General features: G+C 33.3%; 40 protein-coding genes (1 of these 40 running past the window's edge). 29 read left to right on the plus strand and 11 right to left on the minus strand.

What is annotated here, in order from left to right; all coding sequences use genetic code 11:
• The first annotated feature begins 82 nt into the window (after nucleotides 1-82).
• Both AC061C_RS09860 and AC061C_RS09865 read left to right on the plus strand, forming a co-directional pair.
• Entirely contained in the window at nucleotides 83-2,500 is a 2,418-nt protein-coding gene (locus tag AC061C_RS09860; protein WP_478291031.1) for an ATP-binding protein, read from the plus strand.
• Nucleotides 2,501-2,524: 24 nt separating this feature from the next.
• Nucleotides 2,525-3,040: a GNAT family N-acetyltransferase gene (locus tag AC061C_RS09865; RefSeq protein ID WP_478291032.1), complete on the plus strand. Its 516-nt coding sequence runs from the start codon at nucleotides 2,525-2,527 to the stop codon at nucleotides 3,038-3,040.
• 93 nt (nucleotides 3,041-3,133) lie between these two features.
• On the opposite strand, the gene AC061C_RS09870 is transcribed toward AC061C_RS09865, so the two are convergent.
• Nucleotides 3,134-3,691, minus strand: coding sequence for a DUF4494 domain-containing protein (locus AC061C_RS09870; RefSeq protein WP_478291070.1), 558 nt, complete (start codon nucleotides 3,689-3,691; stop codon nucleotides 3,134-3,136).
• Nucleotides 3,692-3,904: 213 nt separating this feature from the next.
• Here AC061C_RS09870 and AC061C_RS09875 point away from each other — a divergent pair, with 213 nt between their 5' ends.
• The 4 genes from AC061C_RS09875 (at nucleotide 3,905) to AC061C_RS09890 (ending at nucleotide 8,609) form a co-directional block, all read left to right on the plus strand.
• Complete coding sequence (locus AC061C_RS09875) at nucleotides 3,905-4,531, plus strand: TetR/AcrR family transcriptional regulator (protein ID WP_309758311.1); 627 nt, start codon at nucleotides 3,905-3,907, stop codon at nucleotides 4,529-4,531.
• The gene (locus AC061C_RS09880; RefSeq protein ID WP_478291033.1) at nucleotides 4,521-5,852 is read left to right on the plus strand and encodes a TolC family protein; all 1,332 of its coding nucleotides are present in this window, start codon (nucleotides 4,521-4,523) and stop codon (nucleotides 5,850-5,852) included. The genes AC061C_RS09875 and AC061C_RS09880 overlap by 11 nt, the downstream gene beginning before the upstream one ends.
• Nucleotides 5,853-5,863: 11 nt before the next feature.
• On the plus strand, nucleotides 5,864-6,943 hold the full coding sequence (locus AC061C_RS09885; RefSeq protein WP_417946863.1) for an HlyD family secretion protein: 1,080 nt from the start codon (nucleotides 5,864-5,866) through the stop codon (nucleotides 6,941-6,943).
• Nucleotides 6,944-7,025: 82 nt separating this feature from the next.
• Complete coding sequence (locus tag AC061C_RS09890) at nucleotides 7,026-8,609, plus strand: DHA2 family efflux MFS transporter permease subunit (RefSeq protein WP_478291034.1); 1,584 nt, start codon at nucleotides 7,026-7,028, stop codon at nucleotides 8,607-8,609.
• Nucleotides 8,610-8,672: 63 nt separating this feature from the next.
• Here the strand turns inward: AC061C_RS09890 and yaaA are convergent, their stop codons facing one another.
• Nucleotides 8,673-9,431, minus strand: a complete 759-nt coding sequence (yaaA, locus tag AC061C_RS09895; protein WP_478291035.1) for a peroxide stress protein YaaA — start codon at nucleotides 9,429-9,431, stop codon at nucleotides 8,673-8,675.
• 170 nt (nucleotides 9,432-9,601) lie between these two features.
• On the opposite strand from yaaA, the gene AC061C_RS09900 reads away from it, so the two are divergent.
• From AC061C_RS09900 to AC061C_RS09910, 3 genes are all read left to right on the plus strand, one after another.
• A complete protein-coding gene (locus tag AC061C_RS09900) occupies nucleotides 9,602-10,120 on the plus strand; it encodes a GNAT family N-acetyltransferase (RefSeq protein ID WP_478291036.1) in 519 nt (172 codons plus the stop codon).
• 305 nt (nucleotides 10,121-10,425) lie between these two features.
• A complete protein-coding gene (locus tag AC061C_RS09905; protein ID WP_478291071.1) occupies nucleotides 10,426-11,679 on the plus strand; it encodes an NAD(P)/FAD-dependent oxidoreductase in 1,254 nt (417 codons plus the stop codon).
• Nucleotides 11,680-11,966: 287 nt separating this feature from the next.
• On the plus strand, nucleotides 11,967-13,385 hold the full coding sequence (locus tag AC061C_RS09910; RefSeq protein ID WP_478291037.1) for an amidohydrolase family protein: 1,419 nt from the start codon (nucleotides 11,967-11,969) through the stop codon (nucleotides 13,383-13,385).
• Nucleotides 13,386-13,425: 40 nt separating this feature from the next.
• Here AC061C_RS09910 and AC061C_RS09915 read toward each other — a convergent pair whose 3' ends face one another.
• From AC061C_RS09915 to AC061C_RS09925, 3 genes are all read right to left on the minus strand, one after another.
• Complete coding sequence (locus AC061C_RS09915) at nucleotides 13,426-15,750, minus strand: PAS domain-containing protein (RefSeq protein ID WP_478291038.1); 2,325 nt, start codon at nucleotides 15,748-15,750, stop codon at nucleotides 13,426-13,428.
• A 366-nt stretch (nucleotides 15,751-16,116) separates the two neighbouring features.
• Entirely contained in the window at nucleotides 16,117-18,585 is a 2,469-nt protein-coding gene (locus tag AC061C_RS09920; protein ID WP_478291039.1) for a zinc-dependent metalloprotease, read from the minus strand.
• Between the two features lie 295 nt (nucleotides 18,586-18,880).
• Nucleotides 18,881-19,261 carry a hypothetical protein gene (locus tag AC061C_RS09925; RefSeq protein ID WP_478291040.1) on the minus strand — a complete coding sequence of 127 codons (381 nt, stop codon included), beginning with the start codon at nucleotides 19,259-19,261 and terminating at the stop codon, nucleotides 18,881-18,883.
• Between the two features lie 254 nt (nucleotides 19,262-19,515).
• Here AC061C_RS09925 and AC061C_RS09930 point away from each other — a divergent pair, with 254 nt between their 5' ends.
• The 4 genes from AC061C_RS09930 (at nucleotide 19,516) to tamL (ending at nucleotide 28,131) form a co-directional block, all read left to right on the plus strand.
• On the plus strand, nucleotides 19,516-19,953 hold the full coding sequence (locus AC061C_RS09930) for an acyl-CoA thioesterase (protein WP_417978460.1): 438 nt from the start codon (nucleotides 19,516-19,518) through the stop codon (nucleotides 19,951-19,953).
• A 252-nt stretch (nucleotides 19,954-20,205) separates the two neighbouring features.
• The gene (locus AC061C_RS09935; RefSeq protein WP_478291041.1) at nucleotides 20,206-25,188 is read left to right on the plus strand and encodes a translocation/assembly module TamB domain-containing protein; all 4,983 of its coding nucleotides are present in this window, start codon (nucleotides 20,206-20,208) and stop codon (nucleotides 25,186-25,188) included.
• A 93-nt stretch (nucleotides 25,189-25,281) separates the two neighbouring features.
• The gene (gene tnpA / locus AC061C_RS09940) at nucleotides 25,282-25,743 is read left to right on the plus strand and encodes an IS200/IS605 family transposase (RefSeq protein ID WP_309757136.1); all 462 of its coding nucleotides are present in this window, start codon (nucleotides 25,282-25,284) and stop codon (nucleotides 25,741-25,743) included.
• A gap of 93 nt (nucleotides 25,744-25,836) precedes the next feature.
• A complete protein-coding gene (gene tamL, locus AC061C_RS09945) occupies nucleotides 25,837-28,131 on the plus strand; it encodes a translocation and assembly module lipoprotein TamL (RefSeq protein ID WP_478291042.1) in 2,295 nt (764 codons plus the stop codon).
• A 279-nt stretch (nucleotides 28,132-28,410) separates the two neighbouring features.
• On the opposite strand, the gene AC061C_RS09950 is transcribed toward tamL, so the two are convergent.
• Nucleotides 28,411-30,918 (minus strand): M14 family zinc carboxypeptidase, encoded by a 2,508-nt coding sequence (locus tag AC061C_RS09950; RefSeq protein ID WP_478291043.1) that lies wholly within the window; start codon nucleotides 30,916-30,918, stop codon nucleotides 28,411-28,413.
• Nucleotides 30,919-31,156: 238 nt separating this feature from the next.
• On the opposite strand from AC061C_RS09950, the gene AC061C_RS09955 reads away from it, so the two are divergent.
• The gene (locus AC061C_RS09955) at nucleotides 31,157-32,584 is read left to right on the plus strand and encodes an L-serine ammonia-lyase (RefSeq protein WP_478291044.1); all 1,428 of its coding nucleotides are present in this window, start codon (nucleotides 31,157-31,159) and stop codon (nucleotides 32,582-32,584) included.
• Nucleotides 32,585-32,686: 102 nt separating this feature from the next.
• Nucleotides 32,687-32,857 (plus strand): hypothetical protein, encoded by a 171-nt coding sequence (locus AC061C_RS09960; protein ID WP_478291045.1) that lies wholly within the window; start codon nucleotides 32,687-32,689, stop codon nucleotides 32,855-32,857.
• A gap of 124 nt (nucleotides 32,858-32,981) precedes the next feature.
• On the opposite strand, the gene AC061C_RS09965 is transcribed toward AC061C_RS09960, so the two are convergent.
• Nucleotides 32,982-34,064, minus strand: a complete 1,083-nt coding sequence (locus AC061C_RS09965; RefSeq protein WP_478291046.1) for a porin — start codon at nucleotides 34,062-34,064, stop codon at nucleotides 32,982-32,984.
• A 218-nt stretch (nucleotides 34,065-34,282) separates the two neighbouring features.
• Entirely contained in the window at nucleotides 34,283-34,714 is a 432-nt protein-coding gene (locus AC061C_RS09970) for a Cif family virulence factor (protein ID WP_478291047.1), read from the minus strand.
• 102 nt (nucleotides 34,715-34,816) lie between these two features.
• On the opposite strand from AC061C_RS09970, the gene panB reads away from it, so the two are divergent.
• Together panB and AC061C_RS09980 are read left to right on the plus strand one after the other, a co-directional pair.
• The gene (gene panB / locus AC061C_RS09975) at nucleotides 34,817-35,635 is read left to right on the plus strand and encodes a 3-methyl-2-oxobutanoate hydroxymethyltransferase (protein WP_309758125.1); all 819 of its coding nucleotides are present in this window, start codon (nucleotides 34,817-34,819) and stop codon (nucleotides 35,633-35,635) included.
• A gap of 188 nt (nucleotides 35,636-35,823) precedes the next feature.
• Nucleotides 35,824-36,513 (plus strand): RluA family pseudouridine synthase, encoded by a 690-nt coding sequence (locus tag AC061C_RS09980; RefSeq protein WP_478291048.1) that lies wholly within the window; start codon nucleotides 35,824-35,826, stop codon nucleotides 36,511-36,513.
• A 51-nt stretch (nucleotides 36,514-36,564) separates the two neighbouring features.
• On the opposite strand, the gene AC061C_RS09985 is transcribed toward AC061C_RS09980, so the two are convergent.
• Nucleotides 36,565-36,981, minus strand: a complete 417-nt coding sequence (locus tag AC061C_RS09985) for a YybH family protein (protein ID WP_478291049.1) — start codon at nucleotides 36,979-36,981, stop codon at nucleotides 36,565-36,567.
• Between the two features lie 438 nt (nucleotides 36,982-37,419).
• Here AC061C_RS09985 and AC061C_RS09990 point away from each other — a divergent pair, with 438 nt between their 5' ends.
• From AC061C_RS09990 to AC061C_RS10025, 8 genes are all read left to right on the plus strand, one after another.
• Nucleotides 37,420-38,748 carry an aldehyde dehydrogenase gene (locus tag AC061C_RS09990; protein ID WP_478291050.1) on the plus strand — a complete coding sequence of 443 codons (1,329 nt, stop codon included), beginning with the start codon at nucleotides 37,420-37,422 and terminating at the stop codon, nucleotides 38,746-38,748.
• The gene (locus AC061C_RS09995; protein ID WP_478291051.1) at nucleotides 38,739-39,476 is read left to right on the plus strand and encodes a nitroreductase family protein; all 738 of its coding nucleotides are present in this window, start codon (nucleotides 38,739-38,741) and stop codon (nucleotides 39,474-39,476) included. Before AC061C_RS09990 ends, AC061C_RS09995 begins: the two co-directional genes overlap by 10 nt.
• Nucleotides 39,477-39,508: 32 nt before the next feature.
• Nucleotides 39,509-40,285, plus strand: coding sequence for a hypothetical protein (locus AC061C_RS10000; RefSeq protein ID WP_478291052.1), 777 nt, complete (start codon nucleotides 39,509-39,511; stop codon nucleotides 40,283-40,285).
• 795 nt (nucleotides 40,286-41,080) lie between these two features.
• A complete protein-coding gene (locus tag AC061C_RS10005) occupies nucleotides 41,081-44,431 on the plus strand; it encodes a PAS domain S-box protein (protein WP_478291053.1) in 3,351 nt (1,116 codons plus the stop codon).
• Between the two features lie 202 nt (nucleotides 44,432-44,633).
• Complete coding sequence (gene ypfJ / locus AC061C_RS10010) at nucleotides 44,634-45,494, plus strand: KPN_02809 family neutral zinc metallopeptidase (protein WP_478291054.1); 861 nt, start codon at nucleotides 44,634-44,636, stop codon at nucleotides 45,492-45,494.
• Nucleotides 45,495-45,716: 222 nt separating this feature from the next.
• Nucleotides 45,717-46,091, plus strand: coding sequence for a hypothetical protein (locus tag AC061C_RS10015; protein ID WP_478291055.1), 375 nt, complete (start codon nucleotides 45,717-45,719; stop codon nucleotides 46,089-46,091).
• 204 nt (nucleotides 46,092-46,295) lie between these two features.
• The gene (locus tag AC061C_RS10020; RefSeq protein WP_478291056.1) at nucleotides 46,296-47,585 is read left to right on the plus strand and encodes a DEAD/DEAH box helicase; all 1,290 of its coding nucleotides are present in this window, start codon (nucleotides 46,296-46,298) and stop codon (nucleotides 47,583-47,585) included.
• Nucleotides 47,586-47,958: 373 nt separating this feature from the next.
• Nucleotides 47,959-48,846: a PH domain-containing protein gene (locus tag AC061C_RS10025; protein WP_478291057.1), complete on the plus strand. Its 888-nt coding sequence runs from the start codon at nucleotides 47,959-47,961 to the stop codon at nucleotides 48,844-48,846.
• Nucleotides 48,847-49,454: 608 nt separating this feature from the next.
• On the opposite strand, the gene AC061C_RS10030 is transcribed toward AC061C_RS10025, so the two are convergent.
• A complete protein-coding gene (locus AC061C_RS10030) occupies nucleotides 49,455-50,153 on the minus strand; it encodes a pseudouridine synthase (protein ID WP_478291058.1) in 699 nt (232 codons plus the stop codon).
• Between the two features lie 154 nt (nucleotides 50,154-50,307).
• Complete coding sequence (locus tag AC061C_RS10035; RefSeq protein ID WP_478291059.1) at nucleotides 50,308-51,843, minus strand: YifB family Mg chelatase-like AAA ATPase; 1,536 nt, start codon at nucleotides 51,841-51,843, stop codon at nucleotides 50,308-50,310.
• Nucleotides 51,844-52,075: 232 nt separating this feature from the next.
• Between AC061C_RS10035 and AC061C_RS10040 the strand changes: the two genes are divergently transcribed.
• The 4 genes from AC061C_RS10040 to AC061C_RS10055 form a co-directional block, all read left to right on the plus strand.
• Nucleotides 52,076-55,072 (plus strand): amidohydrolase family protein, encoded by a 2,997-nt coding sequence (locus AC061C_RS10040; RefSeq protein ID WP_478291060.1) that lies wholly within the window; start codon nucleotides 52,076-52,078, stop codon nucleotides 55,070-55,072.
• A 64-nt stretch (nucleotides 55,073-55,136) separates the two neighbouring features.
• Nucleotides 55,137-56,441: an amidohydrolase family protein gene (locus AC061C_RS10045; protein WP_478291061.1), complete on the plus strand. Its 1,305-nt coding sequence runs from the start codon at nucleotides 55,137-55,139 to the stop codon at nucleotides 56,439-56,441.
• Between the two features lie 8 nt (nucleotides 56,442-56,449).
• The gene (locus AC061C_RS10050) at nucleotides 56,450-56,827 is read left to right on the plus strand and encodes a PH domain-containing protein (RefSeq protein ID WP_309760078.1); all 378 of its coding nucleotides are present in this window, start codon (nucleotides 56,450-56,452) and stop codon (nucleotides 56,825-56,827) included.
• 313 nt (nucleotides 56,828-57,140) lie between these two features.
• A protein-coding gene (locus AC061C_RS10055) for an ammonium transporter (protein ID WP_478291062.1) crosses the window boundary here: on the plus strand, nucleotides 57,141-57,671 show its 5' end (the start). Its footprint extends 786 nt past the window's final position; the window shows 531 of its 1,317 coding nt (coding positions 1-531); its start codon is at nucleotides 57,141-57,143; its stop codon lies beyond the right edge, outside the window.

A 57,671-nucleotide genomic window follows, 5' to 3' on the forward strand; every position in this document is an offset into this window, starting at 1 on the left:
TTTATATTTGAATCAATAAAATATTTAATTCGAACAGCTGTCTAAAAAACATAGCGAAAAAGAACCCATTAATACAATGAAAATGGACACATACAACAAAGCTATGAGTGAGTCTCCAATCAATGATCTTCTGATTATGGACGGCAGTTTAATAAATTTTCAAAACCTGATTTCACAGGCCCCCGTTCTCATCACTATATTTCGAGGACCTAATTTTATAGTAGAATCCATCAACAATAAAGCGCTAGAAATTTGGGATAAAACACATGACGAAGTAATTGGCAAACCTCTTTTTGAATTGTCTCCTGAAACAGAAGATGATTTATTACAAATATTCAATAAAATATACACTACCGGTGAACCTTTTACAATAAACGAATATATGGTTCGAATTGTTAGAAAAGGAAAACTGGATACAGCTTATTTCAATGTGCTACATCAACCTTTACGAGATTTAAATAATACTATTTACGGAATTATATCCATAGGTACTGAAATAACTGAAGCTGTAAATACACGAAAACAAATTGAAGCCAGCGAAAAACGGTTTAGTAATATTCTTTCACAATCCTTAATTGCTATTGCCATTTTAAAAGGTCCGCAAATGATCGTAACATCTGCTAACCAGGCTATTATTGCTATTTGGGGAAAAGGAAATGATGTCATTGCTAAATCCTTACTTGAAATTTTGCCCGAAATAAAAGATCAAGTATTCCCAGCTTTATTAAAGCAAGTATATGAAACGGGAGAACATTTCGTAACCAATGAAATTAAATGTATCGTACATCGCAATGAAAAAGAGGAAGAATGTTATTTCAACTTAGTTTACCAACCGTACAGAGATGTTGATGATTCTATTACCGGCATCACAATCCTAGCTACCGAAATTACTGAATACGTGTTAGCTAAGAAACAGATTGAAGAAAATGAACAAGAACAAAAAAAATTAGCAAAACATTTCAAATTAGCAACTGACTCAGCCCAAGTTGGTATTTGGTCTCTAGACATAGCATCTTTAACGTTAGAATGGTCCACGATGCATAAAAAAATGTGGGGCTACGATGACCAGAAAGAAAACTTAACCTATTCGGACTGGCACAGCGTGATCGTTCCAGAAGATATAGAATTAGCTTTTCAAAAAATAGAAGAATCAAAGATTAACCATAACGTTTATGAAGTAGATTACCGAATAGCACGTGCTAATGACGGAGAAATTGTTTGGATCAAATCTACTGGTCACTATCACTATGATGAGTTTGGTATAGCCCATACACTTACAGGCGTTAGTATTGATATTTCAAAACAAAAGAAGATCGACGAAGAATTATCTCAAGCAATAATTAAAGCTAAAAATGCAACGGCAACTGCTGAACATGCCGTAATAGCAAAGCAACAGTTTTTATCCAATATGAGCCATGAAATCCGGACTCCTATGAATGCGATAATTGGCTTTACAAACGTTTTATTGAAAACAGATTTATCCGAAAAACAAACAGAGTGTTTAAAAGCAATACAATCCAGCGGCGATACACTTATTGTTCTCATTAATGACATTCTTGATTTAGCCAAAGTAGATGCAGGCAAAATGATTTTTGTTAATGAGCCATTCAAAGTATCGGAATTACTTACCGGTGTTGTTCGTTTATTTGAAACAAAAGTTCAAGAAAGCAACCTACAATTAATCACGGAATACGATGACAGGATTCCCGAAATTATTTTAGGTGATTCGGTTCGATTACATCAAATTCTAATCAATTTGCTGAGTAATGCAATTAAATTCACCTCTGAAGGCAACATTACGATTAATGTGAATGTAAAAAGTTCAACCAAACAGAAAATTACAATTGAGTTTAAAGTTTCTGATACAGGAATTGGAATTCCTGCTAATAAAATTGATTCTATTTTTGAAAATTTTGAACAAGCACACGTTATTTCCGCTAATCTATATGGAGGTACTGGACTTGGACTAGCAATTGTAAAGCAACTCGTAGAAAAACAAGGAGGAACCATTACTGTTGAAAGTAAAGTGGATGTAGGAACAACGTTTAGTTGTATATTAAATTTTCAAAAAAACACTGTTGACTCTATGCATAATCTTGAATTTGAAAAAATAAATCACGACATAACTAAAATTAAAAAAATTAAAGTGTTGGTAGTAGAAGATGTTAAACTCAATCAACTATTGTTACGAACCATACTTGACGATTATAATTTTGAATGGGAAATTGCAGACAATGGACAAATAGCTGTTGAAAAACTAGAAACAAATACCTATGATATTATTCTGATGGATTTGCAGATGCCCATTATGAACGGATTTGAAGCTACAAAACACATCCGCAATACAATGAATTTACAAATCCCGATTATCGCACTTACTGCCGATGTTACTACCGTTGATGTTGAAAAATGTAAATCCATTGGCATGAATGACTACATTTCAAAACCACTTGACGAAAAGCTATTGTATACTAAAATTTTGGATGTACTTAAATCTTAAAGACAATAAACGCGAATAACAGATATGGACTATCACTTTAGAAAAGCTGAATTATCTGAAATCACCCCCATTTGGGCCATTTTGAAAGATGCTATTGCCCGCCGAAAACAAGACGGAAGTACACAATGGCAAGACGGGTATCCCAATCCAGAAATAGTACAAAAAGATATTGAAAAAGGCCAAGGATTTATTTTAGTTTTAGGGGAAACTATCATTGGTTATTGTGCAATATTAATTAATGATGAACCTGCTTACAAAGCTATTGAGGGTAAATGGATCACTAATACTGATTTTGTAGTGGTACATCGTGTAGCTATTGCTACTAGTCATTTAGGCCAAGGTTACGCTAAAATGATTATGAAACACATAGAGAATTTTGCGATAAACAATACCATTTATAGTGTAAAAGCAGACACTAATTTTGACAACATCGCCATGATCAAAATATTTGAAAATTCAGGTTATGTGTATTGTGGCGAAGTTTATTTTAGAGGAAGTCCTAGAAAAGCATATGAGAAGGTATTACACAAACAAGACTGATTGAAATTGAAAAACCGCAAATTCGCAAATAAAAACAGTTAGTAACTGTTTCGTAATTTGCGAATTTGCGGTAAGCTCTCTTTAAAAAAAATCTTAAAATACAGCTTCTTCTTCAGGAGCCGCTTCAAATTCCATGTGATCTACTATTTCTGCAGCTACCTCTGGTTTTGATGCTTTTAGTGCATTAAATTTTTCTAACTGTTCCAGTTCCCCTTCTTCACCACTAAAATAAGGAAAAACATCCATAATAGGAGATTCAGAAACCGCTGGTATGGTATAATCACCCATTGTTCCTTTCATTACACTGATGGTATTGTCATAGGCTTCCCTTACATCATTTGCTTGTATCAATAAGTACATGTTGGTCTTTCGCTCTTTACCGCTTTCTTCGTCATAGGCCAATAAAGAAACTTTGGATCTAAACCAACGATCTGCATTTTCAAAAGGATGAATCTCTGCATAATTAGCCACTTTTATATTCGTGATTTTAAATTCTTCACTAATATACGCCGACATTTCTTCATTGATCCTGCTTTCGGCTTCTGTGTAGGATAACGCGTCTACCAAGTACGGTTCTGTCGTAATCTTTTGTGCGCCAGTTTCATCTGTTTTTCTATATTTTACTTTACATTCGTACCAAGTTGTGCTCATTTCTATTTTTTTTAATGATTTCAAAGATATATTTTAGAGGTTAAAAAAAGCATCATTCCTAAAATAGATATTCACAATTTCAACTGCTGTTTAGTTTTGTTCTACACTTCAATCTAGCTCTAATTGTAACGTTAAAATTATGTTAAAAAAAAACTAAACAGTTGTTTAAATTAAACACTTGTTTAGTTTTGTTTTTGAAAAAATTAAGTTCCATTGAAAAGTAATTTTAACGATAAACAAATTCAAATCCTCGAAGTTGCAGAGACCCTTTTTGCAGAAAAAGGTTTTGAAGGCACCTCCATCAGAACAATAGCCAAAGTAGCTCAGATCAATGTGGCTATGGTATCGTATTACTTTGGATCGAAAGAACGATTACTGGAATCCTTAATTGTTTATAGAACTTCGGATCTTAAAAATCAATTGGAAAATTTACTTCAAGAAGACTTAGAACCAATCGAAAAAATCAACAAGCTTATTGAACTATACATCAATAGAATCAATAGCAACCGTGGTATTTATAGAATTTTACACTTTGAATTCACTTCTAAAAAAAGAGAACAAAATCTTCAAGCTTTTTCAGAATTAAGAAAAGGAAATTTAAAATCGTTGGAAACTATTATTGAGGAAGGTCAGAAAAAAGGTATTTTTAGGAAAGATGTTATTATACCACTGATAACACCCACTATTTTGGGCACTTTTTTTCATTTTCACATGAACAAACCCTTCTTTGAAAATTTATTAAACTTAAAAACCGAAGATTTATACAATAATTACATCAAAACAAATTTGACAAAGCATATTCAACAAACTATAAAAGCACTTCTAATTTATGAAAGTTAGTCCATTTATGCTCTTTGGAATTTTCTATATTGGAATTTCATCGGTAACAGCCCAAGAAAAAACAAGTTTAACATTGAACGAAGCCATTAATTTGGCCTGGACCAAAAGTAATGAGGTTACCTTGGCCAATACCAAAGTTAAAACGAAACAATACGAACTGCAATCCAAAAAAAACAATCAATATCCTGATTTAAAGCTTTCAGGTCAATACCAAAGATTGACTAATGCCGCTGTTGATTTTAAAATCAATCAAAATAATTCTGGCTCACAAGAACCGCAACCTATCGTCAATCAATTAATGATTGGACAATTGAATGCCAGTGTTCCTGTATTTTCTGGTTTCAAAATACAAAATAGTATCAAAGTTTATGAGAACTTATATGAGGCTGAAATGGCAACAGCAACTCAAACTAAGGAAGATATAGCATTGCGGGTTATTGACTATTACGCGGGTTTATACAAAGCTCAAAAAACAATTGAATTGTTAAAAGAAAATCAAAAAAGTGCACAACAACGCGTAACAGATTTTATAGAGTTAGAAAAAAACGGAATTATTCCTAGAAACGACCTTTTAAAGTCACAATTACAAGCTTCTAAAATCCAATTATCATTAGATGAAACAAACAATAACTTAAAAATCATCAACTTTTATTTGGTTACACTTTTAAAATTGAATCCAGAAACTAAATTGGAAATTCGGGAAAGTGATTTTGCTGATTTTCAAATGACTAATATCCCAACAAATGACTTACCAGCATTAGAAAATCGAAAAGATTTACTTGCAGTACGTTTCCAAGAAAAAGCAAGTGAGGCCAATATTAAAATAGCGAAAGGGGCATATTATCCTGCTATTGCAATTATTGGTGGCTATACAGCATTAGATTTGAGTAACGTAATTACCGTGCAAAATGCAATGAATATAGGCGTAGGCATTTCGTATGATTTAAGTGCTATACTAAAAAATGGAACGTTAGTAAAACTAGCCGAAAATAAGTTTATTGAAGCTCAAAACGCTGAGGCTATATTAACAGATTACATTAAAAGTCAGGTTCAAAAAGCAATTGAAGACTATGATTTAGCATTGAAACAAAATGTAGTTTATGGGCAAGCGGTAGAACAATCATCTGAAAACTACAGAATAATAAAAGATAAATATGATAATGGCCTTTCAGACACCAATGATCTTCTTGAGGCTGATGTAGAACAGTTGAGTTCTAAAATCAGTAAAGCATTAGCAAGAGCCAATACCATTCAAAAATACTACGAGTTACTATCGGTAACTGGACAATTATCTCAAATCTTTACTATTTCAAAAAAATAATCATACCTACCATGGAAAAGAAAAAAACAAATAAAAAATTTATAATTATCCTAGTAGCTTTGGTAGTTTTAGGTGCATCATACGGGACATACAAATACATGCATTCCCTAGCTCATGAAGAAACGGATGATGCGCAAATTGAAAAAAACATGAATCCTATTATTCCTAGAGTATCTGGATATGTAGATAAAGTGTACATTAAAGACAATGATTTTGTAAAAAAAGGAGATACTCTTTTTACAATTGACAAAAGAGATTACCAACTAAAAATTGAGGAAGCTAGTGCTGCAATGGTAGGAGCTGAAGGAAATTTTGAAGTTTCTAAAGCTGATATTGGTAGTGCTTTAGCGAGTATTTCTGTTTCTGATGCCAATGTGCAATCAGCAGGTGGCAATATTGAGTCTGCAAAAATTAGATTGGATCGTATTACCAGTGATTACAACAGATACAACAATTTGTATAAAAGCCATTCTATAACCAAACAACAGTACGAACAAGCACTGGCTGCTAAACTTGAGGCAGAAAGTCAAGTACGTGTTTTAGAGCAGCAACAAAGAGCAAGCGCGTTTCAAAAATCAGTTATTATTGCCAAATCAAAAGTTTCAGGTAAGCAAACCGAAGTTGCTGCGGCCAATATTAAAAGAGCAAAGGCGCAACTGGATGCCGCAAAATTAAATCTTACTTACACCGCTGTAACTGCTGCGATTGATGGTCAAGTTTCAAAAATTGATATTCAGCCAGGTCAATTAGTACAACCGGGACAGTCTTTATTTTATATCATCAATAATAAAGAAGCTTGGGTTATTGCTAATTTCAAAGAAACTCAATTGAACAAAATGGTTATTGGTCAAAAAGTAACCGTGAAAGTAGATGCCTATCCTGGTTACAACTTCCAAGGTTCAATTACCTCATTTTCTCCGGCTACAGGATCACGATTTTCATTACTTCCGCCTGATAATGCCACTGGAAATTTTGTAAAAACAATCCAAAGATTACCGGTTAAAATAAGTTTAAATACCACTAACGATCCCGAAAAAATAAAATTACTTCGCCCAGGTATGAATGTAGATGTAGATGTACATTTGAAATAAAAAACCTTTTTACAAGGTTCTAAAATGGCCAAAAAAGTAATGCCTTTTTTTAAAAAAATGATAGTTTACAATTAAGTATAAAATGGTACAAACAGGAGAAGATGATTTAGTAGAATATGGCTTTAGAAGAGTCATAATTACCATTACCGCCGTGCTTTGTGCTTTGCTTGAAATTGTAGATGTTACAATTGTAAATGTGGCATTAAACAATATGCGAGGTAGCCTTGGAGCATCATTAACTGATGTTGCTTGGGTTATAACGGCTTATGCCATTGCAAATGTGATTGTGATTCCTATGACGAGCTGGTTGTCACAACAGTTCGGGCGACGAAATTACTTTGCAGTTTCTATTATTATTTTTACCGTTGCTTCCTTTATGTGCGGTAACGCTAATAATATATGGGAACTAGTAGCCTTTAGATTCATTCAAGGTCTTGGTGGTGGTGCGTTACTCGTGACCGCACAAACCATAATTACAGAAAGTTATCCCGTTGCTAAAAGAGGAATGGCTCAGGCTATTTATGGTATGGGAGTGATTGTAGGCCCTACTCTTGGACCGCCATTAGGAGGTTATATTGTCGATCATTTTTCATGGCCGTATATTTTTTATATCAACATCCCAATTGGGATTATTGCCACATTACTAACACTTTCTTTTGTAAAAAGTCCAAAGTATGGAGATAAACTCAAGGCTAGCCAAGTCGATTGGTGGGGTATCTTTTTACTAACTGCCTTTATTGGTTCATTACAATATATTTTAGAACACGGACAACAAGATGACTGGTTCAATAACCTTACCATCATCATCTTAAGTGTGATAACAGTTTTTGGTTTAGTACTCTTTATTTGGAGAGAACTTACTTATGAGCATCCTATTGTAAACTTAAAAGTGCTAAAAGACACCAATTTAAGAGTAGGCACCATCATGTGTTTTATTCTTGGTTTCGGGTTGTATGGTTCTACTTTCATCATTCCTATCTACACACAATCCGTATTAGGGTGGAGCGCACTTGACGCTGGTTTATTATTGATCCCAAGTTCGATCACTACCGGAATTATGATGCCATTTATAGGCAAAATGATTCAACGTGGCGTACCGCAAGCCTATCTGGTTGCAGCTGGTTTTTTAACCTTTTTCTTTTTTACGTATTGGATGCAACTGGTTATTACGCCAGATTCTGGTGAAGAGCATTTATATTGGCCATTGATTTTAAGAGGAGTTGGACTCGGGCTATTATTTGTACCCATTTCTACACTATCATTATCAACTTTAAAAGGGAAGAGTATAGGCGAAGGAGCAGCATTTACCGGGATGATGCGCCAATTAGGTGGTTCTTTTGGTATTGCGATCATCACCACTTTTATCGCTCGATTCAATCAGGAACATCGTGTAAACCTAATTTCACATCTTAATTCAGCTTCTTTCGAAGTTCAAAAAACAGTACAACAGCTCAAATTGGGTTTCATGTCTAAAGGCTATACTGAAAACGAAGCCTTGGCCAAAGCATACAAAGCAATCGAATATAAAGTAATGGTGCAAAGCTCTGTATTGTCTTACATAGACATCTTTTTATATCTTGGAGCGTTATTCTTATTTTGCATACCTTTCATCCTTTTGATCAAAAAAGGAAAAAACAAAATCAATCCAGCTGATGCAATGCATTAACGATTAAACACAAAACGCCGTTATCAAATTGATAACGGCGTTTTGTGTATTTCTCTATAAAAGTTAACGAGTAAAAACCAAATTATTCCCTTTGGATAATGTAGCATCAAATTGATAACCATCATAGTTGAATCCTTTTAAATCATCTAAGGTTTGTGCATTTGTATCAATAATATAACGCACCATCATTCCTCTCGCCTTTTTGGCAAAAAAACTAATTATTTTTAATTTTCCATTTTTATAATCTTTGAATTCCGGAGTAATTACTGGGACTTTAAGAGCTTTGACATCAACTGCCGAAAAATATTCTGTACTGGCTAAATTGACAAATAACTCTCCTTCTTGCAACTCTTTATTTAAAGCTTTAGTAATTGTAGGTTTCCAATATTCATATAAATTTCTGCTTTCTCCAATGGGTAATTTTGTTCCCATTTCCAATCGGTACGCTTGTATTAAATCTAATGGTTTTAACAATCCGTACAAACCCGAAAGAATACGCAAACTATCTTGTAAAACTTGTATTTTTTTTTGAGGTAAAGAATAAGCATCTAAACCGATATAAACATCACCATCAAAAGTATAAACTGCTGGACGCGCGTTTGAGGCATTAAAAGGTATTTTCCAAACTTGATTTCGCTTCCAATTCAAATCGGCCAACTTATCTGAAATACTCATTAGATCTGATAAATCCGCAGGTTTTTTCTCCTTCAAAACTTTGTGAACTTCTCTTGATTCTTTTAAAAATAAGGGTTCTGTGCGCAAAGCAGTAGGCAACTCTTTTTCAAAATTCAACGACTTGGCTGGCGATAATACTATTTTCATACAGTTTGTGCTAAAAACACTTTTTATTAATTGTTTCAAAAGTACTAATTGAAATCAAGAAACCAAAAATCTTTAAATTGATTATTTAAATAGTGTTATAAAGGATTACCATGTGTAACCTAGTTTAATTGTGTATTTTTGATTCAAATGAAACCAAATAGTACCTCAAGATGAACCCAATCGAAATTAAAAAAGCGACAGTAGCGGATTTAGAAATGCTTCAAAAATTAAGTATTCAAACCTTTACAGAAACTTTTGCCGTTACTAATACTCCAGGAAATATTGCTAATTACATCGATAAAAGCTTCAATACTGAACAATTGATACGTGAATTAAACACTATTGAATCTCAGTTTTATATGGCCTTTTCAGAAACAATTCCTGTTGGTTATTTAAAAGTAAATTTTGGAGAAGCACAAACCGAAATCATAGAAGGAAATTCACTAGAAATCCATCGAATTTATGTTTTGCAAACTTTTCATGGCAAAAACGTAGGTCAATTGCTGCTTGACAAAGCTAAAAATATTGGTCAAACTAGTGGCGTTACTTCAATTTGGCTTGGAGTGTGGGAAGAAAATCATAGAGCACTTCGATTTTACACCAAAAATGGATTTGTAGTTTTTGGCAAACATGACTTTATAATGGGAACTGACAAACAAACCGATTTAATGATGCAACTTATCTTGTAAAAAAATCTAAACTACTATTATAACAACTGAACCTCAATCGATGAAAGTACATAGATTTCATTAGGCATAATTGATCTGCAAAGTTGGATGGTATTGTTTACCGCAGATTCGCAAATTATTCTAATTATACTCTTTTAAAATTTGTAAATCTGTGGTGTGTTTTTTTTAAAAGATAAAGTAGATGTATTGAAAGCGGATAGTTTTGAACTCTTCTTTCAGACACAAAAGTTTTACTTCAAAATTGTTCCTTAATTAAACCTCATGAAAACTCAATTTGGTTTATTTTTGTTGCAAATAGTATAAAAATCATGAAACAAGATGTTATAATTGTTGGAGCTGGATTAGCGGGATTGTCTGCTGCCGTTCACTTGCACCGTCAAGGCCGAAAAGTGTTACTTCTAGAAGCAACTGATCGTCCAGGCGGACGTATAAAAACCGATGCCTACGAAGGATATCTTTTGGATAGAGGATTTCAAGTGCTATTGACCGCCTATCCAGAAACTCAAACACTACTTAATTACACTGATTTAAACTTAAAAAAAATGCTTCCAGGAGCCACTGTGCTCTATGATGGTGGTATTTTTGAAATTGCAGATCCCTTCCGTAGACCATCGGCGGCATTTGCAACGCTTTTTGCTCCTGTAGGTACTTTAAAAGATAAAATTAATACCCTTTGGTTGAAAAACAGGTTGCAAAATTTAAGCATCGATGAAATTTTCGAACAACCAGAACAAACTACACAAAAGCAATTAACCGAATATGGTTTTAGTGCAAAAATGATTGCGCGCTTTTACCGACCATTTCTATCCGGGATATTCTTGGAAAATGATTTACTAACATCCCGACGTATGTTTGATTTTGTTATAAAAATGTTTTCTGATGGTGATGTTGCTGTTCCAGCATTAGGCATGGAGGAAATTCCAAAACAATTAGTCGCTATGCTTCCGCAAGGGAGTATTCAATGTCATACGAAAGTAACAGCTATTGATGGAAACAAGGTGACAACTGCGGATGGAAGCGTTTTTGAGGCCAACCAAATCCTTTTGGCAACGACCGCAAATACTCTTACTAGCCAGTTTTTGTCAAAGCAAAAAATGACTTCACATCAGGTCACCAATATCTATTTTGAAACCAATGAAGCACCTACAAAAAAAGCGGTGGTTCTATTAAATGCTTCTACCCAAAAGAAATGGGTCAATAATTTAACCGTTCTATCTAATGTTTCTGCAGCGTATGCTCCAAAAGGTAAAGTGCTTATATCGGTTTCTTTCAATGGAATTCCAACTGTTGATGACGCTACTTTGGCTGAAAATATGAAAGAAGAGTTGAAACAGTGGTATGGCGAAAAAGTAAATTCATGGAAAATGCTGAAAGCCTATCGAATTGAATATGCTTTGCCAACTCAAGAAAGTGTACGAAATACGATTGATACTTCCGAAATAAAAATATCAGATACGCTATTTATTTGTGGAGACAACTTGCTAAATGGTTCTATCAATGCTGCCCTAAAAACAGGAAGATTAGCCGCCCAAGCAATGATGAAATCTAAAATAAATTAAAGCCTATCAAACAAAAGCTATTTTTAAAATTAGAACAAGAAAAAAACAAAATAAACGTACTAAAAAAATCAACAACACCTTTTATAAAAATTAGTTTTTGAAATGCAATAAAGTAATCCAAATAAACTTTTTTATAAGTAGCCAAAACAGACAATGAAATTACTTATTTTTGTAAACTATTACCACCATAAAAAATAAGAATATTTTTTCATAAAGAGCTTCTTGATATCTATCAATTATACTTTTTTGAAAATGGCACACCTATTACTTTAGCTATAATAAAAAATATGAAATTAGTATATACCCTATTAGTTGCATTTGTCTTAAACACTGTTTATTCACAACCTACTGATGCCTATTTTGAAAAAATTAGAAATAATGAAGCGCAGTTAACTGCTTTTTTCTCCCAAATGCCAAAAGGAGGGGATTTACACCACCATTTTTCTGGATCTATTTACGCAGAGCCTTTATTGCAACATGCTATAAAAGAAGACTTTTACCTCAACACTGAGACAATGGATGTACGCAAAGTCAAAGAAAATTCAGAGAATTGGTCTTTATTTTCTTCGCTCAAAGCAAATGGTACTCTGAATATATTTAAACAAAAAATAATGCAAAAATGGTCTGTAAAGGACTATAATTATGTGGATTATCCATCAGATAAATTGTTTTTTGAATCTTTTATGAAGTTTGAACCGGCGATCAAAGGAAATTTTGGACAAGGATTATTGGAACTAAAAAATAGAGCCATTACAGAAAATGTAAGTTACATTGAAACTCAATTATCTACAATTCCAACAACGATGATTATAGATGATTTGACATCATTCAATATAAAGTTGCGAAAACTAGCTTTGGTAAAAAACGAAAAAGCAATCACTTCAACATTGGATTCTGTTTTCAATTCGTTACTAAAGAAAAATGCGGAGTCCTATGCTAAAGACTTCAATACTAATTTTATAACCAAGATGCACAATGATTTAAAAATTGATGACAAGCAATTTACCATGCGATACCAAAATTTTGTATTGCGTTTTATGGAACCGGTAGATTTGTTCAAGAATTTGGTAATTGCTTTTATATCGGCAAATAATAGTCCGCTAGTGGCGGGTGTTAATATTGTTTCTCCCGAAGATGGTGAAACGGCGATGAACGATTATTGGTTGCACATGCTGATGTTCAAATATTGTCATGCTCGCTATCCGAATGTGAAGTACGCGATGCATGCTGGAGAACTAACTCTTGGATTGGTATTACCCGAAGATTTAACGTGGCATATTGGCGCCGCTGTTTATACTGCAGGAGCCAATCGTATTGGGCACGGTGTAGACCTTGCATACGAGAAAGATTCCTATAATCTACTTCGTTACATGGAAAAAAACTCCATTCCTATCGAAATTAATTTAGTGAGTAACGAATTTATTTTAAAAGTAAAAGAAGACCGTCACCCATTTTCCTTGTATAAAGAATTTGGTGTTCCTATAGTTATCAGTACCGATGATGCAGGGATTTTGCGTACCAATATGACTGAACAATATGTTTTATTAGCCAAAAGATACAAAGACGTTTCCTACTCAGATATCAAGCAATTTGTATACAACAGTATTAATTACAGTTTTATTAAAGAAGATGCTGTGAAAAAGCAATTACTAATTGATTTAGACAAACGTTTTGTAGTATTTGAAAATCAATTTTCAAAAATGTAAAATTTACTTTTTCTTAAACAACGTACTGTTATTTTTATTTCTAATTCTGGCATTTGGGAATCGTTAAAATAAAACTACATCCTGCTCCTTCTTCGCTCTTGATGTATACCACACCACCTTTTTCCTCGACTATTTTTTTTACTATTGACAAACCAATTCCTGTACTTTCTTTTACATCACGAGCTTCAATAGTTTGAAAAACTTGAAACACTTTTTGTTGGTATGCCTCCGCAATGCCGGGTCCATTATCTTTTATAGTAAATTCATGAAAATCTGTCAAAGAGTTATACGTACATTCAATTTCACCTATTGCTTTATCATTGTATTTAACAGCATTACTAATCAAGTTGGTAAATACTTGCTGCAATAAAATTCTTTCGGCTTCTACAACTGGGAAATTAGTTCCTATTGAAATCTCAAAAGTATCAGGAACTATAGAGTCTACTAATTGTTCTAAAAGTTCTTTTACATCAACGATTTCTTTTTCAATTTCAAGACGACCTATCCTTGAATATTCGAGAACACCATTGATTAAATTTTCCATTCTTGTTACTCTACGACGCAGTAAATCAAAATTTCCTTTTACTTTTTGTGGCATTTCAGGCATATCCTCAACAATCCATTCAGAGAGGTTGTAAATAGCTCTCAAAGGTGATTTTAAATCATGAGATACAACATGAGCATACTCATCAAGTTCTCTATTTTTCTTTTCTAAACTTTTAAGCGCACCTATAAGATTTTCTTCAACATTTTTTCGATCTGTGATATCCGTCCCTATTGAAATATATTGATACGGAATACCTTTACTATTTAAAAATGGTACAATAGTTTTGTTTTCCCAATAATAGGTCCCGTCTTTGGCTTTATGTTGTACTTCACCTTTCCAAGTAGTGCCGCTGTAAATATTTTCTAAAATTTGTTTTCCAAAATCAGTTTCAAAAAAAGCATCCATATGTGGTTGCTCTTTTCCTAATAATTCTTCTCTATCAAATTTTGAAACAGAACAAAAATTATCATTAACATACGTTAGTTTTCCTTTTTTATTGGTTATTGATACAATAGCTGCTTCATCAAGTGCAGCTCTAATGTCTTTAACTTCTTTAGATTTTTCGCTAAGATTTTGCTCGGCTACCGTAATATCTGTAACGTCTTGTACAACACCGTTTAGTGCAATAATAGAACCTTGAGTATCCATTACTGGTTCTCCCATAGCGAGAATGTATTTTATCCTTTCGTCTGGGAAAACTATTCTATAATTTATTTTGAATTTTTTACCGGTTTTTGAAACCTCTTCAATACCATTATCCACAACTATTAAATCATCCTGATGGATTAATGTTCTATATTTTTCAACCAACTCATCTGTAGGCATCGTGTTCATTTCAAAAATTCGATAATGCTCCTCAGACCAAATTAACTTTTTTGAAATAAAACTATAATTCCAACTGCCTATTTTTGCAATTTGCTGTGATTGATCAAGTAAATAATTTACATCTTTTAAATGCTGTTCTGCAAGTTTTTCTTTCTGAACATTTCTAGCTATTGCGTATAAATTACCTGTTTCTGGATCTGGTGATGTGTTCCAACTCAAATTTATATAAGATCCGTCCTTAGTTCTAAATCTATTTTCGAAATTTATGGTCTGTTTTAAATCCGCTAGTTTTTCAACCTCCATAATCGTTTTTTGAACATCTTCTGGATGAACAAAATCGATAAAAGGCATTCCCTCTATTTCTTGTTTTTCATACCCTAAAACCGATTTAAAAGCTGGATTTACTTTGTGGAAAAGTCCATCTAAATTTGCTATGCACACTAAATCTTTAGAAAGATCAACGAAATTTTGCAACTCTTTTTGTGAGTTTAAGTATTCTAAATTTTTCTTTCTAGCATCAAGTAATGCTACCACTTGATTTGCTAAAAGTTGTAAAGCATTTTTTTGCTCTTCGGTTAATTTATTGGGTTTTGTATCAATAACGCATAGAGATCCCATGACAAATCCATTTTTGTTAAGCAATGGAGCTCCTGCATAAAACCTTATATTTGGGTTTCCCACTACCAGTGGATTATCATAAAATAATTCATGTTCAGTGGCATTTTCAACCTCAAAAACATGATTGTTCATGATCGTATATTGACAAAAAGAATCTTTTCGAGATGTCTCACTTGCATCAAGACCTACACTAGCTTTAAACCACTGTCTATTTTGATCAATTAAACTTACTAATGCTATAGGAACACCACAAATATAGGAGGCTAACTGAGTTATTGATTCGTATTCCTTTTCTGAAAAAGTATCTAGAATTCCATATTCCTTTAGAACTCTAAGGCGTTCAATTTCATTTTCAGGCGTTGGGTAAACTTTCATTTGAAAATATTTTGGATAACATCGAAATTTACAAATAAAAAATTGCATCAACAGTCCTTTACACATATTTATTCGCTGTTATCTCCTGTTATCACAATAAAAAAAAATATTTGACACTGCCTTTTTCTAAACAAGAATGCTTTTTTACCTAAAATAACCTTTAAATAAAATCAATACCTTTTTTAAAAAAAATTGTGATTTAATTTACAGGCGATTACGTTATCAACTCAATATTTATAATAGTACATCCTATTTAATAAATGTACCCTTCAAGATTTTATTTAAAATTCATCTCTAAAAAAAATGCCTCCAATTGAATGATTCAATTGGAGGCAAAATTTAAGCTAAAAACAAATCAGATTTACATTATCTTGGATTTAAAATTAGATCAATTCTTTTGATAGCATCTTCATAGTGGTATTTTGTTTCTGGATGTACTACTTTAGTTTTAGCAATAGATAATGCGGATTTCAAAGTAGTTAATTCTCCTCGAACCAATCCTCTTACATCTGATTGTGCTACATTATAATAGTCAGACGGACGTCCTGATTTTATTTCTTCTTTCATCAGATAACCCATTCTTTCCAGGTAAGCCCGTTGTAAATTTCTTCTATAAATAGTCACATTCGAACCTAAACTAGCTTCTTTCCAAATTCCTTTGCGCATATCACCCAGCAAATCCAATGCTTTATAATTTGAAGTACCCATAATTTCTGAATCTATTAATCGTCCCAAACGCTCAAAACTCAATAGTGCATTCAAATGTCTGGCTTGCAAATTTCGGAAACGTTCTGTGTATCCTGCATAATCAATATTTTTTAAAGTGCTCACATTTACCAACCAACTTGGCGAAGCAAAAGCATTGGCTTGCAACCACTGCATTGCTTCTTGTTGCTTTGCTTTTGGTACAATATCGTAAATAGTTCCTTTTTGGTTTGGCTTTTTAGCAGCCTCGTAAACACCACCTACATTAGTTACTACATGCCCTACGTACCTACCCCAAACGTCTAGCATTTCTTTATACAGTTCCTCTAAATCTTCGTAATTATTAGTCACATCACTAGTCCATTCTGGTAAATGTGCCGCTACATATTGCAAATTTTTAAGTCCGTAAGTACCAGCCTTCATTGAATTATTTCCAATATCTTCTGTTTGTGAAGTAGGGTCAAAACTACTGCTTTGTTGCCCGTATTTATAGATAATATTTCCCGATTTTTCCATAATCCACTGGTCTAGTGTAGGCACCTCTGCCTCTGGAGAAATCGCATTTGGAATCACTCTGTAGCCCCAATTCGTAGCATAATGATCGTAAGGTCCCATTTGGCGGATAAAACGAACGTTTTTATCTCCAGGTTGTGCAATATAGTTGAAACGGGCATAATCCATCAAACTGGCTGCAATTCCGTTTTTCTGTGTAAACTCACCATTTCTATAATTTTCAGTATCATAGGCACAACTAGCACCCATATTATGAGGAAAACCTAGTGCGTGTCCTACTTCATGAGCGATAACCATACGCATCATCTCACCCATTTCAGCATCACTGGTATTTAATGTTCTTGCTGTTGGATTAGCAGCACCGGTTTCTAACAAATAGCGATTTCTGTACGAACGCAAATGGTTGTGGTACCAAATTACATCGCTCTCGATAATTTCTCCAGTTCTAGGATCAGAAACGCTTGGTCCGACCGCATTACGAGTTGTGCTCGCCACATAACGAATTACCGAATATCGAATGTCCTCTGGACTAAAATCAGGATCTTGTTCTTTCGTTGGTGCATCTTTGGCGATAATTGCATTTTTAAAACCTGCCGTTTCAAAAGGCTTTTGCCAATCTTCAATACCTTGTTTGATGTACTTACGCAATTTTTCGGGTGTGGCAGGATCCAAGTAATAAACAATCGGTTTTATGGGTTCTACAAGTTCCCCTTTTGCATAAGCGATAGGATCTTTAGGCTCTAATCGCCAGCGACGGATAAAGGTTTTACTGTCAGATTTTAATTCATCACTCCCATAATCAATTTGATCCATCGTAAACCATCCCACACGCGGATCGGCCAATCGAGGTTGCATTAATTTTTCAGGCAATAAAATCATCGACTGATTCATTTGAATGCTTATTGTTTCTGAGTCTTCTTGAACCGGTGGTTTAGAGGCATTGTACGTGAAATCTTGAATTACTTCAATGTTCATCGGAAAACTTTTCATCGTATTGATAAAACTACGAGAATCATCCATGCCTTTTACTTTATATGTTTCTCTCATTTCAGCTGATAAACCGCTAATCGCTTTTACATCAGTTCCATAAAACTTAGTAACATCAATTACCGTATTTGCTGAATCTTTACTGAACGCAACGATATCGAATGCAAATAAGGTAGGCTCATAATTATTGGATTTAACCGAAATGCTAATTGGCAAACTGTCATTAGCAACTGCGCTGAAAGACTTTATCTTAATCAAGATTTTATCCTGAAAACGTTGCCAGACAATAAGTTGTTCATTTGTCTCTGAACCAGCATTTACATACCCGCCACCTAAATTTGAAGGCAGTTTTGACAACCGACTCACTAAAAGCATGTCTTTATCCAAGTACTTATTCGGAATTTCGAAAAAATACTTTTTGTCTACTTTGTGCACTGTAAACAAACCCTCATCGGTTACAGCATCTTTTGTAATTACTTTGCTATACTCCTTGATAGTTGTCTCTGGTTTCTTTTCAGGAGGTGGCGCTACAACAGCATTTTTATCTTTTTTCTTTTTCGATTGCGCAAATTGAGTAGTAGGTATTAGCATTGCAGTAGCAAGTGCTGTTAAAATGAAAAATTTCTTCATTTACAGGTTTTTTAGTGGTTAATCAATACCAAAAATAAATTTTAGTCGCTGTAAATTTAATAGTATTCAAGGGTTTAACTTTTAATTAACAAAATGAAAACCAGTTAGAAATTTCATACCAAAAGAAACAATACTGTTTTACTGCACTCCTTAATTTTTGATTCTACCAAATAACAAAACTCTAATAAATACAAACTACTGCACCACGCTACATTTCCTGTTGTTTTACACAGAACCAAATAGTTGTTGCCTACAATTTTTTTTGTTTCATGAGATCTTATGAAATGTCCATTTATTATTGAACCGCCTTAGTCGAAGTGCCTACTGTCAGGTAGATGTGGGTATTTGGATGCAAAAACTCGATTCGGGTTTGCTGCTTGTTTATTCTCATTTCTACTCGCTCTTGCTCATTTTCTAAAGTGTAACTTGTGTAATTTTTGTCTGAAGGAAATACACTTGAATTAATAATTTTATACTTCATTTTAGTAGAAGTAAGAAAGAAAACTACCTCTCGTTTTTGTGTATCAAGGAATACAAAAGAGTATTCATTACCAGAAATATTGCACTCACCCTGCTTAAAAGGCTTCTCATCTACACAATACCGTTGCACGTTAAATACCTGTTCTTGAGCATAAATAGAGCCCGTAAGCAAGAACACAAAAATTAATTTTTTCATATATTGTATTGTTTTCAATATCCGAAATTGGATACCACTTACACATTGCAAAAGATAAGCCACAATCTTTTTTAAAGTAAAATAAAAAAGAGACTCTACACCTTTTTCAAATGAATTGTACTAAAGAATGCCTTAAAATAGGCTTATTTCCTTATTGCATCTCGATTTTTATTTGTATTTTCGATTTTCAAAAACCTAAAACTTTCTTGTTTATATAAAAGTGAAAGTGATACGGAAACAATAAAAAAATACAAATGACTTCATTTAGCAAAGAATTATCCTTTCGTTGGTCTGATTTAGACCCTAATTTTCATGTTCGACACAGTGCTTATTATGATTTTGGTGCGCAGCATCGTATAGAAATTCTAGAGAGTCTTGGTTTAACGATGAGCGTAATGCAAACGCAAGGCTTTGGTCCCATTTTGTTTAGGGAAGAATGTGTGTTTAGAAAAGAAATAAAATTGGGTGATACCATTTTTATGCACACCAAAAGTTCTAAAGTAAATGCCGATGCTTCGCGGTGGTCGATTGTTCATGAATTCAGAAATGATAAGAACCAACTTTGTGCAACTATCACTGTAGATGGCGCTTGGATGGATTTAAAACTAAGAAAACTAGCAGCACCAACTCCTGAAATTGCTATGGAAGCGCTTAGTGTTTTTCCTAAAAGTGAAGGCTTTGAAAGCATCTAAGCGGCTAAAATAAAACACTCCATATCCTAAAAAAGAATAAGCGAAAAATTAAAGAAAAGTGTACCTATTATAAATCTTTAGAAACTAATTAAGACACATTACTGATCATTTTTATCTAGTAATTTTACAATATTTTTTTTGAATTTTATAATTTATTACAATTTCAATTTTTGATCTTTGTGCGTAATACCATTTCTAGATTAGAGTACCATTCCTTTTTAAGTTGGTTCTTTTAAAAAAAACACACCTCATTTGAAAAGATATTTAAAGAAAAGTTTGAAAATTTTCCTTTGGATAATAGGATTTATTGTTCTGTTGTTCGTAGTACTCTTCGTAGTTATTCAAATACCATCTGTTCAAAATTATGCTAAAGATAAAGCAGTAACTTATCTAGAAGGTAAAATAAAAACGAAAATAAAAGTCGATAGCCTTTCTATTGCCTTTCCAAAAAAAGTAGTTCTTACTGGGGTATATTTTGAAGACCAAAAAAAAGACACTCTTTTTGCTGGAGAAAAACTAGCTGCGGATATCAGTCTTTTGCAGTTAATCAACAATAAAATAGAAATCAATTCCTTAGAATTAGTCGGAATTTCAGCAAATTTAAATAGAGATACTAAAGCCGTTTTTAATTTTGATTACATCATAAAAGCGTTTGCTGCGCCAGAAAAACAAAAGAGTGATTCACCAGCCATGCAGTTTTCTGTAGAAGAAATTAAGCTCGACCGCATCCAGTTTAAGTATACGGATGCTGTTACAAAAAATAATCTTTATGCCAATTTAAAGCATTTTGAAACGAAAATTAAAACATTCGATTTAAACGAAATGAGCTTTGAAATTCCTAAAGCTAAAATCAACGGATTAAAATTGAAATTAAAGCAAGGTTTAGTTCAAATTTCCAATGCGACAAAAGTGGCAGCCATAAAAAATGAACCAGAATCCATCTTAAAATTAAAATTGGGTGAAATTGATTTGGCAAAAATTGATTTCGATTATGAAAGTGAAGAAACCAAATTATCGACTCATTTTTATTTAAAAAAACTACTCGCTAAAATTGATAAAATTGACCTCAACAATCAATTTGCTATCGTTGATCTTCTGGAAGTAACAGGTATAGAAGGTGCTTTGGCTTTTGATCAAATAGATAAAAGCAGATCTAAAAAAGAAGTAGCAAATGCCGAATCGAACAACTGGGATGTCAAAATAAAGAAAACGGAATTCAAACGGGTCAATTTTCGTTACGATAACAATAATGTAGCAGCAGTTCAAAAAGGTATCGATTACAACCACCTAATTCTAACCAATGTAAATTTACAAGTTGAGGAATTAAATTACAATCCCGAAAATATTTCCGGAATTGCCAATTCTTTAACCGTTAAAGACAAAAGCGGCTTGAACATTCAGTCCTTTAATGCGGAATTTTTCTACGGCAAAAAAAATGCTTTTGTTAAAAAATTATACTTAAAAACTCCTCAAACGGAACTAAAAGATGAAATTAGAATTGGATATCCTTCTATTGAGTCACTAGCCAAAAACCCCGGAGAATTAGGACTTATTGCTAATTTGAAAAAAAGTAAACTGGGAATTAAAGATATTTTACTTTTTGCTCCTACCCTGAATACTGTGAATCCCTTTATGAGTAATCCCAATGCAATATTGTTGATTAATGGAACTGTAAAAGGAAAATTAAAAAATATTGAATTCCCAAATATCGAAATTAGTGGGATAGGAACAACAACAATAGCAGCAAGCGGCAGAATCATTGGTTTACCAGATGTAAATAAAGCCTATTTTGACTTAGATATTAAAAACTTACAATCTGGTTCGAAAGATTTTGTTGGCTTTTTGCCAAAAGGTACGATTCCAAATTCAATTCAGTTGCCTTCAAAATTTAATGCCAAAGGTTTTTTTAAAGGAACCATTGCTAATTTCAACACTAATATGAATATCGCAAGTAGTTTTGGAAATGCAAAAATCAAAGCTACATTCGACCAAAGTAGAAAAAATTACGAAAAATACGATGCCCAAACGGAACTCAACAACTTTGATTTAGGGAAATTTATAAAAAATGACTCTATTGGAAAAGTAACTTTAAAAGCCAACATAAAAGGAACAGGATTTAATCCAAAAACAGCCACAGCATCATTAAATGGAACTATTTTAAAAGCGTATTACAACAAATACACTTATAAAAATCTTGCTGTAAAAGGAGCCATCCGCAACGGAAACTTTAATGCAACTGCAGTTGCAAAAGATCCCAATCTAACATTTGATTTGGTAAGTAGCGGAAGTTTCAAGGACAAATATCCTACTGGAAAACTAAAACTGAATGTGGATATTGCTGATTTAGAAAAGCTGAATCTGCATGCTGGCCCATTAAAATTGAGAGGTGTTGTAGATGCTGATATCCAATCGGCAAATCTAGATTACCTTAACGGAACGGTTTATGCACACAACATTACCATCGTAAATGCTAAAGAAGAATTTGTAATTGATTCTATTAGCGCGGTGGCAACATCGAGCTCTGAAAAGAACACATTGGTATTGAAATCACCGTTTTTGGATGTTGAGGCTGATGGAAAATACAAGTTGTCAAAAATAGCGACTGCTTTGTCAAATTCTATTGCTACATATTATAATAGCGCGTCAAATTTTAGAAAAACAGCAGTTGAGAAACAAGAATTTGTTTTTAAAATTGGTGTAAAGGACAGTCCAATTCTACTTAAACTTATTCCTGAATTGAAAAGTCTGGAACCAATAAATATTCAAGGAAGATATAATTCTGTTAACGACTCTATTATTTTGAATGGTACAATTCCAAAATTAATTTATGGAGAAAACACCATCACAAATGCTGTCCTTAAAGTAGATACTAAAGACAATGCAATAGTGTACAGCTTTGTAGTTGATGACATTCAAAACAAACAAATACAATTGCCTCACACAAGCATTACCGGTAAAGTACAAAAAAATATTGTGGATTATACGGTGCAATTAAAAGATGCAAAGGATAAAGAAAGATACTTAATTGCAGGTACATTAAAAGCTACCAACGGAAACAACGATATCAATCTTAATCCAAATAATTTGCTACTGAACTATGAATCTTGGAAAATAACACAAGATAATTTAATTCGCTTTGGTAAAAACGGTATTTATGCTGATGACTTCAAATTGAGTAAAGAAGGTAGTCAAATTAGTCTACAATCACAATCTCAGCAAAGAAACGCTCCGCTAGCAATCGATTTTACAGATTTTGATATAAAAACCATTACCAGTTTTGTAGAAAAAGGGGATTTACAGATGAGCGGTAAAATCAATGGAAATGCGTTGGTCAAAAATATAAGCACTACACCTCTTTTTACTTCGGACTTAAACATTGAAAATTTTACTTTCAAAAAAGACACTGTCGGAAACATTAGCATCAAAGTAAATAATGCAATTGCAAATCAATATGACGCTGTAATTGCCATTACTGGTCAGGGAAATCAAGTTAATCTAGAAGGGAATTATAAAACTAAAGACAGCAGTTTTGATATGGATCTAGATATTGATAAATTGAATTTAAAAAGCATTCAAGGTTTTACACTTGATAATATTACGGAAAGCACAGGATTCTTAAATGGGAATTTTAAAATTACGGGCAATACAAATCAGCCTAAAGTAATTGGAGAATTAAAGTTCAATGAAATTGGTTTCAAAGTGAAGCAGCTCAATGCAACATTCAATTCTTTGAATGATAAAATTGTATTTACAAACGATGCTATTCTTTTTGATAATTTTATAATCAAGGATGAAAAAAACAATGATCTCGCCATAAACGGAAAAATTGATAGTGCTAATTTCAGTAATTTTGGCTTTGACTTAGCCATCGATGCTGATAATTTTAAAGCCATTAATTCGAAAGAAAAAGACAATGCTTCCTATTACGGCGAATTGTATTTGGACAATCATTTGAAACTATCTGGGAATTTAGACAATCCTATTGTAGAAGGTAACATAAAAATTAATAAAGACACAAAATTTACTATTGTTATACCGCAATCAGACCCTTCAATTGCGGATAGAGAGGGAATTGTAGAATTTATCGATCAAGACAATCCTAAATTAGCAAACACTATCTCTTTGGACGAGTTAAAGAGTGAAATGGACATCAAAGGCATCAATGCATCAGTAAATATTGAAATTGATAAAGATGCCGAACTATCACTGGTTATTGATAAAGCAAATGGGGATTTCCTAAAATTAAAAGGAGAAGCGCAATTAAACGGCGGTATTGATCCATCAGGAAAAACGACATTGACTGGAAGATATGAATTATCTGAAGGTAGTTATGAAATGAATTTTAATGCTATCAAAAGAAAATTCGACATCAAAAAAGGCAGTTATATTCTCTGGACTGGAGAACCTACAACGGCTGATATCAATATTACTGCAGTTTACAAAACAGAAGCCGCTCCCCTTGATTTAATAAATGATCAATTAGGTGATGTTACCGCTGAAATAAGAAATACGTACAAACAAAAAATTCCTTTTGAAACCGAATTAAAAATGACTGGTGATTTGATGAAGCCAAACATTTCATTTGACATTATTTTACCGGAGGGCAACAATAGTGTTTCTACAGAAATCATCAATGCTACGCAAGCCAAATTGACACAATTGCGTCAACAACCAGACGAGTTAAACAAGCAAGTTTTTTCCTTACTGTTATTGAATAGATTTATAGGAGAAAATCCTTTTGCTAGTGAAACTGGTATTGCTAGCGTGTCCTCGATTGCAAGAGAAAGCGCCAGTAAAATTTTATCGCAGCAATTGAATAACTTAGCGAGTGATTTAATTGAAGGCGTAGAATTGAATTTTGATTTGAATACCTCAGATGATTACACTACTGGTCAACGCGAAAACAAAACTGATTTAAGCATAGGAATTTCAAAGAAATTATTGAATGATCGATTAAAAGTCACTTTGGGAAGTAGTTTTGGAATCGAAGGCCCACAACAAGTGAATCAAAACGCTAATAATATCGCAGGTGATGTTTCTATTGACTACCAACTTTCTAAAGATGGAAGATATAAAATGCGAGCCTACCGCGTTAATAAATACCAAGTAGCCTTGCAAGGAGAAGTTGTAGAAACTGGAATTGCTTTTATAATCACCTTGGATTACAATAAATTCAGTGAGTTGTTTCGCAAAAATGAAGCGAAAAAAGCAAAACAAAAACAGAAAAAGAATTAAATAAAGTACGTTTAAAATGTGCCTTTAGGCACTAAATATTGGTAGGAATAATATAAATTTCAAACAAAAATGTCCCGTAGGGACTATACCATTATGGCAAATACATATACACAAATACATATTCATTTTGTCTTTGCAGTAAAATTTAGAGATGGTAGTATAAATTCTCAATGGAAAAATACTCTTTATAAATATATAACAGGAATTATTCACAACAACAATCATAAGTTATTGGCAATTAATGGAACCTCAGATCATATTCATATTTTGATTGGACTTAGACCTTCACAATCTATTTCTGACTTAATGAAAGATGTAAAACAAAGTTCTTCAAAGTGGATTAATGAGAATAAATTAGTTAAAGGACATTTTGAATGGCAAGAAGGCTATGGCGCTTTTTCACATAGTAAATCACAAATAAACAAAGTAATAGATTATATTGATAATCAAGAATCTCATCATAAAAAGTTAACTTTTAAAGAAGAATACTTAGATTTTCTTAAAAAATTTGAAGTTGATTATGATGAAAAATTTATTTTTAAAGAATTGATTTAGAATAAGTATAGTCCCTACGGGACATAGAAATAATTATATCCTTTACTACCAATATTTAGTTCCTAACGGAACAACAATAACAACAAATAATATATGAACAAGAACCATTTATTATATTTTCTTTTTTTAGCATTGTTCGCTTCATCGTGCAGCAATACTCGATTTCTTCCCGAAGGAGAACTGTTGTATACTGGCGCAAAAGTTACCGTTGAAGGAAAAGACGTGTCTAAAAAAGAAAAAAAAGCGTTAAAAACAGCATTAAAAGAAGTTCTTAGACCAAAGCCAAATTCCTCGATTTTAGGATTACGACCTAAATTATATATCTATAATCTGGCTGGGACGCCAAAGAAAGAAAAAGGATGGCGCTACTGGTTGAGAACCAAAGTAGGCGAAGCTCCCGTTTTATACAGTCAAGTAGATTTAGAATACAACAAAAGTGTTTTACAAAACTTTGCAGAAAACAGTGGCTATTTCAATACAAGAACATCGGCAGATTCAACCCGACATGGTAAAAAAGCAACCGCAGAATATATCGTAAAACCCGGAAAGCAATATAAAATTAAAGAAGTAAAATTCCCTACAGATTCCTCTATAATTTCAACTGCGGTTCGCAATACCAGAAGAAGAAGTCTGCTAAAAGAAAAAGAAGGTTATAGTCTTGCTGTTATTAAAGAAGAAAGAATTCGTATTGACGCCAGACTAAAAGAAAAAGGATTCTTTTATTTTAATCCTGATTATCTCAAAGTACAAGTAGATACAACTGTGGCTGATCATCAGGTGGATCTTATTGTAAAGGTAAAAGACGAAGCTCCAAAACTGGCTGAGACACCATACAAAATCAATAAAATCATCGTTTATCCCAACTATTCTATAGGTTCTGACAGTGTGAAAACGAATTTGGATTCTATTAAAAAATACAATGATTTATCCATAATAGATAAGGAAAATTTATTTAAACCGCGCATTTTTGATCGAGCATTATATTTCAAAAAAAATGATTTATACAACCGTAGCAATCATAATCTGTCATTAAACCGTCTCGTAAACTTGGGCACATTCAAGTTTGTAAAAAACCAATTTAAGGTTTCTGATACTACGGGCAATTATCTCGATGCGTATTATTTTTTAACTCCTTTACCTAAAAAATCAATCCGATTAGAACTGTTGGCCAAAACGAATTCTGCTAATTACACCGGAACCGAACTCAATTTAAATTGGAGCAACCGAAATACGTTTAGAGGAGCAGAATTACTTACCATTTCAGCTTTTGGTGGTGTCGAAGTACAAGTATCTGGACAAAACAATGGATTTAATGTCTACCGAATTGGAACCCAAGCTGATTTAGTTTGGCCACGATTAGTTGCCCCTTTTAAACTCAATTCGCCCAGCGGTTTTGTACCCAAAACAAAAGCTACAATAGGCTATGAGTTTCAAAACAGAACTAAATTATATTCCCTTCAAACTTTTAAAGGTTCCTTTGGATATTTATGGAAAGAAAATGAACGAAAGGAACATGTTTTGAATGTTACTGAGATAACATACGCCAGTCCAAGAAATGTAACTCCTCTATATCAGGAGCAAATTGCCGCAAATGAATCCCTTGGAAAAGTAATTGAAAAACAATTGATTTTTGGACCAACCTACTCCTACACTTACACCAATACGTTACAAAAAAGAAAGAAAAACACCTTTTATTACAAAGGAACAATCGACTTAGCAGGAAATGTGGCAGGTTTAGTTTCGGGTGCGAATCTTAGAAAAGGTGATACTATTAAATTATTCGATGTTCCGTTTAGTCAATTTATCAAAATAGAAAGTGATTTTAGACATTATTACAAGTTAGGACCTGATTCTCAAATAGCAAGCCGAATTATCGCAGGTGCTGGATTTGCTTATGGAAACTCTCGAGAAATGCCCTTTATCAAACAATTCTTCATTGGTGGCACCAATAGTTTACGCGCTTTTAGAGCACGTTCTATCGGACCGGGAAGTTTTGACGGTGCTTCAACAAATACCAATACGTTTTTACCCGATCAATCTGGTGATTTAAAATTGGAATTCAATACCGAATACCGAGCTAAAATTTACGGATTAGTGAAAGGAGCGCTATTCATAGATGCCGGTAATATCTGGCTATTGAATGAGAATCCAGATAAACCCGGAGCTACATTTTCGAAAAAATTTCTGAGTGAAATGGCCGTAGGAGCTGGCGCTGGATTGCGTTTTGATTTCTCATTTCTGATTCTGAGAACAGATCTTGCCTTCCCTATTCGAAAACCATATTTGCCCGATGGTAATCGTTGGGTTTTAGACCAAATCAGTTTTGGAAATGGTTCATGGCGCAAAGAAAATTTAATTTTCAATTTGGCTATTGGCTATCCATTTTAGTATAATACAATCTGGATAAAAAAAAGAGCACGATGATTTCGTGCTCTTTTGTATAATAACTAATCAAGGCGTAAAATCTTTTTTTGTGCCGTTAGGCACTAAATATTGGTAGTAATTGGGTTTAAAATTTGTTAGCGTGCCGTAGGTACGCAACATTTATGGTTTTGTTGCGTACCTACGGCACGCTAAATTCGCTTCAAATGTTGTGTTTTTTTTTACCAATATTTAGTACCTAACGGCACAATTTAACTATTAATTCCCATAATAAATTATCCAGTTTTAGTTTACCAAGAATAAGGCATTGCTAAATAATAAAATTCCGTTTTCCCAGAAACCTCTAAATAACGGATTATCTACCATGTAAATAACTGCTCCATTTTCCTTTTTATCTACAGCAAAACTTACCGTATTGTTTAGTTTCTTTTTAATTTCATTACCGACAAATCCATAACTTTTATACTCTATTGGTACATAAACAACATTTATTGCTTTTTTCAACAATGAATAATGCCTGTCATCTGTTTTTAGACTAAAATATTTATCGCCTAAACCAAAAGACATTGGATGTGTTTTATTCAACAAATTCTCGATGATGGCGCCAGGAATTGATTTCGATATGTACCTTCGTTCTGTTTCTTGGAAATCTAAAAAGCGCTCTTTTAATGCCTCTTCTTCAGCTTCTTTTTCAGAACTCAATTTTTCTTCCTCCGAAGCAAAGAGACTCAGAGCATATCCTTCTTTACCTTCAAATAAGCTAAGTGCACTATTCATTGCAATCAATTTTCCGCCGTTATTTACCCACGCTCCAATTTGTTTTTGTTGCTCTTCGGAGAAATCATAATAGCCATCAGGTAAAATCAAGGTATTGTAATCGTATAATTTAATTCTTTTCAAATTATCAGCATCAACAACACTTACGGGATACCCCAATGTTTCTTCTAAGTAATACCAAACAGCACCAAATTCAGTAGACCCGACTCCTTTTCCTGATAATAATACAATTTTAGGCGCTTTTAGTAAATTAAAATTCTCGCCTCCTACATCTTTTGAGTTAGATGAAAATCCAGTTAAAATGTAATTAAAATCTGTTTTTATTTTCACCAATTCAGATATCGTTTTTTCAAAATCGACTACTTTGGGATTATCAGTTTTTGTAACCAGCAAACCACCTGGTTCCACGGTTTGATCACCGAAAACTGCTTTTTTCATAGCAGAACGTACTTTGATATTATTTTGGTGCAACAAGGACAAAACCTGAGCTGATACTCTATTATTCCAAGGAATATGAAAAGCATATACATTTTGAGGAATCGTTTTTTCTTGTATTGCTATGGACGCTTTTGTTTTGATAGCAATACTGTTTTTCAACGCATAGCCTTCAACTCCATACGCCAAGGGCAACGCCCAAGCGGTGATATCATAGGATAAACTGTCATTCAGCTTTTGATTTGGTTCAAAAAGTACTTGTGCAAAAACAGCTTTTTGTTGGTCTACTTTTACAATTAAATCATTAGGTTCAATTGTGAAATCTTTCTCTGCTTTGGTATAATAACTAAATCCCGAAGTTTTTTGACTCGCATCAGCATAACTGAATTCCACATTATTCTTTTTCAACAAATCCGCCATTTGAACTAACTTCGGATTGTTTTTCATTACATACATTTTATAATTTCCCTTCACTGTTTTTCGGGAATTATTCATAAAACCTCTGAATCCTTTCAGCAAAACATCTGCTTGGGCTGCTGCCGATTCTACGACCGTTAATACTGCCGTTGCATGATGTGTCAGTCGATCTTTGATCGTTAAATTGATGCCGTTACTCATCACAACTTCTCTTCCCGCTCCTATTCCGCCTTGTTCCAATGTCATTCCTACGGCTCCGTTGTAAGTAGGATAGGTATCGCCATAACTGGGATAAAACAAATCAAATCGCTCTCCTGTGTTGTACATCCAGTTTTGAGCATCAAATTTTTTAGAAATATTTTTACCAAGAGTGTAATGAAAATCTTTTTGATACTTTTCAATGTATTCGTGCAAAGGCTCTGCTGATGGTGGAAAGAAATACGGAGAATCGTACCCCATTTCATGTACATCTGTATGAACTTGTGGCATCCATTGGTTATACAAAGCAATTCGCTGCTGTGACTCCGCTTGTGTTTGCCAAGCCCAGTCTCTATTTAAATCGAAAATATAGTGGTTGTACCTGCCGCCCGGCCACTCTTCCATGTGTTCTCTATCTGACAATTCTGGATGCGTTTTCTTCCCTGAAATTTCTCGTAACCAATTTCCGTATCTAGAATATCCATCGGGATTGATGCACGGGTCTAGGATCACAATTGTATTTTCTAACCACTTTTTAGTCTCAGCATTCGAAGGATTTACTAATTCGTATGCTACCGTCATAGCGCTTTCAGTTCCTGCAAATTCGTTTCCATGTACATTAAAACTCAACCATACAATTAGTTTATCGCCAATCATTTGCGATTTATTTTGGGACAAACCAATGGCTGCTAAATTGTTATTTCTAATTTGTTCTAAATTGGCTAAATTCTCCGGACTAGAAATAAAATAGACATTCAAATCCCGTTGCTCTGGCGTTACACCATACTTCTGATGTTTGATTAAAGTGGACTTTTCTGTAAGATGTTTGAAATAATTTTCAGCTTGATGGTAATAGGTAATTTGTTTTCCGTAATTGGGTAAAAACTGAGATGGACTTTGCACTTGCGAATGGGCAATTAATACAAAAGTTAGCATTAGATAAAAAGAAAAAACAGTCTTTTTCATATTATTTTGGGTTAGTTATGTTTCAAAAATAGCCATTTACGAACTATTGCACAAGCTAAATTTCGGATTAGTTACATATTAATTATCCTAAACCTCAAGTTTTTATTAATTCATTTTTTGTTGAAGAATACTAAAAATAGAGCACCTTTCGTTATTATATAAACAATAATAGTAAGTTTTGGATTAGTATCCTTGCTACATTCTATTATATTTGCAAACAACAAAATTCACACTACAGATGGAAGAATGTATCTCAGTTTTTGACATGCTAAAAATTGGTGTTGGGCCTTCAAGCTCGCACACATTAGGGCCTTGGAGAGCTGCAGAGCGGTTTCTTGGCGAATTGCGAAGCGAAAATTTATTTCCTAAAGTCGAGCGCGTAAAAATAGACTTGTACGGTTCCCTTTCCTTAACAGGAAAAGGTCATGCCACTGATTTGGCAGTAATGCTAGGGTTAAGCGGACAGGATCCAGAATACATTCCAGTGGAAAATATTGATGCGATAATAAAATCAATTGAAACAAAAAACGAAATCAATTTAGGTAACGAAAAACTAGTTCCTTTTTATTTCCTCCAAGACATCGTTTTCAATAAAAACTTCCTTCCTTTTCATGCCAATGGAATGACTTTTACGGCGTATATGACAGATGACAGTGAGTTCGTTTCTACCTTTTATTCAATTGGTGGCGGATTTGTAGTCAAAGAAGAACGCATTAACGCCAAGAAGAAAATAGAAATAAAATGTGCTTTTCCTTATCCAATTGAGAAAGCAGCCGAACTATTGACGATCTGTAAAACAGAAAATAAATCCATTTCAGAAATCGTTTATGAAAATGAAAAATCGATGCGCACCGAAGCAGTTATCGATCATGAATTGATACGCATTTGGAAAACAATGCTCGAATGTATGTACATTGGTTGCCATTCAGAAGGGATTCTCCCAGGAGGTTTAAACGTGCGCCGCAGAGCTTTTGATATGCACCAAAACCTCATCGGTTTAGCCAATTATGATTCGCCTCAAAGCTGGCTCGAAGAAATCCGTAAAACCGAAGTGAAGTTTCGCCAAATCTTGCAATGGGTAAGTTGCTTTGCCTTAGCTGTAAATGAAGTAAATGCAGCTTTAGGTCGCGTGGTTACAGCACCAACTAATGGTAGCGCAGGAGTAATTCCTGCCGTTTTAATGTATTATTTAGTCATTGAAAACCATAATGCTGGTGAAAAAGAAATCAAACAATTCCTTATGGTTGCTGGTGAAATAGGTAGTATTTTCAAAAAAGGTTCAACCATATCTGCAGCAATGGGTGGCTGTCAAGCTGAAATAGGTGTATCATCTGCCATGGCAGCGGCGGCTTTGTGCGAATTGATGGGCGGAACTCCCGAGCAGGTTTTAATGGCTGCCGAAATCGCGATGGAGCATCACTTAGGATTGACTTGTGATCCTATTGGTGGTTTAGTTCAGATTCCTTGTATTGAAAGAAACACAATGGGCGCGATAAAAGCCATCAATGCAGCTGAACTTGCGCTACAAACCGATCCGAAAAATGCTAAAGTACCTTTGGATAAAGTGGTAGATACAATGTGGCAAACCGCAAAGGACATGAACAACAAGTACAAAGAAACATCCGAGGGTGGATTGGCAATTGCCGTAAATATGGCAGATTGCTAACTAAAATAACACCAAAATTCAAATATCAAAAATTTTAATGTACTATCCATTGAAATTCAAGTATTTACATTAAATTTGATCTTAAATTTTAAATCAAAAGCCATGGAAATCAATTGGATTATTGTCAGTGTTTTGGCTTTCTTTGTAGTTGTATTTATTATTTTTTTAATCAAAGAAAATCAAAAAGCCAAAAAAAAGTACACCCATTTTTTAAATACTGATTTCAAAAAAGCAGAAGAAGTAGAATCAGATTTGAATGACGACATCTATTAATTTGTTCTTTTTTAAATTACTTCCTATGTATACGATTGATTGAAAATGAAAATAATTTTGAAAAATTTAAATCGAATTCTAATTCAATTCATCATTCCACATAATTTTTTTGTTTGAAAAAATATTAAAATGAAATAGCTAATGATGTAGTTAAAAATACATTTTGATTATTAGGTAAATTATTTTTTACAAAGATGTCTTCCTTACTGCTTAAGGATCTAGCTTCTATTCTGAAGATTAGATTGTCAGTTGGTAAATAATCAAAATTTGCGGAAAAACCATACGTTTTAAATCCGTTTGGAGTTGTTGATGCAATAATAACTCCTTTTTCATCACTATAATATTCAGCTCTGGCAGCCAACTGTATTTTAGCTGTAGGCTTAATTTGAGCAATTACTACCGGTGAAAACCAAACATCATTTTTATCACTTTTATATGCGTTTTGTTGCGCTCCAATATCAAAACCGACATGGATATTTACTTTTTCAGAAACATTGAGCAGTGCATAAAAGTTATTAAAATAGCGCCATTTTCTATAAATATCAGGTTGCTCATTCCCTAAATAAGTACTCCAATTTAAGGTAATTAAAGACGATGGTTTAAAAGTTACCTGCGTTGCAAAAGCGGGTGTTTGATTACCTTCAATTTTCTGGATTCGTTGCCAGCCGTTTAAATACATCGCAGCCAAATACCATTTTTCATTTTTTGAAGTATAGCTAATTTTCAATCCTGCTTCATAATAAGGTGAATTATCCGCTAAAATACTCCTAGTCAATGCTATACAATCTTTTCCAATAGCACTTTCGAAACCAATATGTGATGGCATAATCCCCATATCAATCCATAAATTATGCTTTTTAGAAATCTTTACACCTATGTTGGCTTCGTATATATTTTGCAATAAAGGCTGTTCCGAGGCCAAATTATACTGAGGATATGTCCCAACCATTAAAGCAAAATTCCCTCGAACATTATTCTTTTCATAATTCACTTTTATCAATCCTAAATTTAAATTGACTTCGTTGTGTTTGTTATGACTGTAAATAAATCCCGGTCTTTCATGATTGCTAGGTTTACCAAAATCATAGCTGTAATACATCTCTAAATATCCAGAAAAGGTGAATGAATTTGGTTCTTTTTCGATTTCCTGTGCATTCACTGTTACTAATCCGAAAAAAATTAAAGCGGTAATTATTATTATTTTCATTTTTATTATTTGATATTTGATATTTGAAATATACAAGGTATTACTTAAAGTTAAATCATTGAAATCCGTTAAATTGAATTTTTTTTATAAAAAAATCATACTCCAGTGAACAGTATAAATAATTGATGCATTACTAAGAAAAAGAAAAAAGAGAATAACGATATAATTTTAAAATACAAGTCGAGTATTTATACTTACCCATTATCATCAATTGGTGATTACTTCCTTCGTGTATCAATCAAATGAATGATTTTCCAACTGTTATCTTTTCTAAAAAGCGTAAAAGCATTCACGCCTTTGTGACTTAATTTTCCGTTCACATAAAACTCATAAGGTGTCCAGACATGAGCCATACTTCCATCTACTTGAATAGCATAACTTAGAATTTTTTCCTGAAACTTCACTTCTTTAGAAATAGAACCGATCGATTTAAAAAACGCTTGCGCGCTTTCATTGGATAATTTAATTCCTTTAGCATTCTCACTTATGGATTGTAAAATCATAGTTTCGTCACAAAGTCCTTTTAATTGGACTGTATCTTTGGCATGAAAAGCCTCAAAAAAAGTCTCAACTACTTTTTTAATTTCTTGATTTTGAGCCTGCAAACTTACCGACAGGAAAAAGGCAAACACTATGATAGCTTTATGCATAACTATTTTATTTAATTAATTTGACCGCCAAAGAAACATTACTATACATTTTTGAGTTAAAAATATACATTTTAGTACCTTTACGATCTCAAAACAACAAATATGTCAGTCGCTAAAAAAGATTACAAAAGGATTACTACAAAATCATTGATAGAAATGAAAGCCAATGGCGAGAAAATATCGATGCTTACCGCCTATGACTTTACGATGGCAAAGATAGTCGATACGGCAGGAATTGATGTGATTTTAGTAGGCGACTCGGCATCAAATGTGATGGCTGGTCACGAGACTACCCTACCCATAACTCTAGACCAGATGATTTATCACGCATCCTCAGTTGTAAGAGCAATCGAAAGGGCATTGGTGGTTGTAGATTTGCCTTTTGGAAGCTATCAATCTGATCCAAAAGAAGCCCTGCGTTCCTCTATTAGAATCATGAAGGAAAGCGGAGGTCATGCCGTAAAACTAGAGGGTGGAAAAGAAATTAAAGAGTCCATTAAAAAAATATTAAACGCCGGAATTCCAGTGATGGGACATTTGGGTTTAACCCCACAATCCATCTATAAATTTGGGACTTACACCGTTCGTGCTAAAGAAGAAGAGGAAGCACACAAGCTGATAGAAGATGCTAAATTATTAGAACGTTTGGGTTGTTTCGCATTAGTTTTAGAAAAAATACCCGCTCATTTAGCTGAAAAAGTTGCCCAAAGTATTGCAATTCCAGTAATAGGCATTGGCGCAGGTGGTGGCGTAGATGGACAGGTTTTAGTTATTCACGATATGTTAGGAATGAATAATGAATTTAGTCCACGATTTTTGAGAAGATATATGGATTTATATGACGGAATGACAAAAGCAATTGGTCAGTACGTTGCTGATGTAAAATCCAGTGATTTCCCAAATTCCAGCGAACAATATTAAAATTAGACTTCTTAGATTATTGGATTGTTAGACTAGAACAAGTAGAAATGCATCGATTTAAGGATTTAGAGATTTGGAAAAAAAGTAGATTTTTTTGTTCTGAAATTTATAAAGTGACTTTGTCTTTTCCAAACGAAGAAAGTCTAACTTAACTAAATATCTAAGAAGTCTAAAAATCTAAAATCCAAATGAAAATAGTTTCGAATAAAAATAACCTTCAAATTCTTCACGAAGACAACCATCTTATTGTGGTCAACAAGCGTGTAGGTGATATTGTGCAAGGTGATAAAACGGGTGACAAACCCTTATCTGATGTGGTGAAAGAATACATCAAAGATAAGTACAACAAACCTGGCGAAGTTTTTCTGGGTGTAGTGCATCGCTTGGACCGCCCTACAACAGGAATAGTCGTTTTTGCACGAACCAGCAAAGCGTTGACACGAATGAATGAATTATTTAGTAACCGGGAAACTCAAAAAACGTATTGGTGTATTGTCAAAAACAAACCAGTTGCATCTGAAGATAAATTGGTTCATTATATAAAAAGAAACGAAAAAAACAATACTTCAAAAGCCCATCTAAAAGAAGTTCCTGAAAGTAAAATAGCCAGTTTAGATTATAAAATCATCAAAGAGCTCAATAATTATTTTGCTCTGGAAATTAATCTGCATACCGGAAGACACCATCAAATTAGAGCACAACTTTCGGCTATTGGTTCTCCTATAAAAGGCGATTTAAAATATGGTTTTGATCGAAGCAATCCCGATGGAGGCATTCATTTACATGCCCGGAAATTAGTTTTTGTACACCCTGTTACCAAAGAAAATTTAGAAATTTTAGCCCCAACTCCAGATGACGTAATTTGGAATGCAATCTAGAAAACTCAATTCCTCAACAACTGTTGTCATTGTGTCTCACTACAGCAAAATCTAACTAGAATGGTCAACAACGATTTTCCAACCTTCTTTAAATTTTTCAACTAGTAAAGTAAAAAATCCTTTTTGTTCCCCTTTTTCCATTTGCAAATTCCAAGCTCCTAAAACAAAGGCATGTTTTTTATCTATCATTTTAATTTGTTTAATATCAAAAGTTAAAGTACCCATGGCGGCTTTGTCAGGATAGACTTGCTGATAAATCTCTAAGTTTTTTTGCCATCCGTAAAATGGTCCTGTTTTCCCAACAAATACTAAAGAATCCGATTTTATATACCCTTGCATATATCCAATCATATCGCCATTATTCCAATCTAAACGTTGCTTTTCTAAGACTGCTTTAATTTCTTTCTCTTGAGCAATTGAAAAATAACTACAAAATAAGAACAGTATTGATAAAATGATTTTTTTCATTTTTTTTCGATTTGTATTGAATTTAACTTTAGTTGGACAACCTTTATCCCTTTTCATGAACCAAATATATTCAAAATATCGTGTTCATTCCCATTTAATTTTATGAAACAGTATAACATAAAAATACTTGAACTGCTATTTAATGTTTAGTGTATTTTACACTTAATATATAATACAGCATTAACTATTTAAACCTATACACTGCATGAATTCACATTAACTATAAAATAGTTTTTATTCATATTGCTCTCAAACAAAATATGAAAATCTTGGCACCAACACCTTATGATTTAATTTTGAACATCTTATAAGTAACCAATTCAAAAACAAAAAAAAGTTTACGAACATACAGCTAAAAAAATCCTGTTTTTTTATTTTAGTACCCAAAGAAAGTTGGTATCAGTTAATAATTATGTAATTTTAAATTAAAATCACCTTATGAATCTCAATACCGATATAAAATACCGCAAAGAATCGCTTAAAAAATTATTGCACGTCATTACAAAATATGAAGAGGAGATCATCAAAGCTTTGTATAATGATTTTAAAAAACCTGCTTTTGAAGCCGTTTTAACAGAGACTAATTATGTTATCTCTGATTTAAAAGAAACTATTAAGAATATTGATTCTTGGGCAAAGCCAAAAAAAGTTTCAGCTTCACTTCTAAATTTTCCTTCTTCGGATTATATCTATAGTGAACCTTACGGCCATGTTTTAATTATTGCTCCGTGGAATTATCCGTTTCAATTGGCTTTATGTCCGCTTGTTGCCGCTGTTGCTGCTGGAAACAGAGTAACCTTGAAACCATCTGAACTAACTCCAAATACCGCTCAAATCATATCGAAAATAATAAGTGAAACCTTCTCAACTGATGACGTTACGGTCAAAACGGGTGATGCGACTGTCGCTGCAGCATTGTTAGAACAACGTTGGGATTATATCTTTTTTACAGGAAGTGTGGCAGTTGGTAAAATAGTGGCCAAAGCAGCAGCCGAATACCTAACACCCGTTACACTTGAATTAGGAGGGAAAAGCCCCTGTATTATTGATGAAACAGCAGATATAGCATTAAGTGCACGGAGGATTGTTTGGGGAAAAATTATTAATGCGGGACAAACCTGTGTTGCTCCAGATTACATATTGGTTCACCATACCATCAAAGATAAATTCATAAAACATACAATTGAAGAAATTGAGAAAGCACTTGGTACAAATCCAGAGGAATCTCCCGATTTTGCTCGAATTGTCAATTTAAAAAACTGGCAGCGTCAGATCAATTTATTGGAGAATCAAGAAATACTTTATGGAGGGAAATCCAATCAAGAAACTTTTTACATTGCCCCTACTTTACTGAATGAACCCAAAATGGATAGTTTGGTTATGAAAGAAGAAATTTTTGGACCAATTCTCCCTATTATTTCGTTTAATACGAAAGTGGATATTGAAAAAATAGTTTCCAGTTTTGAGAAACCGCTATCGTTATATTTATTTTCCCAAAATAAGTCTTTTGTTGATGAAGTCTTGCAAAAATATTCCTTTGGCGGCGGTTGTATAAATGATACGGTTATTCATTTAGTAAATAATCGACTTCCTTTTGGAGGTGTTGGCAATTCGGGTATGGGTGCTTATCATGGAAAATTGAGTTTTGATATTTTTTCACATAAAAAAGCAATTGTAAAAAGAGGAACTTGGCTGGATTTGCCGTTGCGTTATGCTCCATACAAAGATAAATTGACAACCATTCAAAAGGTACTAAAATGGATGTAATTAATGAGAAGTCAGTTAGCGAAGCTATTAAATACCGTCGCTCTATTCGCGTTTTTAAATCGGAACCAATCGATGAACAGAAAGTAAAAGAATGTATCGAACTTGCTTCTCTTGCGCCAACGAGCAGCAACATGCAACTTTGGGAATTTTATCATATTGTTACCCCAGCCCTAATTCAAGAAATAGCCACCGCTAGTTTTGATCAAAATGCTGCCAAAACTGCACAACAAATGGTTGTAGTTGTAGTGCGAAAAGATTTATGGCGACAAAGAGCTCAATCGAATATTGATTATTTAAAAACACTGTACGGCCACAAACCAACTGCTGACTATTCTAAAAGAGAAAAATTTGCATTGAATTATTACCAAAAAATAATTCCTACACTATATTTCGATTTTTTTGGTATTGTTGGAATGATAAAATTTCTAGCATTTCAAATTATCGGCCTTATAAAACCCATCTACAGACAGGCGAGACAAAGCGATATGCGCATAGTCGCACATAAAAGCGCTGGACTGGCTGCACAAAATTTTATGATTAGTATGGCTGCTATTAATTATGATACTTGCCCAATGGAAGGATTTGATTCACTTAGAATTAAAAAAATATTACATTTGCCTGCAAATACAGAAATAAATATGATTTTGAGTTGCGGTATACGAGATGCACAAGGCATTTACGGAGAACGCTTTAGAATACCTTTTGACGAAATCTATTTTAAGAGATAACTATTTATAAACCAATTAATAACAAAAACCAAATGAACAAAACTGCACAAAACCGAATTGAAGACATCAAAAAAAATGGGTACACCATAGATTTTGGAAATGTTTTTAACCTTGCTTTCGAAAACTATAAAAAAATCGCACTCTATGGCGGCCTTGTATTTTTTGTTTTTGCAGTATTGTTTAGCCTCGTAGGGATTGCTGTACTTTTTTCTATTTTTAATACTGAAACTATTTTAGAAAATTTAAAGCCAGATCGTTTTAAACCCGAAAATATGGATGTAAATAGTATATTAATTTTTTCGGCATTTTCCCTTCTAATCACCTGCTTATTGAGTCCGTTTTCTGGTGGATTAATCAAAATGGCCTATTGTGCCGAAAGAGATGAGGAATTTCATGTATCAACTATGTTTGAATATTACAAAGCCCCTTATTTCACAGAACTTTTTGTTGCAACATTTTTAGTTACTCTGACGAATACCGTACTAGGTGGCACACTAAATTACATCCAAATACCAATTCTGGATGTGGTCGTTTCAATTACCATAGGATTATTTACAATTATGACTATTCCGCTTATCATTTTTGGAAAACTAAAAGCCCTTGAAGCCATTCAAGCAAGCGTTTTAATTGTTTCGAAACAACCTTTAGTGTTATTAGGGCTACTTGTTGTTGGATATATTGGTACAATGGTAGGTTTTATAGGGTGCTGCATTGGATTCTTTTTTACATTGCCTTTTATCTATTCCCTATATTTTGCAATTTACAGCGAGATTATAGGATTTGATCCTGAGGATGAAATTAAAATCTAAATTTCATTTTAGACCAAAAAGCCAAAATTTATAAAAATTAAATTTTGGCTTTTTAATTAAAAATAAATGCTTATATTGGTTAGTACAAATAGAAACGTTCCAAATCTATTCAATCAACCTATTTAAAAAATACCTATGGTCATATGCTGTAGCCTATTGCCTTTATGCAAATCAAATTTAATTTTATTTTGGGCCATTAATCTATTAGGAATTAATGTACTCTTTTACATTTTTATTCCTCTTTTAATTCTTTTTCTAATTTTTAAAATTAGTCAAATAAAAACGGGATTAAAGTCAAATGTCTTGGAACAAACAGCCAAAGCGATAACCTTAAAAAAGGAATATCAACTTTACCTATTGTTCCTAGGTATAATATTGCCAATAATCGAAATAACCTTTGAATTTTTAAAAATAAGACCAAAAAGTTTATTAGTTTTAAACCTAAGCATTGGTTTTATATTGCTGTTATTGTACTTCTTAAGCACGAAGAGTAAATGGATTTTTGCCCACATACAACAAGTTTTTACGGCCTGTTTTTTCCTTTATTTTGCATCTATTTCAAGAAATGTAATTGTATCACCCACAGATCTTATCCCCATTGTAGCATTTGTTGTTGCATTATTATTTTCATATCGTGTCCTTAAGTCCAAAAAACTCTATTGGAGTTACATCGCTCTGCTGTTCTTGTATTTTGCAATTGTTACGATTTTTAAATTGGTACCTTTTAGGACAGTACTCGTATTGTTTACTAATTCTATAATAATTGTACTTATAAATTATATTCAAGACATACTTTTGCTTAGCAGTAGTGATCAATTTAGATTCAACAATCAAATTATCAATAAAGGTAATTCACTTATTTTGGCTACCAATCGAAAAGGGGAAGTTGTTTTTTGCAGTGAGAATGTAGAAACTATTTTAGGCTACACTGTTGATCAAGTTATGGGTTTGGGGTATTGGAAATTAACCGAAGACACTGAATTTTACGGAGAAGAATACCACACAAAGTTCCTAGCGGATAGGATGTTTATCAGAAAAATTAAATGTAAAAATGGCTCCTATAAACTCATACAATGGAACGATAAAAGATTTTCTGAAGACTTAATTATCGGAATTGGTCAGGATGTAACTCATGAAATTTATTTACAAAACCAATATAAAAATTTAATTCAAAATGCAATTGATATTATTTTTGAAGTAAATGAAATTGGTAATTTCAAATTTGTAAATGATTTTACACTAAAATCGTTAGGATTTAAGAAACGAGAATTAATAAACAAACATTACTTAGGATTTATACGCGAAGATTTTCGCGATAGCATTAAAGATTATTATTTAAACTTATCTGAAAACGGACAAAATTTTCCAACTATCGAATTTCCGCTCCTCAAGAAAGACGGAAAAGAACTTTGGGTTTCACAAAAAGTAATTATAAATCGAAATGACACGGGTCAAATTATAGGATATTCAGGAATTGCCCGAGATATTACTAAAATCAAAGATGTTGAACTTGAAAATGAAATCCGACACAAAAAAATAGAGTTATATAATCAAACCATCAAAAATTTAGCATCAACCAATTTTAGTGAGTATAATAATCTAGATTTTAGTATCAAACAAATAATTGAATCTGCGGCTAAAGCTACAAAGTGCAATCGGGTAAGTTACTGGGGATATTCGCAAGACACTTTTACTTGTGAAAACTTATATATTTTAGAAACTAATAGCTTTACAAAAGGCCAAATTTTAGAAAAAAATAAATACCCTATTTATTTTGAAGCCATTAAAAATAATAAGCTAATTTGTGCTTCAAACGTGACTATTGCTCAGGAGCTTTCAGAGTTTAAAGAGAACTATTTTGTAAAATACAATATTCAATCACTGCTTGATTTACCAATTTCAGTAAACGGTAAATTAACCGGACTAATTTGTTTTGAAACTACTAAAAACAAAATAAATTGGGATAATGATGATATTAATTTTACCAGAACAATTTCTGATATAATCTCATTGACAATAATCTCACATAGTAGATATGAAACCGAGAAAAAGCTTGAATATAAGAGTGATCTTTTATCAGCGATGACCTTGTGCACAGAGAAATTTTTAAACAGTAAAGACATCAACTCTATTTTCTCTGAGGTACTTGTTATTATGGGAAAAGCGACTAAATCTCATAGAGCGTATTACTATGAAAATGATAAAACAAATAGATTCATAAGTCAAAAATACCGGTGGATCATACATAATATAAAATTGACCGAAAACAATGTAAAACTTCAAAATCTGCCCCATGAATATTTTGAAGAGCTAATAACACCGCTCCTTAATAATAAAATATACAGAGCCATTATAGCTGAAATTGAAAATGATTCTCTACGAAAAAAATTAATCGATGTAGATGTCGTGTCTCTAATTCTCTTTCCAATTTTTGTCAGAAATAAATTTCATGGCTTTTTAGGTTTTGATGACACTCAAAACGAAAGAATATGGTCTGATGATGAAGTTAATATTTTGCAAACTTTAGCGAGAAATATTGCATCCTCTATTGAGCGTATTGCTAACGAAACAGCGATTAATGAAAGTGAAGAAAAATTCCGCTTACTAGCCAACAATATTCCAGGTACTGTTTATTTGTCTAATTACGATGAATGCAATACTAAGATTTATATCAATGATGAAATAGAAAAACTAACCGGATTTCCTAAATCTAGTTTTCTGAATAATGAGTTATCATTCATTGACTTGATCCATCCAGACGACAAAATAAGTACTATTGAAGCACAAAAAAATGCGATTGAAAATAAAAAAGCCATTCACTTAACCTACAGAATTGTAAATAAAAAAAAGCATATTGTTTGGGTAGAGGAGTTTGGAGATGCTATTTATAAAGACGGAAAAATTGCCTTTATCGAAGGTATTTTTATAGATATTACGGAACGAAAAAAGAATGAAACAGTATTGCAACAAAAAGAATTAGCGGAGGCTGCCAACAAAGCAAAATCTGAATTTTTAGCAAATATGAGTCACGAAATTCGAACACCACTAAATGGAATTATCGGCTTTACTGATTTATTAATGAAAACAAATTTAGGAGCTACGCAAGAAAAATATATTACAACCGTAAATCAATCAGCACTCTCTTTATTGGATATTATCAATGATATCCTAGATTTCTCCAAAATAGAATCAGGTAAATTAGATTTGTTTATTGAGCAATATAATATAGGTGAAATGCTAAGCCAAATTACTGATTTGATATTATATGAATCCAATCAAAAAAAATTAAATCTAAACCTTAATTTATCGCCTGATATACCTACATATTTTTGGGTAGATGGTATGCGATTGAAACAAATATTGATCAACCTATTGGCAAATGCTATAAAATTTACTGAAAAAGGATCTATACATTTAGATGTAACAATCTTGAAAAAAACTGACGATACCCATGCTGTAATTCGTTTTGCAGTTACAGATACTGGAATCGGAATTTTAGAAAAAAATAAAAAGAAAATATTTAAGGCTTTCACGCAAGAAGACAGTTCTACAACCAGAAAATTTGGTGGTACTGGCTTAGGTTTAACCATTTCTAATCAATTATTAGGGTTAATGAATAGTCGCTTACAACTCGAAAGTCAAATTGATGTGGGTAGTACTTTCTATTTTGATCTAGAGGTACAAACAAGCAATGAGCCTACAAAAAAAGTTAGCGTATTTAAAACCGATTTTGATGCCAGCAAAAACAAGGTTGTTGAAAAAAGCCTGAACAATAAAAAATTAAAAATTATGATTGTTGAGGATAACAAAGTGAATATGTTATTGCTAAAAACGATCCTAAAAAATTTAGAAATTCATCCCACAATTTTTGAGGTTTCTAATGGAAAAGACGCTGTAGATCAATTCGATACTATTCAACCAGATTTAATTTTCATGGACATACAAATGCCCATCATGAACGGTTACGAAGCTACTCAAATTATTAGAACATTACCATCTGGTCAAAATGTGCCCATCATAGCAATAACGGCTGGTACTGAAAAAGAAGAAAAAGCAAAATGCATTGCGGCCGGAATGAATGATTACATACCGAAGCCTATAATTAAAGGAATTATTGAAGAAATTATTACAAAGTGGACACATTAATATTGGATAAAAAATAGAAAGTAGTTTATTAAACCTATTTTACCTTAGTGTTACTATTTAGATCAAGAATAATTATTGTTACCTAAAATAAAACATAAACTGTAAATTATATAAATACTAATAATCAATAGAAAACTTCATCCTATTAAAATTTTATACCTTTCGGTCAAATAGCTAATCATTAATCTTAAATTTATTAAACATGAAATGGAGTGGCAGGCGTTCAAGTGAAAATTTTGAAGACCGAAGAGGAATGTCCTCTGGAGGAAAAACAATTGTTGGAGGTGGAATTATTGGGATAATTATCTTGTTACTAAATACTTTTGGTGGGGAAAACGTCCAAATGCTTACCCCTATTTTGGAACAAATGAATCAAGGAAATGGCGCTCAAACGGAAGAAAGAGCCTTAACTGCTGCCGAAAAAGAAGAAGGCAAATTCATAAAAGCCATATTAGTAGATACCGAAGATGTTTGGGGAAAAATATTTCAAGAAAATAAAATGGAGTATGAAAGACCAAATTTAGTATTGTTCACCCAGTCTGTAGAAACAGAGTGCGGTAGTGCTACTGCTGCTTCGGGACCTTTTTATTGTCCCGCTGACCAAAAAGTATATATGGATTTAACTTTTTTTAATGAGCTAAAAACAAGATTTGGAGCACAAGGAGGCGATTTTGCAACAGCATATGTAATTGCACATGAGATTGGACACCATGTACAAACGCTGCTTGGCACTTCTACAAAAATGAGACAAATGCAAGAAGGAAAAAGTCAGGCTGAAGCCAATAAATTATCAGTGGCTTTAGAACTGCAAGCTGATTTTTATGCTGGAGTTTGGACGCATTACAACCAAAAAATGAACAATTTCTTGGAGGAAGGCGATATTGATGAAGCTTTAAGTGCGGCACATGCAGTTGGTGATGATGCAATTCAGGCCAAAATTCAAGGACATATTGTTCCAGAATCCTTTACACACGGAACTTCGGCGCAACGTAAAGCATGGTTTATGAAAGGCTATAAATCCGGAGACATCAATCAAGGCGATACTTTTGCAGAAATAAGATAAATTACAAGTCAATACGAATTTAAAAATCGGGATAGTCTCCCGATTTTTTATTTAAAAATTTATTCATTTAACTTTTTATTGTTTTAATCCTAAAATATATCTAAATAAAATTCCATTCATCGATACAGTTTTAACATTTAACTTAATTAAAATTCCATCTGTCTAAAATGATTAGTAGCCCACTTTTTTATAAGTACGTTTATATAAATAATCAAATAAAAAATGGAAAACACGAATCAAATAGGAATATGGATGGACCACTCTATTGCTTATTTAATGGAATTTAATACTATGCCATTTGAAATTCAAATAATAGAATGTGACTTAACAGTGGACGAAAAAAAAAGTAATCCATACAGAAAAAAAACAAAAAATAGAGATATCAAGAGAAAGTATAAATACTATAATCAGATTGGAAACGCAATCATAAACTATGATAAAATAATACTATTTGGGCCTTCTGAAGCTAAAATTGATTTTTTTGATACTCTAAGTGAAGATGAACGTTTTTATAAATTGAAGATTGAAATAAAAGAAACTGATAAAATGAATGTAAATCAACAACACGCTTTTATCACTCAATATTTCGTTCAGTAATGTTACATGATATAAATCTAACTAGTACTACGGCATTTAAATTTATACTAGCACAGACATAACATCTTGTAAATTAATTCTAACAATAAGGTTATATTCAAACAAAGTCAAACAATAAAAACCAGATAGAAAAAATTAACAGTACCTTTGTCCCCACTTAAAGAAGTAAACTAAATAATTGTGTTTGCTTCATAAACACCATTTATGTCATTTAATTCATTAGGCTTATCTGATGCTTTACTTAAAGCCATCAGCAAAAAAGGGTATACAACCCCATCTCCAATACAACAAAAAGCAATTCCCCCAATTTTAGAAGGTAAAGATGTTTTAGCATCTGCACAAACAGGAACAGGAAAAACAGCCGGTTTTACATTACCTATTCTGCAAATATTATCACAAGGTCAACAATTGCGACAAAGACCTATTCGTGCCTTAATATTGACTCCAACCAGAGAATTAGCCGCACAAATATTGGCCAATATCAAAGAATACAGTGAATTTTTAGACCTAAAAAGCACCGTAATTTTTGGTGGCGTAAACCAAAATCCACAAGTGACACAACTGCGTCAGGGAATCGATATTTTAGTGGCCACTCCTGGTCGATTAATTGATTTGCAAAACCAAGGTTTGATATCACTTGCCAAAGTAGAAATCCTAGTTTTAGATGAAGCAGACCGCATGCTGGACATGGGTTTTTTACGAGACATCGAACGAATCTTGAAAGTATTGCCTACTAAAAGACAAAACTTACTATTTTCGGCAACCTTTTCAAAAGACATCAAGAAATTGGCCATGGGCATTTTGCACCAACCCGTTCATGTGGAAGCAACCCCGGAAAACACAACCGTAGATGCTATTATCCAAAAAGTATATCCTGTTGCCAAAGAGAAAAAAACAGAGCTAGTCATTAAACTGATTACAGAAGGAAACTGGAAGCAAATTTTGGTTTTCACCCGTACCAAACAAGGCGCAAATAAATTGACGGAAAGCATGATTAGTGCCGGAATCAAAGCAGCTGCCATTCACGGAAATAAAGGACAAGGCGCCCGTACCAAAGCCTTAGCGGGCTTCAAAGACGGAACCCTAACCGCTTTAGTCGCAACTGATATTGCCGCGCGAGGTCTGGACATCCCGTTATTACCGCATGTTGTCAATTTTGAATTGCCTAATATCCCCGAAGATTACGTTCACCGCATTGGTAGAACAGGGAGAGCCGGAGCAAGCGGAGAAGCTATTTCGTTGTTCAGTCCGGATGAAACGGTATTTTTGCGTGATATAGAAAAATTAGTGGGTTTGAATTTGCCTAAGGAAAACATCAAAGGTTTCGAGCCAGATCCTAATGCTTCCAAAGAACCAATCAAACAAGGACAAGGAAGACAACAACGCGATTCAACTCCGCGAAAACCAAAAACAGACACTACAAACCGCAGCAGCAATAACAGTTTTGGTCCAAGACGTCCGAGTCAAAATAATGACCGACGTTCTAATAGATAATTAATTTATATATTTTTTAAGGAGCAGAACGAGTTCGTTTTTTAAGAACGCATGTCCCGCTATACATTACAAACCTTCTTAGGGCTGAACACCAGCTCTAAGAAGGTTTTTCATTGCAAACGTAGTTCACTGAACTCCACTTAAAATAAAAGCTAAGTGAAGTAATCGGGGCTATTTAGAACGTTTTTACTTTCATAATACCATTTTGCAAATTGATTTTATAAATTTACAATTGCCAAATGATTTGTACGAAAAAATGAATATATTTGGGATAAATAGTATGACCGTTTTCATACCTATCCACCAGAAATTGGTCGGATTTGTATGGTTTTGTCAGACATATACTAGTTAGCAGATATAAACTCACAGAATATTGAAAAATAGATATTTAACACAAAGATTTGATTCTTTTATAGATGAATATAAAGATAATGGATTTGTAAGTTTAGAAAAAGCAATTGACTTTATTAAAACTTATCCATTTAATGAAGAATTAAAAGAAGTTAAAAAAAATGAAATAGAAAATAGGTTTTCGAAAATTGCATTCCAAAGTGAAAACAACCAAAAGTTATCTGTTTGGATAGAGAATAATGAAGGTTATTTTTTGTATTATGAAAATGAAAAAGAGTTTGCGCAATTTTTCATTTCTAGAAATTTTAATGAGAATGTTGAAGGTTTAGATGTTGAATATTTTTTAAACTTATTTTTTGCAAATAATATTGAAGAGACACTAAATCTTAAAAAGATAAAACTAAACTTAAAAGTTAAAAAGCAACTAATTAATTTTTCTTTTGAAGACTCAAAAAAATTAAATACTCTTTATAGTTCACTTCCTTGGTTTATAGGTTCACTAGTTTTCGTGATTTATGATTATTATCAAAGTAAATTTGCAATGGTTATTTATGTACATATAATGTTAAGTCTTTTTTGGTTGCCCAGTTTGTTACTTTATCTGAGTTATTGGCGAATAAATAAAAATACTATTTTGAAAATTGACAGTTTTGAAAATATAATTTCTTATCAAAAAGATGGGAAAAGAATCATTTTTAATCGCAACGAAATAGATAAATGTGTAATAAATGAAGAGGAATCTACTTCAAATAGGTCTAACACAAAAAAATTTAGTTATTTACACATTACTCTTTTCAATAAAGAAGAAATAATTATTACAAATTTTATAACAGAGCCTCACAATATCGTAAAAATTCTGAAATTAAATTACAAAGTGAATGATAGATATATGGCAATATTACCATTTTAACAAACAATTACATCTGCTAACAGCCATTTTGATATAGCTGGAATGCAGTGGAATTATCGTTTCACATCAAGTTTCCGTTAACTCGATGGCGCGGATTTGCAATCCGTGCCAATAATTTTAAAAATGAACAAGTTGAAAGGTATTTCAGAAATCTGATATTCAATTAGCCCCCACTTTTTATTCTATTTTATTTCGAAAAAGTAAATTTCGAATAAAACAAAAATGAACTTAAATAAAAAAGATGAATACGATTATAAAATTAATTAGATACAAAAAATTAGCATTTAAAATCTCTTTATTTTACGTTTCATTGGGAACTTTATCGGTTTGTTCAATTTATCCAAAAGATTTATTTTATGGAGATTGGTCACTTTATGGACTACTATTAACATTTCCTGTATCAGTAGTTAGTTTTGGCTTTAGATATGCAGAATCAAATTTATTATATCCAGTTTTTATAATACAGTTAATAATGCTTTCTATAACTTTCTTTTTGCTTAGTTTATTCATAAAAGACAAGAAAATCTGAAATCTGCTTCTCTTTTTACTGAAAACTGCTATTTCCAAATACAACACTAAATTAAAGCATGACTTTACAAATTAGTATGCTACTCATACGTATTCAAATCTAACTTAAGAATAGTGCCTACTCTGCTAAACTCTTCATTAATCTTTGCATTCAAGATAAGTGGTACATTTGTTATGGGATGATTAAAAATTAACTGATGCGCATGAAGCATCATTCCTGTCAGTTCAAAATGCTCCAACCATAATTTATTTTGTTTGTTACAACCATGTGGACGACTTCCTAAAATGGGATGAAAAATATGTTTGAAATGTTTTCGTAATTGATGCATCCGACCCGTTTCCGGAATCGCTTCTACCAAACAATATCGTGACGTAGGCTTATTGTTAAATTCTAACTCAATTTCGGTAGTTTGCAATCGATGAAAATAGGTTATTGCATTTTGTATAATGCCATCATCATTCGTTAAATCGTAATCAATCGTTAGTTCTTCGGGTGACCAACCACGTAAAATAGCTAAGTATTTTTTTTCTACATCGCGTGTCGCAAAACGATCATTCATAATTTTTAAAACTTCCTTATCCAAAGCAAATAACAAGACACCAGATGTTTTGCGATCTAACCGATGAACAGGATAAACGTGTTGCCCTCCTATTTGATTTCTCAATTCTTGAATAGCAAACACTTTTGCATCGCGCGCATAAAATGATTTGTGGACTAACAATCCACTTGGTTTATTAATTGCAATAATATATTCGTCTTGGTACAGAATTTCTAACATTTGGCAAAAATAAAAGAGATTTCTCCCGAAATCTCTTTTTTGACGTATTTATTTCTATACTTTTTTTCCCCACAATAGCACGAGCGAATTCTAAATTTTCTAGCCGTGAAACATCTGAAATCAAAAATTGTTAATCAAAAATCTGTAATCAATTTTAACCCAACCAACCATCACGATCCAAACTTCTATACTGAATCGCTTCGGCAATATGACTCGAAACCACTACTGGAGCAGCATCAAGATCAGCGATAGTTCTGGCCACTTTCAAAATACGATCATACGCCCGAGCGGAAAGATTCAATCGTTCCATTGCGGTTTTCAATAATTGCTTGGAAACATCATCCAAGGCGCAATACTCCCGAATGTGTTTGGTGTTCATTTGGGCATTGTAATGAATATGATCCATTTGCTCAAAGCGTACTGTTTGAATTTCTCTTGCTGCAGTGACTCGTTTCCGAATATCAACACTGCTTTCTGCTTTTTGATCGTCTGATAATTTTTCGAAGGGAACGGGTGTTACTTCAATATGAATATCAATTCGGTCTAATAAAGGTCCCGAAATTTTACTCAAATACCGTTGCATTTCGTGTGGCGAAGAAGTTTGTGGCGAATCTGGATCGTTAAAAAAACCGCTCGGACTCGGATTCATACTTGCCACCAGCATAAACGAAGACGGATAAGTAACCGTAAACTTGGCTCTCGAAATAGTCACTTCCCTATCTTCCAGTGGTTGACGCATCACTTCTAAAACATCTCTCTTAAATTCTGGCAATTCATCCAGAAATAAAACACCATTATGCGCCATAGAAATTTCACCAGGCTGCGGATAACTTCCCCCGCCAACTAATGCGACATTCGAAATTGTATGATGTGGACTACGAAATGGACGTTGGTTCATCAAACCGACTTCCTTTAATTTTCCGGCAACACTGTGAATTTTAGTAGTTTCTAGTGCTTCACGCAACGTCATCGGCGGCAAAATACTAGGTAATCGCTTGGCAAGCATAGTTTTTCCTGCGCCTGGCGGACCAATCAAGATGATATTATGTCCGCCGGCTGCCGCAATTTCCATGCAACGCTTGATACTTTCTTGTCCTTTGACATCCGAGAAATCGAATTCTGGAAAATCTAATGTTTTATAAAACTCAGCTCGTGTATCTATCGTTGTTGGTTCCAGACTCCCTTTTCCTTCGAGGAAATCAATCACTTCCTGAACATTTTCTACTCCATAGACATCTAATCCAGCCACAATAGCGGCTTCTTTTACATTTTGCTTTGGAAGAAAAAAACCTTTAAATCCCTCTTCTTTAGCCTTAATAGCTATGGGTAAAGCGCCTCGTATTGGTTGAAGACTGCCATCAAGGGAAAGTTCCCCCATAATAATATATTTATCAACATCCTCTGCTTTGATTTGGCCCGAAGCCACCAAAATCCCTATGGTTAAAGTTAAATCATACGCAGAACCTTCTTTGCGCAAATCAGCGGGAGCCATATTGATTGTTATTTTTTTTCCAGGCATGGCGTAGCCGTTGTTTTTAAGTGCTGCAGCTATTCGATAACTACTCTCTTTGATGGCATTATCCGGCAGGCCAACTAAATGGTAACCAATCCCTTTATCCATATTGACTTCTACAGTAATTGTTGTGGCTTCAACACCAAAAACAGCACTCCCAAAAACTTTGACTAACATATTTTACTATTTGTTTCTAAAATTATAAAAACATTTTCAATTATTATACTTATTCTTACAAAATTTGGGAATGAATTAAAATATATAGCTATCAATCTAAATAAATAGGAATACTTCATAAAAATAGGCCGCTATCTAACAATTATCTTAAGTAACAAATGTTAAAATCATAAAAAAAGACGGCTTAAACTATTCCTTTTTTTACTTTTAGAAAATAATTAGAAACTACACTATGAAAAAAATCTTACTTTTACTGCTATTCAGTATTTTATTACCAAAAGCTTATGCCCAAGAATACTTTCCAAACAATGAAAGTATCCCTAACAAAAACACCAATTTTACGGCATTTACTAATGCTAAAATTTATGTTACTCCAACACAAGTCATTGAAAAAGGAACTTTACTCATTCAAAACGGAAAAGTAATTGCCGCTGGAGCTACTGTTGTTATTCCTAAAAATTGCACAACCATAAATTTAGACGGAAAATCAATTTATCCCTCTTTTATCGATATGTACACCAGCTTTGGGATCGAAAAACCAAAAGGGATGGGAAGCAACGAAAGAAATCCTTTATACGATACCAAAAAATCTGGACACTACTGGAACGAAAACATAAAATCAGAAGTCAACGGATATGAAAGTTTTAAATACGACCAACCCAAAGCAGAAGAGTTATTGAAAGCGGGATTTGGTGTTGTAGGTACGCACGTTCAAGACGGAATTGCCAGAGGATCAGGAACATTAATTGCTTTAAATAATTTTGATAAAAGCAGCCAATTAATTACTGATCGAGTAACCAATCATTATGCTTTTACCAGAAGTGCTACCACAAATCAAGCTTATCCAAGTTCACTAATGGGAATGATGGCTCTATTACGCCAAATGTATCTTGACTTAGACTGGTACAAAAAAGGAAATGCAACAAATAAAGATATCACTTTAGAGGCTGTAGCCAACAATGAGAAATTAGTACAAATATTTGCTTCTGAAGATAAATTAAACAGTTTGAGAGCTGCCAAAATTGGAAAAGAATTTGGACTGAATTACATCTTGAAAGGCAACGGAAATGAATTTGAACGCATTGAAGAAATCAAAAAGACCAATTCAAAATTTATCATTCCAATTAACTTCCCTGAAGCGTATGATGTGTCTGACCCAAACCAAGCCAATCAGATGGAATTGAAAGATTTGCGCTTTTGGAATCAAGCACCAACTAATCTTAAAGTGTTAGCAGATAATGGCGTTGTATTTGCCCTAACCACTGACAAATTAAAAAAACTAGAAGACTTTAGAACTAACCTACTTAAAGCCATTAAATACGGATTTGACAAAACAAAAGCACTGGAAGCGTTGACAACTATTCCTGCAGCAATTTTAGGAAAAAGCAATGAAATAGGAAGTTTGAAAACGGGTAGTTTAGCTAATTTTATTATCGCATCTGGTGAGATCTTTAATGATAAAACAATACTTTACGAAAACTGGGTTCAAGGCAACAAGTTTGTGATAAACGATATTGCAATACGAGATATTCGCGGTGATTATGATTTAACCATCAACAGCGAAAAATACAAGTGGAAAATTGATGGCGAAGTTGCCGCACCAAAATCAGAAGTAACAACTACAGACAATAAAAAAATAAAATCCAAGCTTACTTTTACCAATAACTGGATTTCTACTGTAATCAAACCAATAGACTCGACTAAAACTAGTTTTACTAGACTTATAGGATACGTTGAAGAAAATCAGAATCTATCTGGAAAAGCGGTGCTTTTCAACGGAAATGAAGTGAAATGGACTGCGATAAAAACAGCACCATTTGTAAAAGTGATTGATTCCTCAAAAATTGAAAAGAATAATGCCGTTATGCCGATTACATTCCCGAATGTGGCGTATGGTAATTTAAAAAAACCAACTGCGGAAACTATTTTATTTAAAAATGCTACAGTTTGGACCAATGAGAAAGATGGTATTTTAGTAGAATCTGATGTATTGGTAAAAAATGGAAAAATAGCTGCTATTGGTAAAAATATTACTGACGGCTCTGCGATCAATGTCGATGCAAAAGGAAAGCATTTAACGAGCGGTATTATTGATGAGCATTCGCACATTGCAATTTCTAATGGAGTGAATGAAGGCGGTCACAACTCTAGCGCCGAAGTTACCATTCAAGACGTAGTTAATTCAGAAGACATAAACATCTATAGAGATTTAGCAGGTGGAGTTACTGTTTCACAATTATTACACGGTTCAGCCAACCCAATTGGGGGACGTTCCGCAATTGTAAAATGGAAATGGGGTGCACCAGCAGAGGAAATGTTGTATAAAAATCAACCTGGTTTTATCAAATTTGCTTTAGGTGAAAATGTTAAACAAGCCAACTGGGGTATCACAAATCCAACTCGTTTTCCTCAAACAAGAATGGGTGTAGAACAAGTATTCACAGACTATTTTCAGCGTGCTAAAGACTATGATATGGCGTGGAAAAACTACAATGCCAATGGTAAAAAAGGAAACTTAAAAGCACCGAGAGTTGACCTAGAACTACAAACATTAGCAGAAATTTTAAATAAAGAGCGTTTTATTTCGTGTCACTCTTATGTACAATCAGAAATTTTGATGTTGATGAATGTAGCCGAGAAATTCAATTTCAAAGTAAGCATATTTACTCACATCCTAGAAGGGTATAAAGTAGCCGATAAAATGAAAGAACATGGCGTTGGTGCTTCTACATTCTCTGATTGGTGGGCCTATAAATTTGAAGTAAATGATGCTATTCCATTTAACGGTCCTATTATGCATAATGCAGGAGTGGTTGTTGCTTACAATTCTGATGATGCAGAAATGTCAAGAAGATTGAATCAAGAAGCTGCAAAAGCAGTAAAGTATGGTAATGTTTCTGAAGAAGAAGCTTGGAAATTTGTAACACTAAATCCAGCTAAACTATTGCATATTGATGATAAAGTAGGAAGTATAAAAGTGGGTAAAGATGCCGATATGGTTTTGTGGAACGCTAATCCATTATCGATATATGCAAAAGCAGAGAAAACAATGATTGAAGGTGTTGTATATTACGATATTGAAAACGATTTGCAACATAGAGCTTCTATTGCAAAAGAACGAAATGAATTAATTGGTCAACTTTTGCAAGAAAAAAATAAAGGAATGATCACTCAAGAACCAAAAAAAGCGGAGAAAAAAGAATACCACTGTGATACAATGGAACAATAAATACGGACCATTACAGCAAATACTTTTTCGAAAAAGTTTAGGAATTCTAAATAAAAAAATAAAAATGAATAAAAAAATATACATATTGCTATTGGTATTTAGTTTATCAATAGCTACAAAAGCACAACTAACACCGGCTTTGAAACAATCAAAATCAGTTCTTATTCTTAATGCTACGGCACATTTGGGAAATGGAACAATCATTGAGAATAGTGCCATAGGATTTGTTGACGGAAAAATAAATCTTGTTGCGGATGCAAGAGTAATTCGATTAGCGAGTGGTGCTTATGACATTACCATCGAAGCGAGCGGAAAACATGTTTATCCCGGTTTTATAGCTCCCAATTCTACATTGGGTTTAGTAGAAATTGACGCCATCAAATCATCTGATGATGAAGACGAGATTGGGACAATGAATCCAAATGTACGAAGTATCATTGCCTATACAGCCGACTCGAAAGTAATTGAAACAGTAAGACCTAACGGAATTTTGATGGCTCAAATCACACCACGTGGTGGAATAATTTCGGGTTCGTCCTCAATTGTTCAGCTGGACGCATGGAACTGGAAAGATGCGACGATTAAAGAAAATGATGGAATGCACATGAACTTTCCTGCAACTTTTAGAAGAAGTGGTTCTTGGTTTGAACCTGGTAGCATTGAACCAAATAAAGACTACGCAAAACAGATTTTAGAATTATCAACATTCTTGTCTAATGCTAAAGCGTATTTAGGAGACAGCTCCAAAGAAAGAAATTTAGTTTTAGAGGCTACCAAAGGTCTATTTGATGGCAGCCAAACCTTATTTATAAATGCCAATGAAGAAAAGCAAATCATAGATGCAGTTCAATTTGCAAAAGAAAATGGCATCAAAAAAATGGTCATTGTGGGTGGATATGAAGCGTACAAAACGGCCGAATTATTGCAGAAAAATAATATTGGTGTGTTACTCAAACGGGTACATGACATGCCTGAAAACGAAGATGATGATGTTGATTTACCATTCAAATCAGCCAAATTATTAACAGATAAAGGAGTGCTAGTAGGTTTAGAAAATAGTGGAGCAATGGAACGTATGAATACTAGAAATTTACCGTTTTTAGCGGGAACCTGCGCAGCTTATGGCCTTGACAAAGAACAAGCATTACAATTAATTACCTCTAATACCGCTAAAATACTTGGAATTGATGCGCAATGTGGTACCTTAGAACAAGGTAAAGATGCGACATTGTTTATATCTGAAGGCGATGCTTTAGATATGAGAACTAATAAATTGACAAATGCTTTTATTCAGGGTAGAATGATCAGCTTAGAAACGCATCAAACCAGAATGAACGAAAAATACAAAACAAAGTACAATCAAAAATAAAACATTTTATGGGACTATTTAATGCCATCCTAGGCAATGCATCCGAAGTGAACATTGAAAATATTTCAAGAGAATTTGAACCTATTTTAATCGACGGTGAGATCATAGAGAAAGCCTATAAACTCATCCGTGACATGTTTATTTTTACTAACAAAAGACTTATTTTAGTCGAAAAACAATTGGTAGGAACCAAAGTTGATTACATGTCAATACCTTATTCCAGTATCAAAAAATTCTCTAAAGAAAGTGCCGGAATATTAGATATGGATGCTGAATTAAAAATTTGGCTCAATAACGACAATACACCAATAATAAAAACTTTTGGCAAAGGAGGAAATAACATCAATGAAGTTTATAAAATTTTGAGTCAACACCTTTTAAAGTAGATATCAAAATTCAAAGATAAAATGGCACCAATTGAAATTACTTTTCGATTGGTGCTTTTTCTTTTAAATAGGGTATAAAATAATTGTGCCCTTGATTTATCTTACATCGCTGTTCTTCAAAATACTTTTACTTATTTGAAAAAAACATTAAACTAACATTAATAAATTATAATTTTTTACTTTAAATTATTTCATACCCATAAATAAATAGGGGTCGTATTGTTTATACTGTAAAAATAAAGGTGTAAAGCATATTTTTTAAGGGGTTATTTAAGATTTTTATATTTTTATAAAAATTTAAAACTAAAAAACAATGCGAAAAATTATTTTAAGCGTGATTTTATTCACAATTTTGGTGGCCACTCTTTTTTCAAATTATTTCATAATCGACAGTCCTGCTCCAGAGGTAGCCGTAAAATTTGATACTGGCGATACGGCATGGATGATTGTTGCAACAGCACTTGTATTAATCATGACGCCTGGTCTAGGTTTTTTCTACGGTGGAATGGTAGGTAAAAAAAATGTTATTAGTACCATGTTACAAAGTTTTATGGCTATGATCATTGTTACTGTTTTATGGGTAGTAATTGCATTCGGTTTATCATTTGGACCAACAATAGGAGGAATAATTGGCAACCCATTGCCCAATTTATTTTTTCAAAACGTAGGGACAAATACCGCTTGGAGTCTCGCTCCAACTATACCGTTTATGTTATTTGCTTTGTTTCAGGCAAAATTTGCTATCATAACACCAGCCTTAATTACTGGTGCATTTGCAGAGCGAATTCGTTTCTGGGCTTACTTACTGTTTATGGTACTATTTATACTATTGGTTTATGCTCCA

The organism is Flavobacterium sp. GNP010, from assembly GCF_056428945.1.

Bases quoted from the DNA above. Each gene is read 5' to 3' on its own strand.
- AC061C_RS09860 (WP_478291031.1), top strand. From the start codon at position 83: ATGGACACATACAACAAAGCTATGAGTGAGTCTCCAATCAATGATCTT.
- AC061C_RS09865 (WP_478291032.1), top strand. From the start codon at position 2,525: ATGGACTATCACTTTAGAAAAGCTGAATTATCTGAAATCACCCCCATT.
- AC061C_RS09870 (WP_478291070.1), bottom strand. From the start codon at position 3,691: ATGAGCACAACTTGGTACGAATGTAAAGTAAAATATAGAAAAACAGAT.
- AC061C_RS09880 (WP_478291033.1), top strand. From the start codon at position 4,521: ATGAAAGTTAGTCCATTTATGCTCTTTGGAATTTTCTATATTGGAATT.
- AC061C_RS09885 (WP_417946863.1), top strand. From the start codon at position 5,864: ATGGAAAAGAAAAAAACAAATAAAAAATTTATAATTATCCTAGTAGCT.
- AC061C_RS09890 (WP_478291034.1), top strand. From the start codon at position 7,026: ATGGTACAAACAGGAGAAGATGATTTAGTAGAATATGGCTTTAGAAGA.
- yaaA (WP_478291035.1), bottom strand. From the start codon at position 9,431: ATGAAAATAGTATTATCGCCAGCCAAGTCGTTGAATTTTGAAAAAGAG.
- AC061C_RS09900 (WP_478291036.1), top strand. From the start codon at position 9,602: ATGAACCCAATCGAAATTAAAAAAGCGACAGTAGCGGATTTAGAAATG.
- AC061C_RS09910 (WP_478291037.1), top strand. From the start codon at position 11,967: ATGAAATTAGTATATACCCTATTAGTTGCATTTGTCTTAAACACTGTT.
- AC061C_RS09915 (WP_478291038.1), bottom strand. From the start codon at position 15,750: ATGAAAGTTTACCCAACGCCTGAAAATGAAATTGAACGCCTTAGAGTT.
- AC061C_RS09920 (WP_478291039.1), bottom strand. From the start codon at position 18,585: ATGAAGAAATTTTTCATTTTAACAGCACTTGCTACTGCAATGCTAATA.
- AC061C_RS09925 (WP_478291040.1), bottom strand. From the start codon at position 19,261: ATGAAAAAATTAATTTTTGTGTTCTTGCTTACGGGCTCTATTTATGCT.
- AC061C_RS09930 (WP_417978460.1), top strand. From the start codon at position 19,516: ATGACTTCATTTAGCAAAGAATTATCCTTTCGTTGGTCTGATTTAGAC.
- tnpA (WP_309757136.1), top strand. From the start codon at position 25,282: ATGGCAAATACATATACACAAATACATATTCATTTTGTCTTTGCAGTA.
- tamL (WP_478291042.1), top strand. From the start codon at position 25,837: ATGAACAAGAACCATTTATTATATTTTCTTTTTTTAGCATTGTTCGCT.
- AC061C_RS09950 (WP_478291043.1), bottom strand. From the start codon at position 30,918: ATGAAAAAGACTGTTTTTTCTTTTTATCTAATGCTAACTTTTGTATTA.
- AC061C_RS09955 (WP_478291044.1), top strand. From the start codon at position 31,157: ATGGAAGAATGTATCTCAGTTTTTGACATGCTAAAAATTGGTGTTGGG.
- AC061C_RS09960 (WP_478291045.1), top strand. From the start codon at position 32,687: ATGGAAATCAATTGGATTATTGTCAGTGTTTTGGCTTTCTTTGTAGTT.
- AC061C_RS09965 (WP_478291046.1), bottom strand. From the start codon at position 34,064: ATGAAAATAATAATAATTACCGCTTTAATTTTTTTCGGATTAGTAACA.
- AC061C_RS09970 (WP_478291047.1), bottom strand. From the start codon at position 34,714: ATGCATAAAGCTATCATAGTGTTTGCCTTTTTCCTGTCGGTAAGTTTG.
- panB (WP_309758125.1), top strand. From the start codon at position 34,817: ATGTCAGTCGCTAAAAAAGATTACAAAAGGATTACTACAAAATCATTG.
- AC061C_RS09980 (WP_478291048.1), top strand. From the start codon at position 35,824: ATGAAAATAGTTTCGAATAAAAATAACCTTCAAATTCTTCACGAAGAC.
- AC061C_RS09985 (WP_478291049.1), bottom strand. From the start codon at position 36,981: ATGAAAAAAATCATTTTATCAATACTGTTCTTATTTTGTAGTTATTTT.
- AC061C_RS09990 (WP_478291050.1), top strand. From the start codon at position 37,420: ATGAATCTCAATACCGATATAAAATACCGCAAAGAATCGCTTAAAAAA.
- AC061C_RS09995 (WP_478291051.1), top strand. From the start codon at position 38,739: ATGGATGTAATTAATGAGAAGTCAGTTAGCGAAGCTATTAAATACCGT.
- AC061C_RS10000 (WP_478291052.1), top strand. From the start codon at position 39,509: ATGAACAAAACTGCACAAAACCGAATTGAAGACATCAAAAAAAATGGG.
- ypfJ (WP_478291054.1), top strand. From the start codon at position 44,634: ATGAAATGGAGTGGCAGGCGTTCAAGTGAAAATTTTGAAGACCGAAGA.
- AC061C_RS10015 (WP_478291055.1), top strand. From the start codon at position 45,717: ATGGAAAACACGAATCAAATAGGAATATGGATGGACCACTCTATTGCT.
- AC061C_RS10020 (WP_478291056.1), top strand. From the start codon at position 46,296: ATGTCATTTAATTCATTAGGCTTATCTGATGCTTTACTTAAAGCCATC.
- AC061C_RS10030 (WP_478291058.1), bottom strand. From the start codon at position 50,153: ATGTTAGAAATTCTGTACCAAGACGAATATATTATTGCAATTAATAAA.
- AC061C_RS10035 (WP_478291059.1), bottom strand. From the start codon at position 51,843: ATGTTAGTCAAAGTTTTTGGGAGTGCTGTTTTTGGTGTTGAAGCCACA.
- AC061C_RS10040 (WP_478291060.1), top strand. From the start codon at position 52,076: ATGAAAAAAATCTTACTTTTACTGCTATTCAGTATTTTATTACCAAAA.
- AC061C_RS10045 (WP_478291061.1), top strand. From the start codon at position 55,137: ATGAATAAAAAAATATACATATTGCTATTGGTATTTAGTTTATCAATA.
- AC061C_RS10050 (WP_309760078.1), top strand. From the start codon at position 56,450: ATGGGACTATTTAATGCCATCCTAGGCAATGCATCCGAAGTGAACATT.